General features: G+C 36.6%; 48 protein-coding genes, 1 tRNA gene and 1 pseudogene (2 of these 50 only partly in view). 25 read left to right on the top strand and 25 right to left on the bottom strand.

All coding sequences use genetic code 11. From position 1 onward, the window contains the following. The 12 genes from EIB73_RS04640 to dgt all read left to right on the top strand — a co-directional run. A protein-coding gene (locus EIB73_RS04640; protein WP_125023092.1) for an arsenite methyltransferase crosses the window boundary here: on the top strand, positions 1–339 show its final stretch. 495 nt of this gene lie to the left of the window's left edge; 339 of the gene's 834 nt are visible here — the last part of the coding sequence; its start codon lies beyond the left edge, outside the window; the stop codon is at positions 337–339. A gap of 153 nt (positions 340–492) precedes the next feature. Beyond that, positions 493–990, top strand: a complete 498-nt coding sequence (tpx, locus tag EIB73_RS04635; RefSeq protein WP_125023090.1) for a thiol peroxidase — start codon at positions 493–495, stop codon at positions 988–990. A 90-nt stretch (positions 991–1,080) separates the two neighbouring features. Continuing rightward, positions 1,081–2,292 (top strand): DUF763 domain-containing protein, encoded by a 1,212-nt coding sequence (locus EIB73_RS04630; RefSeq protein WP_125023088.1) that lies wholly within the window; start codon positions 1,081–1,083, stop codon positions 2,290–2,292. A gap of 196 nt (positions 2,293–2,488) precedes the next feature. Further along, positions 2,489–2,878, top strand: a complete 390-nt coding sequence (locus EIB73_RS04625) for a VOC family protein (protein ID WP_125023086.1) — start codon at positions 2,489–2,491, stop codon at positions 2,876–2,878. A gap of 42 nt (positions 2,879–2,920) precedes the next feature. Beyond that, positions 2,921–3,334: an SRPBCC domain-containing protein gene (locus EIB73_RS04620; protein WP_125023084.1), complete on the top strand. Its 414-nt coding sequence runs from the start codon at positions 2,921–2,923 to the stop codon at positions 3,332–3,334. A gap of 66 nt (positions 3,335–3,400) precedes the next feature. After that, positions 3,401–3,814, top strand: a complete 414-nt coding sequence (locus tag EIB73_RS04615) for an SRPBCC domain-containing protein (protein ID WP_125023082.1) — start codon at positions 3,401–3,403, stop codon at positions 3,812–3,814. Between the two features lie 48 nt (positions 3,815–3,862). Beyond that, complete coding sequence (locus EIB73_RS04610; protein WP_125023080.1) at positions 3,863–4,726, top strand: VOC family protein; 864 nt, start codon at positions 3,863–3,865, stop codon at positions 4,724–4,726. A gap of 24 nt (positions 4,727–4,750) precedes the next feature. Continuing rightward, positions 4,751–5,173, top strand: a complete 423-nt coding sequence (locus EIB73_RS04605; RefSeq protein WP_125023078.1) for an SRPBCC domain-containing protein — start codon at positions 4,751–4,753, stop codon at positions 5,171–5,173. Positions 5,174–5,191: 18 nt separating this feature from the next. Further along, positions 5,192–5,632, top strand: coding sequence for an SRPBCC family protein (locus EIB73_RS04600; RefSeq protein WP_125023076.1), 441 nt, complete (start codon positions 5,192–5,194; stop codon positions 5,630–5,632). 174 nt (positions 5,633–5,806) lie between these two features. Further along, entirely contained in the window at positions 5,807–6,451 is a 645-nt protein-coding gene (locus EIB73_RS04595; protein WP_125023074.1) for a J domain-containing protein, read from the top strand. 400 nt (positions 6,452–6,851) lie between these two features. Then, positions 6,852–9,710, top strand: coding sequence for an aminomethyl-transferring glycine dehydrogenase (gene gcvP / locus EIB73_RS04590; RefSeq protein WP_125023072.1), 2,859 nt, complete (start codon positions 6,852–6,854; stop codon positions 9,708–9,710). 305 nt (positions 9,711–10,015) lie between these two features. Further along, positions 10,016–11,371 (top strand): dGTP triphosphohydrolase, encoded by a 1,356-nt coding sequence (gene dgt, locus EIB73_RS04585; RefSeq protein ID WP_125023070.1) that lies wholly within the window; start codon positions 10,016–10,018, stop codon positions 11,369–11,371. A 3-nt stretch (positions 11,372–11,374) separates the two neighbouring features. On the opposite strand, the gene EIB73_RS04580 is transcribed toward dgt, so the two are convergent. Next, positions 11,375–12,478: a hypothetical protein gene (locus tag EIB73_RS04580; RefSeq protein ID WP_125023068.1), complete on the bottom strand. Its 1,104-nt coding sequence runs from the start codon at positions 12,476–12,478 to the stop codon at positions 11,375–11,377. Positions 12,479–12,577: 99 nt separating this feature from the next. Between EIB73_RS04580 and EIB73_RS04575 the strand changes: the two genes are divergently transcribed. Continuing rightward, on the top strand, positions 12,578–13,474 hold the full coding sequence (locus EIB73_RS04575; protein WP_125023066.1) for an SPFH domain-containing protein: 897 nt from the start codon (positions 12,578–12,580) through the stop codon (positions 13,472–13,474). Between the two features lie 114 nt (positions 13,475–13,588). Here the strand turns inward: EIB73_RS04575 and EIB73_RS04570 are convergent, their stop codons facing one another. Beyond that, positions 13,589–13,900 carry a DUF962 domain-containing protein gene (locus tag EIB73_RS04570; protein ID WP_125023064.1) on the bottom strand — a complete coding sequence of 104 codons (312 nt, stop codon included), beginning with the start codon at positions 13,898–13,900 and terminating at the stop codon, positions 13,589–13,591. Between the two features lie 2 nt (positions 13,901–13,902). Beyond that, positions 13,903–15,591 (bottom strand): APC family permease, encoded by a 1,689-nt coding sequence (locus tag EIB73_RS04565; protein WP_125023062.1) that lies wholly within the window; start codon positions 15,589–15,591, stop codon positions 13,903–13,905. A gap of 125 nt (positions 15,592–15,716) precedes the next feature. Between EIB73_RS04565 and EIB73_RS04560 the strand changes: the two genes are divergently transcribed. From EIB73_RS04560 to EIB73_RS04545, 4 genes are all read left to right on the top strand, one after another. Beyond that, a complete protein-coding gene (locus EIB73_RS04560) occupies positions 15,717–19,262 on the top strand; it encodes a T9SS type B sorting domain-containing protein (RefSeq protein ID WP_125023060.1) in 3,546 nt (1,181 codons plus the stop codon). Positions 19,263–19,526: 264 nt separating this feature from the next. Next, positions 19,527–22,490, top strand: coding sequence for a tetratricopeptide repeat protein (locus EIB73_RS04555; protein WP_125023059.1), 2,964 nt, complete (start codon positions 19,527–19,529; stop codon positions 22,488–22,490). A gap of 79 nt (positions 22,491–22,569) precedes the next feature. Next, the gene (locus tag EIB73_RS04550; RefSeq protein WP_125023057.1) at positions 22,570–24,348 is read left to right on the top strand and encodes a TonB-dependent receptor; all 1,779 of its coding nucleotides are present in this window, start codon (positions 22,570–22,572) and stop codon (positions 24,346–24,348) included. Between the two features lie 113 nt (positions 24,349–24,461). Beyond that, positions 24,462–24,535: transfer RNA gene (locus EIB73_RS04545), tRNA-Arg, on the top strand. Positions 24,536–24,761: 226 nt separating this feature from the next. Here EIB73_RS04545 and EIB73_RS04540 read toward each other — a convergent pair. From EIB73_RS04540 to EIB73_RS04440, 20 genes are all read right to left on the bottom strand, one after another. Further along, the gene (locus tag EIB73_RS04540) at positions 24,762–25,184 is read right to left on the bottom strand and encodes an organic hydroperoxide resistance protein (protein WP_125023055.1); all 423 of its coding nucleotides are present in this window, start codon (positions 25,182–25,184) and stop codon (positions 24,762–24,764) included. A gap of 5 nt (positions 25,185–25,189) precedes the next feature. Then, positions 25,190–25,624, bottom strand: a complete 435-nt coding sequence (locus EIB73_RS04535) for a MarR family winged helix-turn-helix transcriptional regulator (RefSeq protein WP_185144630.1) — start codon at positions 25,622–25,624, stop codon at positions 25,190–25,192. A 31-nt stretch (positions 25,625–25,655) separates the two neighbouring features. Continuing rightward, on the bottom strand, positions 25,656–26,288 hold the full coding sequence (locus tag EIB73_RS04530; protein WP_125023051.1) for an NAD(P)H-dependent oxidoreductase: 633 nt from the start codon (positions 26,286–26,288) through the stop codon (positions 25,656–25,658). A gap of 171 nt (positions 26,289–26,459) precedes the next feature. Beyond that, complete coding sequence (gene fsa / locus EIB73_RS04525; RefSeq protein ID WP_125023049.1) at positions 26,460–27,113, bottom strand: fructose-6-phosphate aldolase; 654 nt, start codon at positions 27,111–27,113, stop codon at positions 26,460–26,462. 323 nt (positions 27,114–27,436) lie between these two features. After that, entirely contained in the window at positions 27,437–27,691 is a 255-nt protein-coding gene (locus tag EIB73_RS04520) for an acyl carrier protein (protein ID WP_125023046.1), read from the bottom strand. An 18-nt stretch (positions 27,692–27,709) separates the two neighbouring features. After that, positions 27,710–28,981 carry a beta-ketoacyl-[acyl-carrier-protein] synthase family protein gene (locus EIB73_RS04515; RefSeq protein ID WP_125023044.1) on the bottom strand — a complete coding sequence of 424 codons (1,272 nt, stop codon included), beginning with the start codon at positions 28,979–28,981 and terminating at the stop codon, positions 27,710–27,712. A gap of 1 nt (position 28,982) precedes the next feature. Then, positions 28,983–29,417: a 3-hydroxyacyl-ACP dehydratase FabZ family protein gene (locus tag EIB73_RS04510; protein ID WP_125023042.1), complete on the bottom strand. Its 435-nt coding sequence runs from the start codon at positions 29,415–29,417 to the stop codon at positions 28,983–28,985. Continuing rightward, positions 29,418–30,215, bottom strand: a complete 798-nt coding sequence (locus EIB73_RS04505; RefSeq protein WP_125023041.1) for an SDR family oxidoreductase — start codon at positions 30,213–30,215, stop codon at positions 29,418–29,420. Continuing rightward, entirely contained in the window at positions 30,209–31,261 is a 1,053-nt protein-coding gene (locus EIB73_RS04500) for a type III polyketide synthase (protein WP_125023039.1), read from the bottom strand. The genes EIB73_RS04505 and EIB73_RS04500 overlap by 7 nt, the downstream gene beginning before the upstream one ends. A gap of 37 nt (positions 31,262–31,298) precedes the next feature. Beyond that, complete coding sequence (locus tag EIB73_RS04495) at positions 31,299–32,015, bottom strand: methyltransferase domain-containing protein (protein ID WP_125023037.1); 717 nt, start codon at positions 32,013–32,015, stop codon at positions 31,299–31,301. After that, entirely contained in the window at positions 32,015–33,157 is a 1,143-nt protein-coding gene (locus EIB73_RS04490) for an NAD(P)/FAD-dependent oxidoreductase (protein ID WP_125023035.1), read from the bottom strand. The genes EIB73_RS04495 and EIB73_RS04490 overlap by 1 nt, the downstream gene beginning before the upstream one ends. A gap of 351 nt (positions 33,158–33,508) precedes the next feature. Next, entirely contained in the window at positions 33,509–35,416 is a 1,908-nt protein-coding gene (gene acs, locus EIB73_RS04485; protein ID WP_125023033.1) for an acetate--CoA ligase, read from the bottom strand. A 456-nt stretch (positions 35,417–35,872) separates the two neighbouring features. Beyond that, the gene (locus EIB73_RS04480; protein ID WP_125023031.1) at positions 35,873–37,774 is read right to left on the bottom strand and encodes an AMP-binding protein; all 1,902 of its coding nucleotides are present in this window, start codon (positions 37,772–37,774) and stop codon (positions 35,873–35,875) included. A gap of 84 nt (positions 37,775–37,858) precedes the next feature. After that, positions 37,859–38,230 (bottom strand): response regulator transcription factor, encoded by a 372-nt coding sequence (locus EIB73_RS04475; RefSeq protein ID WP_125023029.1) that lies wholly within the window; start codon positions 38,228–38,230, stop codon positions 37,859–37,861. Between the two features lie 127 nt (positions 38,231–38,357). Next, positions 38,358–38,804: an IS200/IS605 family transposase gene (tnpA, locus tag EIB73_RS04470; protein WP_125023027.1), complete on the bottom strand. Its 447-nt coding sequence runs from the start codon at positions 38,802–38,804 to the stop codon at positions 38,358–38,360. Between the two features lie 95 nt (positions 38,805–38,899). Then, the gene (locus tag EIB73_RS04465) at positions 38,900–41,599 is read right to left on the bottom strand and encodes an ATP-binding protein (protein WP_125023025.1); all 2,700 of its coding nucleotides are present in this window, start codon (positions 41,597–41,599) and stop codon (positions 38,900–38,902) included. 339 nt (positions 41,600–41,938) lie between these two features. Further along, positions 41,939–42,166, bottom strand: a complete 228-nt coding sequence (locus tag EIB73_RS04455; protein WP_125023021.1) for a DUF6814 family protein — start codon at positions 42,164–42,166, stop codon at positions 41,939–41,941. Positions 42,167–42,211: 45 nt separating this feature from the next. After that, positions 42,212–43,759, bottom strand: coding sequence for an MFS transporter (locus EIB73_RS04450; protein WP_380219186.1), 1,548 nt, complete (start codon positions 43,757–43,759; stop codon positions 42,212–42,214). 151 nt (positions 43,760–43,910) lie between these two features. Further along, a complete protein-coding gene (locus EIB73_RS04445; RefSeq protein ID WP_125023017.1) occupies positions 43,911–45,230 on the bottom strand; it encodes a hypothetical protein in 1,320 nt (439 codons plus the stop codon). A gap of 138 nt (positions 45,231–45,368) precedes the next feature. Further along, positions 45,369–45,785, bottom strand: coding sequence for an IS1/IS1595 family N-terminal zinc-binding domain-containing protein (locus EIB73_RS04440; protein WP_125023015.1), 417 nt, complete (start codon positions 45,783–45,785; stop codon positions 45,369–45,371). Between the two features lie 231 nt (positions 45,786–46,016). On the opposite strand from EIB73_RS04440, the gene EIB73_RS04435 reads away from it, so the two are divergent. The 7 genes from EIB73_RS04435 to EIB73_RS04405 all read left to right on the top strand — a co-directional run bounded on the left by EIB73_RS04435 (position 46,017) and on the right by EIB73_RS04405 (position 54,837). Further along, positions 46,017–46,913 (top strand): aspartate carbamoyltransferase catalytic subunit, encoded by an 897-nt coding sequence (locus EIB73_RS04435; RefSeq protein ID WP_125023013.1) that lies wholly within the window; start codon positions 46,017–46,019, stop codon positions 46,911–46,913. Between the two features lie 121 nt (positions 46,914–47,034). Continuing rightward, a complete protein-coding gene (locus tag EIB73_RS04430; RefSeq protein WP_125023011.1) occupies positions 47,035–48,117 on the top strand; it encodes a carbamoyl phosphate synthase small subunit in 1,083 nt (360 codons plus the stop codon). Between the two features lie 18 nt (positions 48,118–48,135). Continuing rightward, positions 48,136–48,504 carry a four helix bundle protein gene (locus EIB73_RS04425; protein ID WP_125023009.1) on the top strand — a complete coding sequence of 123 codons (369 nt, stop codon included), beginning with the start codon at positions 48,136–48,138 and terminating at the stop codon, positions 48,502–48,504. Between the two features lie 54 nt (positions 48,505–48,558). Continuing rightward, positions 48,559–51,741, top strand: coding sequence for a carbamoyl-phosphate synthase large subunit (carB, locus tag EIB73_RS04420; protein ID WP_125023007.1), 3,183 nt, complete (start codon positions 48,559–48,561; stop codon positions 51,739–51,741). A gap of 105 nt (positions 51,742–51,846) precedes the next feature. Then, a complete protein-coding gene (locus EIB73_RS04415) occupies positions 51,847–52,560 on the top strand; it encodes a YqjF family protein (protein WP_125023005.1) in 714 nt (237 codons plus the stop codon). Between the two features lie 92 nt (positions 52,561–52,652). Continuing rightward, the gene (locus tag EIB73_RS04410; RefSeq protein ID WP_125023002.1) at positions 52,653–54,194 is read left to right on the top strand and encodes an ABC transporter permease/substrate-binding protein; all 1,542 of its coding nucleotides are present in this window, start codon (positions 52,653–52,655) and stop codon (positions 54,192–54,194) included. A gap of 1 nt (position 54,195) precedes the next feature. Further along, positions 54,196–54,837, top strand: coding sequence for an ABC transporter ATP-binding protein (locus EIB73_RS04405; RefSeq protein ID WP_125023000.1), 642 nt, complete (start codon positions 54,196–54,198; stop codon positions 54,835–54,837). Positions 54,838–55,181: 344 nt separating this feature from the next. Here EIB73_RS04405 and EIB73_RS04400 read toward each other — a convergent pair whose 3' ends face one another. Then, positions 55,182–56,087, bottom strand: coding sequence for an IS1595 family transposase (locus tag EIB73_RS04400; protein ID WP_125021496.1), 906 nt, complete (start codon positions 56,085–56,087; stop codon positions 55,182–55,184). A gap of 74 nt (positions 56,088–56,161) precedes the next feature. Between EIB73_RS04400 and EIB73_RS04395 the strand changes: the two are divergent. Beyond that, a pseudogene (locus tag EIB73_RS04395) lies at positions 56,162–56,737 on the top strand (fasciclin domain-containing protein). 294 nt (positions 56,738–57,031) lie between these two features. Here EIB73_RS04395 and EIB73_RS04390 read toward each other — a convergent pair. Beyond that, a protein-coding gene (locus EIB73_RS04390) for an anti-sigma factor (protein ID WP_164467855.1) crosses the window boundary here: on the bottom strand, positions 57,032–57,671 show its 3' portion. The gene runs 140 nt beyond the window's last position; 640 of the gene's 780 nt are visible here — the last part of the coding sequence; its start codon lies off the right edge, out of view; the stop codon is at positions 57,032–57,034.

Below are 57,671 nucleotides of genomic sequence, written 5' to 3'. Positions count from 1 at the left end.
GAAGTTCACCGTATTTTAAAAGTCGGCGGTCATTTCAGTATTTCAGATATTGTTTTGACTGGCGGTCTGCCCGAAAAAATAAAAGATGCTGCGGAAATGTATGCTGGCTGTGTTGCAAGTGCCATTCAGAAAGAGGATTATTTAAATATTATTAAAAATTCCGGTTTTAAGAATATTGTGATTCAAAAGGAAAAACCCATTATTATTCCGAACGATATTTTAAAAAACTATCTGAACGACAACGAAATCGAAACTTATAATTCCAATAAGAACATCATATTCAGTATCACCGTTTATGGGGAAAAGCTCGATGAATGTTGTGGGCCAACTTGTTGTTAAGTAATAAAATAATAAATACTGTAAGTCACTGAGGAAGGAAAGAGGTTAATAATTTAACATGAGAGTTCATATTATTAAGACTAATTTAACTTTCATAATTCCCGCATTGCCGAAACATTCATTAAATTTGAGTGAATTAAAAAAATTAAAATTATGGCAAATATTACATTACACGGCAACGCGGTTCATACCGTTGGAAACTTGCCGGAAGTAGGAACAAAAGTAAAAGACTTTAAACTTGTAAATGTTGATTTGAAAGAGCAAACCAATAATGATTTTGCGGGCAAAAAAAAGATATTCAATATTTTCCCCAGCATTGATACCGGAGTGTGTCAGGCTGCTGCAAGAAAATTTAATGAAGAAGCATCTGGCTTAGACAATGCAGTCGTAATTAATGTTTCAAAGGATCTACCTTTTGCATTAAACCGTTTCTGTGCTGCCGAAGGATTAGATAATGTGGTGAGTTTATCCGATTACCGCGGTTCTTTCGGAGATGATTACGGAGTCAAAATTTCAGATTCTCCTATGGCAGGTCTTTTAAGCCGTGCCGTGATCGTAACTGATGAAGACGGAAAAGTGCTTTACACAGAACAGGTTCCTGAAATTGCACAAGAGCCGGATTATGCGAAAGCGTTGGAAGCTTTAAAATAATTTATTTCTATAAAAATATTTTTAACCTTGTCGGCAATTTAGCGCCTGACAAGGTTTTTTTGTCTCCATTAAATTTTAAATGCTGAGAAAATGAAAAGATCAGGTTCCGCAGATTTACCACTTCATTACGGTCATGTTCCACAATGGCTTTATGAACGCATGTCGAAACTGGGATTATCGGTCATCGAAGTGATGCTGAGTGATTACGGCAAAGATGAGGTGATCCGACGCATGAGTGATCCTTTCTGGTTTCAGTGTTTCGGAGCCGTTATGGGAATGGACTGGCATTCTTCCGGTATCACAACTTCAGTTATGGGCGCTTTAAAGAGAGCCATTAATCCCAATGCGAAATCACTCGGAATTTACATCGCAGGTGGCAAAGGAAAATTATCTCTGGAAACGCCAAATGAATTGTTAAAGATTTCCGAAAGCACAGGTTTAAATGGAATTGAATTGATTCGGGCCAGTAAACTCTCCGCGAAAGTTGACAATACCGCGATGCAGGATGGATACCAACTTTACACGCATAATTTTATGTTGACGGATGAAGGGAATTGGGCCGTAATTCAGCAGGGAATGAATGTAAAAGATAAAACCGCCCGGCGATATCACTGGCATTCTAAAAATTTAAAGTCCTTTATCGAGGAACCGCATACCGGTATTGAAGGAATGAATTGCGGAAAAATTCTAAATCTAACTTCTCACAACGCCAAAGAAAACCGCTCCGGAATTCTTGATATTTCCCACACCAATTCCGAAAAAATAATGTCGGATTTTGCACGCTTAATTTTACCCGCGCATCACGATATTCAAGCTTCCGACGTCGATTTGAAACGTTTAGGTGCTTTATTGTACATGACGAGAGAAACGCCACCTCAAAATTTTGAAGAGTTACTTTTAATGAAAGGAGTTGGTCCCAGAACATTGCAAAGCTTGGCTCTGGTGAGTGAGGTGATTCATGGTGCGCCCTCCCGATTTCAGGATCCCGCAAGATTTGCTTTTGCGCACGGTGGAAAAGACGGACATCCGTTTCCGGTTCCGATGAAGATTTATGATGAAACTATTTCGATTCTGCAAAAAGGCATTGAAAAATCTAAACTGGGAAATTCTGATCAGTTAAAATCGGTGGAGAAATTACATCGCATGATGGCTAAAGCTGAAGAGAATTTTGAACCCAGTTTTAATCTCAATGAAATCATAGAAGAAGAACGCGCCAATTCCTGGAAATACGGCGGCAAAACCGTTTTTGGAGATGCGGAAAAACCAAAAGGTCAGCAGACGATCCAGTTATCTTTATTTTAGAATTTTCCTTAATGAAGAGTAATATTCCTTTTAAATAGAAAAAGATTCTGAATCTTTTTGTAAAGAGCATCGGCAGATCACCTTATGTTCTAGGATAACAAATCCTGATTTGTAAATGGGTAACTTTAAAGGATTGAAATATATTATTGCGGAAAATACAGATAGTATAAATACTTAATTTTAAAAATAAAATATCATGGAAAATCAGAAATTTAATCCTATAGTTTGGTTTGAGATCTACGTAGAAGATATGGAGCGTGCAACTAAATTTTACGAAGAAGTACTGAAAATAAAATTTCAGGATATGTCTGATCCTACAGATACATCCGTCTCGATGAAAGCATTTCCCAGTGCAGATTTTAATTTTGGAGCTTCGGAATCCCTGGTGCAAATGGCTGGAATGAAAGGAGGCGGAGGAGGAACCATGGTTTATTTCGGCTGTGATGATTGTAAGACAGAAGAAAGCAGGGTAATCAGCGCTGGCGGAAAAATTGACCAACCTAAATCTTCTCTCGGAGAATATGGGTTTTGTTCCATCGTTTCTGATCCGGAAGGCAATAAAATTGGCTTGCATTCTATGAAATAATTTTTTGTAATCGTATTTTTTCTGTATTTTTAAAGAAAAAATATGGAACCCATTACATTAGATATTACAATTCTAAAACCCGCTTCCAAAGTCTGGGAATACTTTACCCAATCAGCACATATCACCAAGTGGAATTTTGCAACGAACGACTGGACTTGTCCGTCCGCTGAAAATAATTTGGAAGTTGGCGGTCACTTCGATTATCGTATGGAGGCCAAAGACGGAACATTTGGTTTTAATTTTAAAGGAACTTTCGATGAAATCATTCCATTCAAATTGCTAAGATATCACCTTGATGATGGTAGAAAAGTAGAAGTAACCTTTGAAGAAACCGACGCCAGTACGACCATCGTAACGCAAACTTTTGAGCCCGATCCCTCGCAACCTGCACAAATGCAAAGAGAGGGTTGGTACGGCATCTTGAATAATTTTCATAAATATGTTGAAAATAATTAATGCGTAGTTGATATAGCCTAAAAGTAGTTTAAAAATTATTCCGTATTTTTAGAGAAAATAAACACTATGGAGCCTATAACTATTAACATTACTATTTTAAAACCCATCCGGCAAGTGTGGGATTATTTTTACGACGCAAAACATATTGTGAAGTGGAATTTCACCACCACCAATTGGCATTGTCCTAAGGGGTTCATTGATTTTCGCGAAGGCGGTCGTTTTGATTATCGTTTAGAATATAAAGACAAAAGTTTTGGTTACAACTTCTCTGGTGTTATCGACGAAATTAAAGAACTGGAATACGTAAAATCTCACATGGATGACGGTAGAAAAATTGAAGTTATATTTCGGAAAATTGACGAAAATGCGACTGAAGTGATCCAGGTTTTTGAAGCCGAAGAACAATATTCCCGAGAAATGCAACGCACGGGTTGGTATGCAATTTTAGACCGCTTCCATAAGTATGTAGAAAAACATTAAACAAAAAAACAGCATTTATCCGCTGTTTTTTTTATCAAAATTTTAAAAATGAATCATAATATATTTCCATGTTTCTGGTTTAATGAAGATGGCAAAGAAGCCGCCGACCTTTACTGTGACACCTTTGGTGGAACCATTACTGCCGATACCCCTGCAGTTTTAAATCTGGATCTTTTTGGACAAAAATTCATGATCTTAAATGCCGGACCACAATTTGAAAAAAATGCCTCCATTTCTTTTACCGTATTATGCGAAACTGAAGATGAAGTGACAAAGTTCTGGACAAAACTTGCAGAAAAAGGCCGTGTCTTGATGGAACTTTCAGAATATCCGTGGTCAAAAAAATACGGCTGGGTTCGCGATCGGTTTGGGGTCACCTGGCAGATTTATCTCAGCGACAATAAAGTGGATCAAAGAATCGTGCCTACGCTTATGTTTATTCATCACAACAACGGAAAAGCGCTGGAAGCAATCAATCGGTACACCGACATCTTTCCAAATTCTAAAGTTGGAGGGATTTTAAAGTATGGCGATGGCGTGGGCAATGAAACTCATGAAATTCCGGAAAATGTTCAGCATGCAGATTTTGAAATAAATGGATACACGATTTTCTGTATGGATAATTCTTACGATCATCAGTTTGATTTTAATGAAGGAATATCCCTGGTTGTAATGACGGACGATCAGGAGGAAACGGATCATCTTTGGAATTCTTTAACAGCAGATGGTGGAATGGAATCCCAATGTGGCTGGTTAAAAGATAAGTTCGGTGTTAGTTGGCAGATCGTACCGAAAAGATTGCTGGAACTGATGAACGGCGAAGATCGCATGAAGGGCATCAAAGTGATGCAGGCGATGATGGGAATGAAGAAAATCGTCATTAAAGATTTGGAAAACGCTTATCACTCTTAGATTTAAAATTAAACTTTTAGAAAAATGAAACAATTGGTTTTTAAAACGCAGATCAATGCAACGCCTGAAAAAGTATGGGACGTTCTTTTCACGCAAGATTCTTATAGAAAATGGTCCTCTGCAATGAATGAGGGAACGTACTTTGAAGGCAATTGGGAGGAAGGAACGATTATGAAATTTCTGGATCCGAAAAATAACGGAATGTATAATCTGATCGAGAAAAATATTCCGAACAAAACCTTAAAAATGAAACATCTGGGCTGGATTCTCGAGGGAGAATTAAGTCCGCAGGATTGGGAAGAATCGACCGTGACTTACCATTTAGAAAATAATGAATACGGAACGCTGCTCACGGCTGAAGTTATTTCTTTGGATGAGTTTGTAGATTTCTTTAATTCCAAATATCCTAAGAATTTTGAGTTGATCAAAAAACTTGCAGAAGAATAATTATTTAAAATCAATCTTATGGAAACTTTAAATTACGAAATTATAATCAACGCACCCATAGAGGATGTTTGGGATTTACTCTGGAGCGAAAAAACGTACCCACAATGGACTCAGTTTTTTACAGAAGGATCAAAAATGAAATCGGACTGGGAAGTGGGTGGCAAAACTTATTTTCTAAATGCAAATGACGAAGGAATGGTCTCTACGATAAGAAGTTTGCGAAAACCTTATGAAGTGGTTTTTAGCCATCTTGGTACGGTAAAAGATGGGATTGAAGATACAGAAAGTAGAGAGGTAGTGGAATGGAGTGGTGCGGAAGAGAAGTATTTTCTTCGGAATATCGATGCTAATACTACAGAGCTTCGGGCGATCGTCCACGCCAGTCCCGACATGCAGGAGATGATTGACAGAGGATTTAATGAAGGTTTTGCGCTGATTAAAAAAATTGCAGAAGTTTAAAAGAGATTGTTGTTGATGCTTAACTCATTTTATTCTGTGCTGCATTGATTACATTCTAAAGTAAATAGCATAAAAGAATTCCAGTGTAAAGTTATTTTATGAAACGGAGCATTATTCTTTCCGTTTTTTTTCTGAGAAATTTTAAAGCCTTATTTTTGCTGTTCGCAATTACGAATGAAGAACTACTATTATTTTCTCGGTGTCCCAGAGAATGCTTCTGAAGAGGATATTAAAAAAGCCTATCGCAAATTATCTTTAAAATATCATCCCGATAAAAATCCCGGTGATGATTTCTTTCAAACCCGCTTTATGGAAATTAAGGAGGCGTATGAAATGATCATTGATCCGGAGAAAAGAAGAATCTATGATGATAATTTGGGGCACCAGCAAAGAAGTTACCGGCCCAATCTGCCACCATCTATTAAATCTTTTTCTGTAAATAAAGTACGGGTTCAGAAAGGCGAAGAGATCATTATTTCTTGGCAAACTCAAAATGCCGATGTCGTTAAACTGCTTCCTTTTGGATTGCAGAAAGGATATGGTGAAAAGGTGATTCGGATTACAGAATTTAAAGACGGTCAGTTTCAGTTGTTACTGCACGTTACGAATTCACTGCTTAATAAAACAATTGTACAGGGAATAACCATTACCGAAATCTTTGAAAATAAAAGTGAGGAATTTAGAAGTAACGTAGAAGATTTATTCAAACCCGAAAAACCAACTCGAAATAATCCTACCGGTTTGCCTCGAAAAATACGGATTTTCTTATTCCTTGTTTTTCTTGCAGCCGCAATCGCAGCATTAATTCTGAACAGATAAAGCGAAAACTCCGGTGATGATGTTAAGCCAGCTTAAGTCGTCCCGGACATTTTTTACATCTTTTTCCTTTCTTAAATTTTTTACAGCAGTTCTTTTTACCACAAATAAGTTCCTCTTTACTTTCGTGAAAGGGCATGAGTGGTGATACTTTAAAGGGGATAATCTGACCGTTCATGATGCAAATATAAATTTAATTTAGAATACTTCCAAATAAGAGATGGATTTTATTTAATATTGAAAGATAAGCAGTTAGCAAATGATCTTAAGATAGGTTGAAGCAAAATGAAGAGGATCAGTATATTTTTAATCTTAATTTTAGTGAGATATATCAATTGTGGTGTTGCTTAAAAATTTGTATTTTTACGAACCTTTATTTTCAGATAAAATCTAGTAAAAATATATGAATACCACACAATTTGTAAATCGTCACATTTCTTTAAATGAAGCCGATCAGCAAGCCATGTTAGCAAAAATCGGTGTCTCAGATATCGAAGAATTAATTGGGCAGACTATTCCCGATTCCATCCGTTTAGCGAAGGATTTAGATATTTCTGAGCCTCTTTCAGAACAGGAAATGCTGGACCATTCCAAAGAATTGGCTTCTCAGAATTTACTTTTCGAAAACTACATTGGTTTTGGGTACCACAATACCATTTTGCCAAGTGTTATCCAGAGAAATATTTTAGAGAACCCATCTTGGTATACCGCTTATACTCCATATCAGGCAGAGATCGCCCAAGGTCGTTTGGAAGCGCTTTTGAATTTCCAAACTGTGGTGTGTGATCTTACAGGATTTAAGTTAGCAAATGCTTCTCTTCTGGATGAATCTACAGCGGCAGCGGAAGCCATGCACATGTTCTTTGAAAGCAGAACCAAAGCTCAGAAAAAAGCAGGTGCTCAAAAATTCTTTGTTTCCGATCTTGTATTTCCGCAAACCATTGCCGTTTTAAAAACGAAAGCAGAAGGTTTAGGAATTGATGTCATTGTGGGGAACCATAAAAATCATCAGTTCAACGATTCTTATTTCGGAGTTTTATTACAATATCCTGGTAAGAATGGGATCATCATTGACTATTCTGAATCTATTAAGCATTACAAAGAATTTGATCTTCAGGTTGTTGTTGCTTGTGATCCAATGGCGTTGGTGAAATTAAAATCTCCGGCGGATATGGGTGCAGATTGTGCCGTTGGAACAACCCAGCGATTTGGAATTCCAATGGGTTATGGCGGTCCTCACGCTGCATTTTTTGCGTGTAAAGAGGATTACAAACGTGATATTCCAGGAAGAATCATCGGTGTTTCACAGGATGCTTACGGACAGCGCGCTCTACGAATGGCTTTGCAAACGAGAGAGCAGCACATTAAAAGAGAAAAAGCGACATCTAATATTTGTACCGCTCAGGTTTTATTAGCTGTTATGGCGGGAATGTACGCCGTTTTCCACGGTCCGAAAGGTTTAAATTTCATCGCAGATCAAATTCACTTCAAAGCAATGGCTTTAAATGACGGACTGAAGATGTTAGGATACGATATTGTCGAAGAGCCCATCTTTGATACCGTGAAATTCAGAATTCATGAAGACGATAAAAAAAGGTTGATGACAAAAATGCGTGAGCACAAAATCAATCTGAATTATTTCTCTGAAGGATTTATCAGTATATCTCTGAATGAAGCTTCTACTGCTGCGAAAGTTCAGGATCTTTTCGATGCATTTGCAGGATTTTTAGATAAGCAAAGTTTTAAACTTGAATTTAAAGAAGAAGTTCAAATTCCTCAGGAATTTTTAAGAACCGACGCTATTCTGAAAGAAGAAGTATTCAATAAATACCATACAGAAACGGAATTGATGAGATACATCAAACGTTTGGAGCGAAAGGATCTTTCTCTTACCCATTCCATGATTTCTCTCGGTTCTTGTACCATGAAACTGAATGCTGCTACCCAAATGTTACCACTTTCTTGGGCAGAATGGGGAAGTGTTCATCCGTTTGTACCAACCGAACAAGCCGGAGGTTATCAATATTTGATCAAAGAACTAGAAAAAGATTTAGCCGAAATTACAGGATTTGCTGGAACTTCATTACAGCCTAATTCAGGTGCACAGGGAGAATATGCTGGTTTAATGGTGATTCGTGAATATCACAAATCCCGCGGCGAAGGTCACCGAAATATCGCTCTTATTCCACAGTCTGCACACGGAACAAATCCGGCCTCTGCAGTACTTGCCGGAATGAAAGTCGTGGTGGTGAAAAATCTGGAAAGTGGAGAAATCGATTTTGAAGATTTAAAAGCAAAAGCCGAGCAACACAGTGCGAACCTTTCTGCGGTCATGATCACTTATCCTTCAACTTATGGTTTCTTTGATGACAATATTAAAGAAATTACGGATTTAATTCATCAACATGGTGGACAAATCTATATGGATGGTGCCAATATGAATGCTCAGGTAGGTTACACTTCACCCGGAAATATCGGGGCCGATGTTTGTCACCTGAATTTACATAAAACATTCGCAATTCCACATGGTGGCGGTGGTCCTGGAGTTGGACCGATCTGTGTTGCGGAACATTTGGTTAAATTTTTACCAAGCAATCCAAATATCAAAATTGGAAGCAGCGAGTCCATCGAAGCGATTTCCGCAGCACCTTATGGATCATCTTTAGTTTTAAATATTTCGTATGCCTACATTAAAATGTTGGGTACAGATGGATTGAAAAAAGCCACGGGTTATGCGATTTTAAATGCCAATTATTTAAAAGAAGTGCTGTCCGAGCATTTCCCAATTTTATATGCGAACAGAAAAGGCAGAGTGGCTCACGAGTGTATCGTAGATTTCCGTCAGTTCAAAGCTTTCGGAATTGAAGTTGCCGATGTTGCAAAACGTTTGATGGATTACGGATATCACGCACCAACAGTAAGTTTCCCTGTAGCAGGAACGTTGATGATTGAACCTACAGAATCTGAAAGCAAAGCAGAACTTGACCGTTTCGCAGAAGCTTTAATTTCCATAAAAAGAGAAATTGATGAGATCGCAGAAGGTAAATATGATACCGAAAATAACGTGTTGAAAAATGCGCCACATACACAGCAAGTTGTAATTTCAGACACTTGGGACAGACCTTATAGCCGAGAAAAAGCCGCTTATCCACTCGATTGGGTTCGTGACAATAAATTTTTTGCTTCCGTTTCGAGAGTTGATGAAGCGTATGGTGACCGTAATTTGGTGTGTACTTGTGCACCGATCGAAAGTTATATGTAATTGAAATTTCATTATAATAAAATTCCTGAAGGTCATCTTCAGGAATTTTTTTTTATGTTTCAATGTAAAATCTTTCTTTTTTTATTTGGGCAGCTTCATCCATCTTCCGTTCCCGCTATTTTTTACCCGGCTTACGCCAGATAAAAAATGAGCTCCACTCAAGCTGGGCTGCAGATTCCGCTTCTATTAAAAAGAGTTGTACAAATCGACACGGAAAAAAAATTAACCATCAGAAGGGCCTCAAATATTAAAGTTTCATATTAAATATTTTCGTTACTTAATTTTAAGACTTATTTTTGGATCGTATGAATTTAAACAGCCTATTTACCCATCAGCGAACCGGAAATCACCCTGCAACTTCGGCGTCGCGCACCGATTTTCAAAGAGATTTTGACCGCATTATTTTTTCTGCCTCCTTTCGGAGACTGCAGAATAAAACGCAGGTTTTCCCCCTTCCGGGAAGTGTTTTCGTGCATAACCGCCTGACCCATTCCCTCGAAGTTTCTTCGGTGGGAAGAAGTATGGGAAGCGCCGTGGGAGAATTTATTTTCAATCAGTTTGAAAAAGATCTGGATGAAAATGCGCAGAATTTCTATTTACATAATCTTCACAATGTGATTGCAGCAGCCTGCCTTTGTCATGACGTTGGAAACCCGGCTTTTGGTCATTCGGGTGAAGATGCCATCGCGAGTTATTTCGAGAAGAATGAACAAGATTTAAAAAGTAAATTCAACGAGAAGGAATGGGCTGACTTGGTCAATTTCGAAGGAAATGCAAATGCGATAAGGGTTTTGACGCATCAGCAAAATGGGAAAGATGAAGGCGGGACTCAATTGACTTATACAACTTTGGCCAGTATTGCAAAATATCCGTGTGAGGCAATCGCGAAAAAGAAAGGAATCATTCACCGTAAAAAATTTGGTTTTTTTCAAAACGAAAAAGAAACCTTTTTAAATATCGCAAAATCGGTCGATATGTTACAGGAAAGTGAAGAACCCACTATTTTTAAAAGACATCCTTTTGTTTGGTTGGTAGAAGCGGCAGATGATATTTGCTACAATATCATCGATATGGAAGATGCGCACCGCTTAGGAATTGTGTCAACTTCCGATTGCGAAAATCTATTTTTTGAACTCATCAAATCGGAGAACGGAAATACAAAAAGAGTAGAAGATAAACTGGCAGTTTTGACCAATGCCAATGAACGCATTTCTTATTTGAGAGCCAAAGTCATCAATGCTTTAATTAATAAATCGATCGAACTTTACCAACAGCGTTTCCCCGAAATTATGGCGGGAACTTTAGATAAAGCGCTCCTTGATATTTATAAAATTGACAATCCTTCTTTACAGGAAATTGAAAACTTCTCTATCGAAAAAATTTACAATCACAAGAACGTAATCGAAATTGAAAATGCAGGTTATAATGTAATGTATGAGTTGCTGAATCATTTTATTCCCTCCATTCTTACTGCAAAAGATGAAAGAAAATCGTACGATAAAATGGCCTTGAAACTTTTGCCCGCACAATTTCTTTATGAAGAGGGAAGTGAGTACCAAAAAGTACTTGGTATTCTGGATTTTGTATCGGGAATGACCGATAATTTTGCTACCGATCTTTACCGGAAAATAAAAGGAATTGATATCGGGATGACGATGTAAATTTTATATTTGTACCATTTGAGTCATGGCGATTTTCCATCCCGATTTTGTTTTTTCACATTGAAATGTTGCACTTCCGGAATGATGATATTTTTGAATTTCAAATTGATGATCATTCAATTTTTGAAACAAAGAGAAATCAGAATAATTAAATCCAGTTCCCACTGAGAAATTATCTTTTTTCAAGTATTCCTCATCCAAAATCAAAGTTTTTTCAGAGACCGGATTGATGCTTTTAAAGTAAGTACAATCACTAAAATACACCGAAAAGACGAAGGGTTTTGAATTGATCTCGTCTTTATTTCTTTTTCTAAGTTTTTGTATTTTCTCAGTTGAAATGGTTTGATCGTAAAAATCAATTTCAGAAGTTAGAGTTTCATATAATGAAGTAAAATCAGATTCTTCCGATTTGTAGAGCGGATTTGCGTCTTCAAAATCATTAATTCCATCTTTATCACTGTCTTTGGAATTAGGATTTAAGCCAATATAATTTTCGAATAAATCATTAAAACCATCATGGTCACTATCTTTTTTTATGGTTTCTAAATTTATTTTCAGAAGTAAATTATCTTTAATGGCTTCGTATTTTGGACCAGAGAGTAATTGTATTTCTTGTTCATAAAGCCTAATAAAAGCACATTCTACCTGAAGTTTTCCGTCCGATATTAAAGGGAATTTTTCTGAGTTTTTGATGTGAATATATTTGTCCGTGGCAATTCCTAAAAAATAAGGTTTTTCAATTTTGTTTATATATTCAATGAGCCAATATCCAAAATCGTTTTGAGCTAAATAATACTCAGTATTTTGATAATTAAATTTTCGTAAATATTGAAATTCATTGGGAGAAATGAAATCTTTTACATTTGAGAAAGAGTACGTATAACTTGAATAATTAGGGTCAAATGCTGTTGGATTTTTAATTTCCTCGAACTCCAGATTCGGATATTTTATATCTAATATTAATTTTTTATCAACAGGTTTGAAATCTGCATAAGCATTTCTTTCTTTTTTAAGATTGAAACATTTGTCATTCTCGAAATTAGCAGTTGGTCTTTTTTGGCAAGAAAAAATTGACAAAAGTATCGATAAGAGTAAAACAAATTTCATTAAAAAACTTTGATTAAAAGTAGAAAAAATATCCTATCTTTATGACAAATCAGAACAATAATTCTCTGACTAAATTTATTAATATTTAAAAATTAAACCATGGCATTTTTAGGAGTAATCATTTTTTTCGGAATGATTGTATTATTCGCATCATTTTTTACAGTAAACCAAGCAACTGCCGCGATTGTAGAACGTTTGGGAAAATTTTTGGTCGTTCGTCAATCCGGCCTTCATTTGAAAATTCCCTTTATCGATAAAGTAGCGAAACGAATGAATTTGAGAATTCAACAATTGGATGTAATAATAGACACCAAAACGTTGGATAACGTGTTTATCAGAATGAAAGTTTCTGTTCAGTATCAGGTTATTGCGTCTCAAGTTGCAGATTCATTTTACCGACTAGAAAATCCGGAAAATCAAATTACTTCATACGTTTTTGATGTCGTAAGAGCAGAAGTTCCAAAGTTGAAGCTGGATGATGTTTTTGTAAGAAAAGACGATGTTGCGATTGCGGTAAAAGGAGAACTTCAGGAGGCGATGCAAAGTTATGGGTATGACATCATTAAAGCATTGGTTACCGATATCGATCCCGATGAGCAGGTGAAACATGCGATGAATAGAATTAATGCGGCAGAACGTGAAAAAACTGCAGCTGAATACGAATCTGAAGCTCAAAAAATTAGAATTGTTGCGGTGGCGAAAGCAGAAGCAGAATCTAAAAAATTACAGGGTCAAGGTATCGCGGATCAGCGTAGAGAGATTGCTGCCGGTTTGGTAGAATCTGTAAAAATGTTGAATGAAGCAAACATCAATGCACAGGAAGCTTCGGCGCTAATTGTTGTTACGCAGCATTATGACACACTTCAGGCGATTGGTTCTTCTAACAAGAGCAGCTTGGTCTTATTGCCGAATTCACCTAACTCTGCAAGCACTTTATTAAATGATTTAATGGTTTCTATGGCTGCAACCCAGCAAATGGAACACATTCAAAAATAAAATTTATTATTCAGAATAGAAAAAACCAACTTTAAGAAGTTGGTTTTTTTTGTTGCTATAAAGGACTTTTAGAAGTAATCTAAATTCTAAATTACTACTTTAATGAAGATTATATCAGTTCTTAAATTTTAATTTGCCTGTAAGAAGTTCAAAAAACATTCTAAAATCGGAAATCAAACTCCACAACGGATATCTGAAAGTCGCGGGAGTATTTTTCTCAAAAACGGCATGACTGAACCACGCAAATCCATATCCAAAGATCGGAACATACCAAAGAAAGCGTTCTTTACCTGATTTAATCACATAAAATAGGACGGCAAAAAGTAAGAGGGTTCCCAGAAAATGGAAAATTCGTGTCCACATTTTGGAGTGTTCGGTGAGGTAGAATTCATAGAATTCTTTATAATTTTTAATTCTGGTCTTCATCGTTAATCTAAATCGCCATTAAGTTCCCGGTGAATTTTACTGTTTCTATAACCGTAGGAGAAATAAATAATTAAACCAATCCCAAACCACACTGTGAACCAGAACCAGTTATTGTGCGTCATTCCGGTCAAAAGATAAAGACACGAACTAAGTCCCATCAACGGAATTAGAGACAGGTTTTTCACGAAAGCCAAAACACAGAGCGCGATATTAAGAACCAGGAAAAAGAACATTGAAATTCTGAATTCTCCTTCTTTTGCATCATTCCATTCCATTAAATTGTGAAAAAATTCAGGCTGCCAGAAATAAAAGAAAGTAAGGCCTCCTAAAAATATTACAGGAAATATGAACCTTGAATTGATATAAGGCATGTGGAATCTTCCCGGTAATTTTTCCTTTGATGGAAGTAAAAGAACACCCCCGCATACCAATACAAAAGCGAAGATCGTCCCGATACTGGTGAAATCCAGAATGAAGGATTTATCCGTAAATAAAATAGGGACACCCACTACGATTCCCGTAACAATGGTCGCGAAAGAAGGGGTTTTATGTTTCGGATGAATATCCATGAATTTTTTTGGCATCAAACCATCACGACTCATAGCATACCATATTCTGGGCTGACCCATTTGGAAAACCAACAATACAGTGGTAATTGCAATGATCGCCACAAAAGAAACCGTTAATTCCATCCAGGGAAGGTTGGCATTTGCCTTTTCAAAAATAAAAGAGAGTGGATCACCAACGCCGTCAAATTTTCTGTAATCTACCATTCCGGTAAGAACCAAGGTTAAGATGATATAGATAACGGTACACAAAACCAGGGAAATAATCATTCCGCGTGGAAGATTTTTCTGGGGATCTTTGGTTTCTTCCGATAAAACACTCAATGCATCAAAACCAATATAGGCAAAGAAAACTCCGGAAACTGCGGTCATAACTCCGGCAAAACCATTTGGCATGAAGGAAGCTACTTGTGTTTCGGGATTGATCGGCATCCAGTTATCAACATTTACGTAGGCGACTCCGACTAAAATGATCAAGACGATTACCCCCAGTTTCATTAAGACTAAAGCATTATTGAAGTTTTTACTTTCACGAACGCCACGATAAACCAACCAAGTGATCAATCCATTGATTACCAGGGCAGGAATATCCAAAATCAATTTTAAGTTTCCGATCAATGGCGCATTTTTCCAAGCATTTATGAGTTCTTTATTTTCAGATCCGGCAAGAAAAGCTTTTTTAGCTTCCGGATAGCTGCAGGTTAAATATTCCGGAATGTGAAATCCGATTCTACCGATAAAACTGGTAAAATAATCGGACCAGGAGAAGGCGACGTAAATATTTCCAAATGAATATTCCATGATTAAAGCCCACCCGATAATCCAGGCGATCAATTCACCAAAACTTGCGTAGGCGTAGGTATACGCTGAGCCGGCAGTTGGGATTCTACTCGCAAATTCAGCGTAGCATAATGCCGTAAAACCACAGGCAAATCCACAAATGATGTACAAAATAATAACACCGGGTCCGCCACGGAACACCGCTTCTCCTAAAGAACTGAAACTTCCGGCACCAATAATGGCGGCAATCCCAAAAAATACAATATCCCAAACCCCTAAAACACGAACTAAACCAGAAGGATGATCACTTGCTTTGTATTGTTTTCTTCGAAAGAGTTGGTTCATATTGTAAATTTAATTTACACAAATGTAAAAGAAAAATTTAGAAAATATATTTTTTTGATGTTCATATACTAAAATAGGTGCTTTTTCTGTTTTAAAAAATAACATATTTTTGAAAAAAAGATTTGATGCAGAAGTTTTATTTTTTATTTGCTTTTACTATTTTTTCTTTGGGTTTCAGTCAGTCTATCTCCTTGTATAATCCTAATCTTGGTGGTGCCGTTTATGGCCCAGAACAATATTTTTGTACAGGGGAAAAATTTGATTTGAAAGTTGATGCAGTAGCCAGTTCCACGGGTGATTATCTAATGACGGGTGAAACTCCGGGAATGTTTCCTTTGAGTGCGGGATCTACTCCTATTACCTTCATGGCGACCGGTACGGACAAATTCAGCAATCCTATTGATATCGGTTTTTCTTTTAGTTTTTACGGAATTGACTACACAAAAGTAGTGGCAGGAAGCAACGGAAGATTGGTTTTTACAAATGACGCCCGGCTGAATAATCTTGTGGATAATACAACTTATATCGACCGAACCTTTAATGTGGCTCCTAATATTTCGACTTTAGCCTCCAAAGATTATAACAAAGTATTTAAAAATAATCCCTCCCAGGAACTGGACTTGGCGCAGATTTTTTTCGGTTATACCAATTTAGTCCCAAAATCCCAGTTACCGAAGGTTGCTTATAATTATAAAAGAGTTACGTACAATGGTAAGGATGGATTATTGATTTCTTTTCAAAATCTTACCTTGACTGATTACTCCAGTTCATATGACAGTTCTGTACTTTTACTGCAAGATGGAAAAATTGTAATTTATGTCAACCAAAAAACCAGAGATAATTACAACGCTATTCTGGGAATTCAAAATGAAAGTGGGACAAAAGCTAAAGTTCCGGTACACAGTAGTGGCGGTAACTATAATAACGGACCGTGGAAAAGCGAAGGTAAAGCCTGGCTTTTTACGCCGAATCAACAATTAACGCCGGTATTTAAATGGACCAATAACGGGAACCCAGTTGGTACCAATTCAGATACCTTAAGTAATTTTACTCCTTCGGAAGGAGATGTGGTAAAATTAGAGGTAACGTATCTGGAAGATGCCAGCATCCTTAAGACCAATCAAGTCATTTTTAAAAAAATACCCACGCCCGTTATAAGTTCCAACAGTGCAGGAGGATGCGTAAGCGATGTAACACTAACCGTTCCGAATGATCCCTATTTAAATTTTGAATGGTATCGTGAAGGAAATACGACCGTTTTAGGAACTGGTAATTCCTATGATGCTACGGCAACAGGGAATTATTATGTGCGTGCTCTACGTAAAACTTTACCAATCTGTTCGGTAGATTCGGCACCTTTTTCCTTGAATCTTAATTCTACCATTCCTGCTTTTAATGCTACTAATCTTCCTTTAAATTTTTGTGATACCACTGGAGCTGCAAGCAAGACGATTAATTTATACGATTATTATCCTCAAAATCCGTCCTATACTGTTCTGTTTACGGAAGGAACGGTCCCGGTCCCCAATCCGGCAAATTTTGTCATCGCAGGTAATACGGTGAGAAACTTAAACATCAAAGTAAATGACGCTGCTTCAGGTTGCAGTATTGATAAGGATTTCCCGCTTCGTTTTGATGCTTTACCCGCAAAGGTTACTGATCTGCCAAAGCGTTACTGTTTTGGAGAAACTTCAGTAGATGTATCGCAATATCTTCAAGATTTAGCGGGTCCTAATTTTTCTGTTTTTGATTATGAGTATTCTACAAATGGCACTACATACACCTCGAATTTTATTTTTAATCCAACTCAAAATCCAAAAATTTGGGTAAAAATTTCTCCTAAAAATTCAGTCAGTTCAACCTGTACTACGATTTCAACAATTATTTTTACAGAAGATCCAAAAGTAACTGCAAATGCACCCACCACACAGTTACCCCCGAAATGTGCAAGCGCTCAGACGTTTGATTTAGCTTCTTTAATTCCAGAAATTAATCCTGATCCAAATGTTACGGTGACTTTTCACAATACTTTGCAGGATGCAACTACTGGAAGTGGAGCGGTGTCTTATAATTTCAGAAGTGGATTAGGTTTAACGACATTATATATTCGTGCGGTAAGCAATATCACAGGTTGTGTTTCCCCCGATCATCCTTCAATTACGCTTTTGGTTTACAACAAGCCTAATGTTCTCGTCAATCCAATTTCTCAATCGAATTGTGCTGGAAATACTGTCTTTAACCTAACCCAAAATGCTGATCTATTGACAGACGCGGCGCCACCGGTTACTGTAACTTTAGAATATTATTCTGCGAATGGAGCACCTTTAACGCCAAGTCAGATCACGAATTATGATGCCAGTATTTATGGCGCTAACCCGTACATTAAAGTGATTTACAATACGACTTGCAGTGATATTATTAATTTTAATTTAGCGTATAATCCAAAACCCGTCGCAAATCAATCTGATATCTTAATTTGTTCAGAAACTACATATTCTTTACAGGATTTTAAAATTAAAGCGGTCGGTAATCCGTCGAATTATACTTTTACTGATCTTTCAGGAAATCCTCTTCCTGCCAGTTTTGATCTTACCTTACTTCCACAAACCATCAATTTCTTATTAAAAGATAATATAACAGGCTGTACTTCGGATCCTCAAGCGATTAATTTTGTAAAAGGTGCAAATTCTCCGTTGCTTACAACTTTCGCAGATATTACGGAGTGCGATTCTGACTTTGACGGTAAAACAGAATTCAAGTTAGATGATGTTAAAAATGACTTCACCACTCCTGATGCCACTTTTGAATATTTTAAAGATGCAGGCTTAACGCAATCTATATCTTCAAATTATACCAATGAAACGGCGTTCGCACAAACGGTTTATGTTCGGATTACGATTCCCGGTTTCTGTCCGACAGTGGCGAAGATTTATCTAAAAGTAAATACGCCCACCAAATCGTCGAAACTTGATGACAAATATTTCATCTGTTACCAAAATACGGTAAGTTCCACGACTTCCTATCTTCCAGTAAAAATAGATGCCGGAACCGAAAATGATTATTTCTTATGGAGCGATGGCCAAACCAGCCAAGTAGCTACATTTGACCAACCAGGAAACTATTCAGTGACTTATAAGAAAGGAATCAATGGCTGTCCTTATACACATACTTTTACAATTTCCGACGAGAATCAGCCGAAAATTCAGGTAATCAATCAAACCAATACTTCAATTGAAGTCATTGCGAATGGGGGAGAAAAACCTTATCGATATTACTTCAATGGAGTGCCGCAAACGTCAAACATTTTACAAAATCCCACCGCACCTTCCTACGATATTCAGGTAGAATCAGCAACGGGTTGTTTTGGTCCGCCACAAACCGTATATTTTATTAAAATAAATAATGCTTTCACACCAAATGGCGATGGAATCAATGATGTCTGGAAGATCGAGAATATAGATCAAATGGAACGTGTTTCTATTCAAATCGTGGATCGAAATGGTGCCAAAGTCTTCGAATCGACCACGCCGGATAAAAGCGAGTGGGATGGAAAAATGAATGGCAGAGCGTTACCAACTTCTACTTACTGGTATGTTGTTTCCTGGTACGATGCCGTTACGCAAAAGACGGAGCAACGCCAAGGCTGGATTTTGCTGAAGAACAGAGATTAACGGAGATTGTAATTTAAATTCTAAATTCTAAATTCTAAATTCTAAATTTTTAATTTTGAATAGTTCATCAATTTTCCAACTTCTTAACCCTTGATTTTCTGTGTTTTAAAAGTTATCCACAATTCCACAACAAACAAATAAACTTGTATAAGCAATAACTTTTCTTTATTTTCGTTGATTAAATGTGGAAAAAGTGCTGTTGTAATATTTAGCTTTCGCAGCACGTTCTATTTTCCAAAAAAACTTTCCGAAAATCTGGATTAAATGAATTCAAAAAAAATCTTAATCGCAACGGCGATTTTCTATTTCGGCTTATCCGAGGCGCAACAATCTCAATATTTCAGCGACCGCGAAAATTACCGTTTCAATCTCGCTGAAAACCTTTACCAAAATAAAATTTATAACGCTGCACAATTTGAATATGCAAGACAGTATTTTTATAATGCAAATCTTTCCAATTCAAAAAAAGAGGCCGCCCAATTTTTCGACAATGTCATCGGCGTAATCCTGCGTAAAAATCATGCAGAAGAAGGATTGGATGCTTTCATTAAAGAATATCCAAACTCGGCTTATTTTGCACAGGCAAATTTACCTTTGGCCGATTTCTATTTGGCTCAAAAGGATTTTGATAAAGCGCTGGAAACCTTAGAAAACGTCAATCAGTATCAACTTTCAAAAGAAGAAAATACACAGTATATCATGAAACTCGGTTATGCGAAATTCATGACCGGTGATTCCCAAGGTGCTATTGAAGCTTTGGAAGAAGCCTATAAATCGACCGAAGGTTCCGACAAAGACGATATCGCTTACATGTTAGGACATCTTTATTATGCAGATGGACAAAACGATGAAGCTTTTACTTTTTTCGATCAGATTAGAGATAATGAGAAACATGCGCGCGTTGTAAAACCGTATTATGTTCAGCTTTACTTTAATGATAAAGAGTACGACAAGGCAATTGTAGAAGGCAATGCCTTGCTCAATGAAAATATTTCTGCCGATTACAAGGCAGAAGTTCACAAAATGATCGGCGAAAGTTATTTCATGAAAGGCGATTACAGTTCTGCTTATCCGCATTTGAAAATTTATTTGGAAAGCAAAGGATCGCCGTCTGAAAGTGATTTGTATGAAATGGGATTCGTGTCCGCACATTTGAAAAAATATGACGAAGCCGTTTCTTATTACAACCAATTGTTGAACAGCAATTCTGCAACTTCTCAAAACGCCTATTACCAATTAGGAAATGCCTATTTGGAAGTGGGCAAAAAACAGGAAGCGCTTTCCGCATTCCGTTCCGCGTACCAAATGACGTATGATCAAAAAGTGCAACAGCTGGCTCATTTGCAATACGCAAAACTCAGTTATGAACTTGGAAATCCTTTTGAATCAGCTTCTAATGTGATTCAAAATTATATTTCAAAATATCCAAACAGCCCCGATACGAAGGAAATGAAATCCCTTTTGGTGAAATCTTATTTGTATTCCGGTGATTATAAAGGGACATTGGCTGCCATTGACAAAATGCCGAATTCAACTCCTGAAACTGATAAAGTAGATCAGGAAGTTTCTTATTTATTAGGAACGGAAGAATTTAACAAAGGAAATTTAGACGAAGCTGAAAAATATTTCTTAAGAAGTCTGGAGTTCAATATCAATAAGGAATTTAATTCAAGAGCCACGTATTGGTTGGCGCAAACGTACTACCAAAAGGCAAATTATCCATCCGCAATTGTGCGTTTCGAAAAATTGCAGTCCGAAAATTTCCCGGAGAAGCAACAGCTGAATTACGATTTGGGTTACGCTTACTTTAAATCAAAGAAATTTGATAAAGCCAAAGAATACTTCAAAGCGTATTTAAATAATCCAAAACCGGAATTTAAAAACGATGCAGAACTTCGTTTAGCAGACACCTATTATGCGAATAATGATTTGAATGAAGCGATTGCCATTTACGATAAATCAGAAAGTGCTGATGACTATACCATGTTCCAAAAAGCCATGGCTCTCGGATTTAAAGGCGATACAGTTGCTAAAATTGCAGAACTGAAAAAGTTATTGGCGCAGTATAAAAATTCAGAATATTTTGATGATGCACAATATGAAATCGCAACGGCGTATGCGGCGAATGATGATTTCAAAAATTCAAACGATTATTTTAGTCAAGTCATTAAAACAAGCACTGATAAAGATCTAGTTGCCAATTCGCAGATTTATCGTGCTCAGAATTACATTGATCAGAATGAAGATTCCAAAGCTTTAGCTGAATTAAAATCTCTCGGAAATCAATACAAAAACACGGCGTTTGCGAGCAAAATTGTACAGGCAGCCCGACCGCTTTTCATTAAAAATAATGATGTTTCAGGTTACCAGAATTTTGCGCAAAGTATTGGCGTAAGAATCGATGCTTCAGAGATTGATGAAATTAATTTGAACCGCGCTAAAACTTTTTATGCCGGTAAAGATTACAAAAATGCGATTCCGTTATTTGAAAAATATTTAACGCAAAATCCAACGGGCGAAGGTTTATATCAGGCACAATACGAATTGGGTGAAAGTTATTTCCAGACCAATAATGCAACGAAAGCATTATTGGTTTTACAGGAAGTGGCAAACGTTCAAAATGATTATCAGGAAGACGCGCAGACCAGAATTGCTCAGATTTATTTGGCACAGAACAACAGTAACGAGGCGAAGAAATATTTGGTGTCACTTGCAAATTCAACCAACATCAACGTGAAAAATTTTGCGAATGTGGAGTTGATGAAAATTTATGCAGATGAAAAAGATTTCAGAAAAGCTGAAACTTTGGCTGATCTTGTTTTGCAAAATCCTAAAAATTCAGCTTCGGTGAATGAACTTGCGAAAGTAATTAAAGCCAGAAGTTTGATGAATAATGGAAAAGACACCGATGCAAAAACAGCCTACACGGCTTTAGAAAAATCTTCAAATACGGAAGTTGCCGCCGAAGCTTTATATGCTAAAGCTTTTTATCAAAATAAAGGGAAAGCCTTTAAATCATCCAATGAAACCATTTTTAAACTGGCCAATAATTACGCTTCCGAAGAATATTGGGGTGCAAAATCACTAGTGCTCATGGTTAAGAATTATATTGGCTTAAAGGACAATTACCAGGCGAGTTACACGGCAGATCAGATTATCGCCAACTACGGTGATTTCCCGGAAATTGTGTCGGAAGCAAAAGATCTAAAAAAGCAAATTAAAAAATAAATATAATTGTACAAAGTTTAAGGTACAATGCAGAAATTGGACATTGTACGCCTGAGATTTTACAATAATACATTAAGAAATGAATAAAAGAATTCAACATATATTTTTCATCGGTTTATTATTCTCCTCGACCGCAGTTTTTTCTCAGATCAAAGAAGAAAAATTGATTCTGGACCGAAAACGCGAACCGGAAGTGAAGAAAATCGAGAAGAAAAAAACCTCTATCGAAGCGGAAAAAAATTATCCACCTGAGGAAAAATCTGCGAATCCGCCGACGTATGATATTACAAATGTGCCGGCATCTTCAGATTTTAAAACCTCATTAATTCAGGGAGAAGATATCTCGCCGAAGTTTGATGCGGAATATCAGAACAACTATTTCCAGTTGGGAATGGGGAATTACGGAAAAATCCTGGCCGACGGAAACATTTCTACAGAACTGGAAAACGGTATGGAAGTAGGAGCGGATGTGCATTTTCTTTCAACTGCTGGTTTGCGAAAAGTGTATGACTGGAAATCCAAACAGAATAGTGCGGATATTGGCTTATATCTTAACTCTTACGGAGAGACAGGAAAATTTAGCATCAACGCCGATTATGGTTTAAATGATTATAATTATTACGGAATTTACGCCCTGACTCCGGCTTCAAATAATGTCGATTTAAAGCAGAAAACCAACCGAATCAAAGTAAATGGATACTATGATTTTTATTCCAACGATATTTTGAATGACGTTCGCGTGAAGTCCTCTTTTTTGAGTGATCATTTTAATGCAAAGGAAAATCAAGCCGAAGTTTTGGTTAATCTATCAAAACATGGAGTGGAATTTCCGGCATTTGATGACGTAACTTTTAATGCCGATTTGGGGCTTAATCTGGAAACGGTAAAAACCGATTTTGAATTGCTTGATAAAAATTCTTCGCAGTATTTAAATGCGACTTTATCGCCGAAAGCAACCTTTTTTAAAGGGAAATCTTATTTAATGATCGGTTCTGATTTTTCATTTTTGAATGGTAAAAATTCGAATATGATGTTAGCAGAACAGAATAAAAATAATAAAACCTATTGGTTTCCAAAAGCGGAATTACAATTTGCGGCAGCCGATGAATTCAAGTTTTATGCAGGAATTACAGGCGGTTTAAAGTTAAATACCTACGCAAATTTACTGGAAGAGAATCCTTATTTGGTATCTGATCAGGAATTGCGTGCGACGGAAACCAAATATAAATTCTATTTTGGATTGCGTGGTGATATTGATCAGCAGATCAAATATGATTTCAGCGCAGGATTCGGAAAAATGAATGATATTCTCTTTTTCCGCGCAAATGATCTGTTTAATTACGAAGTGGATTATAGACGTCAGGCGTATGATTTTGCAAACACATTTTCCTCCGTATATGATAACGGAACAGTGAGTGAGGCCAAAGGAAGCGTTCAATATTTCCCTTTAGCGAATTTGGCTTTGGATGCGGAAGTGAATTTTGAGAAATACAATCTCGATAATTATGAGAATATATTTAATAAACCTTTGGTAAGAGCCAGTATAGGAGGTAAATATTCCATGTTGGACAAGAAATTGAATTTGGGTGCGAAGGCAATTTTTGGAACGGATATGACAACCAATTCATTTCAGTTGAATAGAGAAGGAATTAATCTGGACTTTTATATCTCGGAACAGAATAATAATGACAAAGTTGGTGGATTTGCTGATTTAAATTTGTCTGCAGAGTACAAAGTTCACAAAAATTTCAGTATTTTTGCACTCGGAAATAACTTACTAAACACCCAATATCAAACTTACAAAGGGTATAAAGTTTTGGGAGCACAGATCTTGGGAGGAGTGAAGATTTCTTTTTAGAAAGTAGAAGAGTGGCGGATAATTGAATCGGGAGTGTTTGAATAGAAATAGTCCAATAGTTTTAAAACTTAAAAACTCAATCACGCAAAAGCTCAACTACTGAATTGAAAAATGGCTGCGTAGTTCAACTGGATAGAATATCAGATTTCGGCTCTGAGGGTTGGGGGTTCGAATCCCTTCGCGGTCACATAAAAAGGATAAAATTAATTTTTTATCCTTTTTTGTTTTTTAGAGATTGTGAATTTTAAATTGAGTAAATCTGCTTGAAAAAAAATATCCAGTAGATTATCTTCATAAAAAAAACGACACAACTTAAAAAAGTTATGCCGTTTTTAATTTTGATTAAATCTCAGAATCGATTCAATCTGCTATATATAATTGATGTGTTTTTGATAAATCTGAAGAGAACTGAATTATTTATTGGTCACCGCAAGTTTAACCTCAATATTATTTCTTGTTGCGTTCGAGTAAGGACAAACCTGATGAGCTTGTTCTGTCAAAGACTGCGCTTCTTCTAAAGAAACACCGGGAACATTTACATCTAATTCTACGGCTAAGCCGAAACCGCCATTTTCAATTTGACCAATGCTTACTTTTGCTTTTACGGTAGTTTCGCCGGTTTCGATCTTTGATTTTTTAATGACCAAGTTTAAGGCGCTGTCGAAACACGCGGAATAACCCGCTGCAAAAAGCATTTCGGGGTTCGCGAAGTCATCACTTGCGCCACCTAAAGCTTTTGGAGTTCGAACATCCATTTCTAAAATTCCGTTTTCACTTTTTACGTGTCCGTCACGGCCACCTTGCGCTGTTACGCTTGTTGTATACAATGTTTTCATATTTCTTATTTTTCTATTATTTTTAATAATTTCGTTACTGTTGCTTTCAATTCAACCAAGTCACTTTCTGATAAATTGAGTTTTTCCTGCATTTTTCCGGGAATGATACAGGCTTTTTTTTGAAGTTGATTTCCTTCTTCCGTCAGAAAAACTTCAACTACACGTTCATCTTCTTTCTTCCGATGTCTGATGATGTATGATTTTGCTTCGAGTCTTTTTAATAATGGCGTTAATGTTCCGCTGTCCAGATGTAATTTTTCACCAATTTGATTCACCGTTAATCTTTCATATTCCCACAAAACCATCATCACCAAATACTGGGAATAGGTAATGTCTAATTCCTCCAGAAAAGGACGGTACATTCCTGTAATTTCTTTGGCGATCAGATAAAATGGAAAGCATAACTGGTCTCCTAATTTTGGCGTGTTTAAATTTTCCATCATTTGAAATTAAAAAGAGTAGATAAGCGTATTATTTTTGAATGATAAATTCTTCCATCGGAATTCTCACTTTCTTCATGTGAGCCAAGTAATCTTTTTCTTCGTCTCTATATCCTAAATAAAGTAGAGTTACACTTCTTAAGGCCATTTCTTTCAAGCCTAAAATTTCGTCAACCACTTCATTGCTGAAACCTTCGGCCGGCGTACTGTCAATCTTTAATTCTGCAGCTTGTGCCATGGCTAAGCCTAAAGCGATATAGGTTTGTCTTGCGGTGTGCGAGAAATGCTCCTCAGCAGTTTGGGCACCATAAATCTCTTTTAGTTTATCGGTGTAGCTGCCAAATCTTCCTCTTGGTAAACCTCTCACATCGGTATGATAATCATATACCTCGTCGATTTTCGAGTCGGAATAGCGGTCCCAAGCTGCAAAAACCAAAACGTGTGAACTGTCTTTCATCACTTCTGGATTCAACGCACCCTGGACCATTTTTTCTTTCAGTTCCTGGTTTTCCACCACGATCACACGGAAAGGTTGTAATCCTGACGAGGTCGGAGCCAATCTCGCGGCTTCTAATATTTTATTAAGGTCTTCTTGTGATACTTTTTTTGAAGGGTCATAAGCTTTTACAGCATGTCTCCAGTTTAAATTTTCTATTAATGACATTGATATTAATTTTGTTAGTTCGTATTTACAAGTGCAAATATACTACGCAATTAAATTGTGTGAAATTTAATTTAATAGAAGATATCAATAAGCGATATAATAATTTTTGGTACAAAAAAAAACCGCCTGAGAATTCAGACGGTTTAGCTATTTTAAATAGAAAAATTCTTCTTATCCCATTTTTTTAGCATCAGCTACAAACTGTGCTAAACCCTTGTCAGTCAATGGGTGATTCAATAAATTAAGAATTGAATCTAAAGGTGAAGTAATCACATCTGCACCAATTTTAGCACAGTTGATGATGTGCATTGGCGAACGGATCGACGCTGCAAGAATTTCAGTATCGAACATATAATTATCAAAAATCATTCTGATTTCTTCGACCAAGTTCATTCCGTCCACTGAAATATCATCAAGTCTTCCCAAGAACGGAGAAACATAATTCGCTCCGGCTTTTGCCGCCAATAAAGCTTGTCCGGCAGAGAAAATCAAAGTACAGTTGGTTTTGATTCCTTTATTTGAAAAATATTTTAAAGCTTTAATACCGTCTTTGATCATTGGAATTTTAACCACTATATTTGGGTGAATCGCTGCTAATTCGTCACCTTCCTTAATCATTTCTTCATAAGTGGTGCTTAAAACTTCCGCAGAAATAGCGCCGTCAACGATTTCGCAAATGGTCTTGTAATGGTTCAGAATTGCTTCTTTTCCACTGATTCCTTCTTTTGCCATCAATGATGGATTGGTGGTCACTCCATCTAAAATTCCTAAATCCTGTGCTTCTTTAATTTGCTCGAGATTAGCGGTGTCGATAAAAAATTTCATATTACTTTTTGTTTTTGCAAAGGTAAGATTTTCGGGTGCAATAGGAAAATGATTTCGCTCTTAAAAAGGAATTTAAACCACAAAAGGCACAAAATTTTTTTATGTTTTAAGGTGCTTTCAATATAGTAATACTTTGAGTTTTCTTGTAAAAGCACAAATTGTTATGAGATATGAAAGTGCAAATAATCAAGTTTGAAATTCCTGAAGGAAATGTTCATCATCTTAAGTGTTTACTAAAACTTAATGATGCGATTTTGTGTCATTTTTGAAATCATCTGTGACATTTGTGTTTAAGAAATCTTCTAAATGAAATTAATAAAAAATTACTTTGCGGCAAGTTTCTCCTCAATAACAGCCAAAGCAAATTTTACATCCCGCATTTTTTCCATAGAATCGGCATCGATTTCAATATCAAAAACTTCTTCGACATCTAAAATTACATCAACTAAATTGGCGGAATTAATATTTAAATCGTTGATGAAATCTGTATCTTCATTAATGTTTGCTAAAGCCTCCTCATTTTTCACATAAGGTTTTACGATTTCTTTTAGTTTTTGAATAGCCTCTTCCTTGTTCATATCTAGAATTGATTTTTATTAAGAATATTTTTTAAAGATAATACATCCGTTCACATCGCCAAAACCAAAACTTACTTTTGCCGCAATATTGATCTCTTTTTTAATCAATTTTTGTGGAATACATTCCTCATCAATAATTGCAGAAATTTCTGGATTTAAATCTTCACAATTAATATTGGGTGCGACAAAATTTTCAGACAGTTGTAAAACCGTTGCCACACATTCAATACTGGCTGCTGCAGAAAGACAATGTCCTGTCGACACCTTTAGTGAATTGATGTAAGGAAAATCTTTCCCGGACCGATTTAAAGCAGATGATAAATTCTCAATTTCGGTAGCATCTTTTGAAGTCGCCGTTAAATGTCCGCTGATATAATCGATGTCTTTTGCTTCAATTCCGGATTCCAAAATGGCATCTTTTACACATTTTTGAACCGCTGTAGAATTTGGTGCGGTCATACTTCCACCACCTCGTTGACCGCCACTGTTCAGATTTCCACCCAGAATTTCGCAATAGATTTTGGCATTTCTTGCCAAAGCGGATTCCAAATCTTCAATCACCAAAGCACCGGCCCCACTTCCGGGAACAAATCCCGCTGCAGAGGCACTCATCGGTCGAGATGCTTTTTCTGGATTTTCATTCGATTTGTAATTACAAACTTTTATCGCATCAAAACCTGCCCAGATATAAGGACCTGAATCACTCGTGCTACCTGCTAAAATGCGTTTTGCTTTTCCTGCTTTGATTCGGTCAAAAGCCATTAAAACACTTTCTGTTCCTGTGGTACACGCAGAAGAATTGGTCGTGACTTGATTTCCTAAACCTAACTTTCCACCGAGATAAGCAGAAATTCCGCTATTCATAGTTTGTGATACAGCGGTGCTTCCTAATCTTCGGGTTTGAAACGCATCTATTTTATAAATACTTTCCCGAAATTTTTCAATCCCCGAAGTTCCGGCGCCGAAAATAGTGCCGCTTTCCCAATCAGGACTTTCATCTTTTGATGGTTTTAATCCCGCATCGTTCCACGCATCTAAACCTGCGATCACGCCGTAAAGAATTCCGGTTGAGTTAAAATTTCGTAATTCTAAATCGGTGAAATATTTGCTTAAATTTTCTCTATCAATAGGCGGAGTTCCGGAAACCTGACAGGAAAATTGTAAGTCGGCTAATTGTTGATCAAACTGAATACCAGAGCGACCTTCTTTTAAAGCAGACCGGAAATCTTCCAAACCAACTCCATTCGGTGCAACGACTCCTAATCCCGTGATGACAACTCGTCTTTCCATTTTAATTCACTTTAATAATTCCCGCTATTGTCCCTTCACAAACGATTTCTAACTTTTCATTCAGCATTTTCACTTTGCATTTTAATTTATTAAATCTAAAGTATATTTTCTCAGAAATCACGGTCACTTTTTCACCCGGAAAAACGGGTTTCAGAAATTCAATATCTGTTGATGTTAAACCAATCTGACTTTCTTCAGTCAAATCATTTCCAACCAGAAAAATTCCTAAACAAACCAATCCTATTTGCGCCATTGTTTCAGTTAAAATAACTCCGGGAGTAATTGGATTGTTTTTAAAATGACCTCTATAAAAATCTAAATCTTCTTTAAAAGTGAAAGTTCCAGTCACGCCATTTTCGTCAACGCTCACCAAATCATCCACGAATAAAAATGGAGTAGAATAGGGCAGTTTTTCTAAAATTTCTGTGGTATTCATTTAACTTAAATGTTCGCCACCGTCGACGGGAATTATACAACCGTTAATCCAAGCGGCTTCATTAGTACATAATAAACTGACCACATTTGCCACATCTTCCGGCGTGGTTAATCTTTTAAAAGGGTTGCGTTTTTTGGTGTGTTCTTTTATTTCTTCACTGGCCGGAATCATTTGCAAAGAACGAGTATCCGTTACTCCGGCCTGAATACAGTTTGATCGTAAACCAAATGGAGCAAACTCCAAAGCGATATTTCTGGAGATGGCTTCCAAAGCGGCTTTTGCAGCGGAAACTGCTCCGTAGTTATTGATGGGTTTTGAACTTCCTTCACTTGTGAAAGCAACAATTCTTGCGTCTTCCGCAAATAAATTATCATTGAAAATTAATTTCGTCCAGTCGTATAAACTGATTGCCATGGCTTGAAGCGTAATCGCAAAATCATCGGCAGAAAGGCTTTCATTTTCATCTCCGATCATTGGTTTCAAATTTCCTTTGGCAATGCTGTGCAAAAGACATCGAATCTTTCCTTCCGAACCTAAAACATTTTTTAATTCCGTTAAAATATCCTGTTGATGTTCCAGATTTAAGACATCTTTATTTAAACTTAAAAATTGAATATTTTCATTTTTAATGGCTGAGAATTCTTTATTAATGGATTCCATTTCTGCACGAGAACTGCGATGTAGAATACAAATATTCATTCCTTCGCTTGCTAATTTTTTTGCAGAAGCTAAACCTAATCCTGAACTCCCGCCCAAAATCACAGTCCAATAATTTGTATTTTCAAATCTTCTTACCATTGCAATAAAACTCTTTGTGCAGAAAATCCAGGTCCAAAACTTAACATTAAACCTTTCTCGCCTTTCTGCGGTTTTTGATTTATGATTTCTTCTAAAACATAAAGAACAGTTGCGCTTGACATGTTTCCGTACAATCTTAAAATCTCTTTTGTGGTATCAATATTCTTTCCCAACTTAGAAAATAAACCTTCAACCATTTGAACGATTTTCTTTCCACCTGGGTGGAAAATCAGATAGTCAACATCTTTAATTTCTAAATTTTGTTTGGCCAAAAAAGGATGAATAATATTGGGGAAATGTTCACCAATGGTATCGGGAACTTCAATATCTAAAATCATTTGCAATCCAGAATTCGTGAGTTTGAAACCCATCATATGTTCATTATTATAAAAATGATACATTTCTTCCGCTAGAATTTCTGGACCTTCTGCATTTTCTTCTGACGATAAAAGGACACAAGCAGCGCCGTCGCCAAAAATCGCAGCACTTACAATATTTGCCATGGAAAAATCTTCCAGTTGAAAAGTCGCGGTCGGACTTTCTACCGCAATTACTGCAGCACGTTTTCCTGGGTTTGCCTGTAAGAAATTCTTGGCATAAATAATTCCGGAAACTCCGGCGGCACAACCCATTTCGGTTACGGGCAAACGAACGATGTCTTGGCGTAGATTTAATTTGTTGATCAGATAAGCATCAAGAGACGGAATCATAATTCCGGTGCAACTTACGGTGATAATATAATCCAAAGATTGCGGATCCCAATTGGCTTTTTTCAAAGATTTATCTAAAACCTGTTCGCCTAATAAAACAACTTCCCGAGCATAAATATTATTTTTGTCTTCAAAAGATGTTGCTGTGAAAACTTCAATTGGATCCATAATGGAATACCTTTCGTCAACTGCGGCACCTTCAAAAATCTTTTTGACTTTACGCACAAAACGGCTGTCTTGGTTTACTAACCATTGATCTAAAAAGGGTAAAACTTCGGAAGTTTTTCGGGAATATTTTGGGAGTTGCTTGGCAACGGTAACTATTTTTACACTCATATGTCATTGCGAGGTACGAAGCAATCCGTAACTTTTATTAATTAGTTTTTGTGATAATCCATTGGTAGCGAAAAGCCCACTTCCATTTGATGCTGTATTTTTTTAATCCTAATTCGGTTGAAAATTTTTCTAAATCTTCTCTTTTGAAACCTCTTAAAATAGAAATTAATCCGTCTTCCGCGGTCATTTTTTCTAATCTAAAGATAAAGATAATTGCCTGAAAAAGTCGGTAAGCCAATTTACTTCTTTGTAAATCATTGACGACGATTCCTTTTTTCACCAAATTTAAAATTACACGCATTATTTTTAAAATTTCATCATCTTTAAAGTGATGTAAAGTAAGCGTTATCAAAGCAATGTCAATATTATATTTTGAGAAATCGTAGAGAAAAATATCTTCTGCTAAATAGGTGATATTCTCAAACTCCTCCGAACATTTCTCAGCATGTCGAATCGTTGCTTCATTGGCATCAATACCAATTAACTGGAAATTTAAATTATTTTCTTTTCCAAATTTTGATAACATTCGCAGCATATCACCGCTACCACAACCAAAATCCATGATGGTAATGGTTTTATCTTTTGGAAAATCTTTGATTAAAGTTTTAACGCCTTCTAAAGTCACCGAGTTTCCGCCCAGTAATTGATTAATTCTGGCGATGTCATCCAAAGCGGTCACTAATCCGTCATTATCCATCGAGAAATCGTCCATCGATTCTTCAAGATCTGTTCTGTACGTCGTATCTAAAGCCATTAATTTTGAGTCATATTGATTTCTTTTCCGTGCGTTTTTCTAATGATAATAGGAAGTAGGAAAGGAAGATGGGTTATTAAATTTGTCAAAACTTCGGAGAGTTTTGAATGTTCTAAAATACTACCTAAAATTCGGCCATACCATAATCTTTGTTTGAAATTTTTATTCCAGTTCGAAGAATAATTTCTTTCCATTTCCTGTCTCGAAATTTTTCCGGATAAAAAATCTATTGTTTCTTCCGAAGCCAATTTTGCACTGTGAATTGCCATCGCCATTCCATTTCCGCATAATGGATGAATTAATCCTGCAGTGTCTCCCATCATTAAAATATGGTTTTCTACATTTTCTTTTTTCTCAAAACAGATTTGACTGATGGTCAAAGGTTTTTCAAACACAGAAGTTGAATTTTCTAAAATCTTTTTTAAATGAGGATTTTGAGCGACTACTTTTTCCTGGAATTCTTCAATGTTTTTATATTTCTTGAACGATTTAAAATTAGTTAAATAACAGATGTTGAGCAAATTATTCTCCACTTTTGAAACGCCGCAGTAACCACCTTTAAAATTGTGCAAACCCACAACATCTTTTTTAAATTCTCCTTTGTAATGAGATTTTACCGCTAACCACCGAGATTTATTTTTTAGAAAATCGCGATTCATTTTTAAATCTAAATTTGATCTTTTTCCAAATCCACCTAAAACTATTTTTGTGGTCAAAGTTTTTCCTGAGGTCAAATGAACTTCAAAAAAATCATCTTTAAAAATGACTTCATTCACTTGATCTTCAACAATCTGACATTTTTGTGAAAGGGCTTTTAAATAAAGTGCGTGGTCTAAAGTATAACGACTAATTCCAAAACCACCAAGCGGAAGTTTAGTTTCAATCGTCCGTCCAGATTCTGATGAAAATTGTAATGATGTAATGTGAGTCGGTTTTAATTCTTCAATATTTACATTGAGCCACTCAAAGTAGGGAAGGACTTCATTCGAAATATATTCGCCGCAGACTTTATGTTTTGGATAAGAATTCTTCTCAATAACAATGACTTTACAACCCATTTTCGTGAGGTGTATCGCGCTTGTTAAACCTGCTAAACCACCGCCAATGATGATGACTTCGGTAGCGCAATTTGAATTCTTCAATTTTTATTTAAATGTAGTAAAAAATTTTACCACAAAGTCACAAAAGTTTTGTTGTATACGTTTATCATTTGCTTTTTAACACAATAGTTAAAGTTTGAAAGCACGATGCTGAACAGCAAACATTAGTTTTCAATTCCGTAGGAAATCTTAATCATCAACTCCTTAACCAAAATTTTAATGGTGATTTTTTGTATTATTCTTATGCAATCTTTTGAATGTCTAAATTTCCAGCGACATTTCTTTTGTTTCTTTTGCGGTAAAAAAACAAAAAAACCTCACGTTTCCGCAAGGTTTTGTAATTTATTGTGAGATTTTAAACATCCATCATCAGACATCCATCACCCAACAATCTTAAATTTTCTCATTCTTAATCTCCTCCACAATCTCCGGATTCAACAACGTAGAAGTATCGCCGAAATTAGCAAAATCACCTTCCGCAATTTTTCTCAAAATACGACGCATGATTTTCCCGGAGCGGGTTTTTGGCAAGGCAGAAACAAACTGAATTTTATCCAGTTTCGCGATCGGTCCAATCGTATCAGAAATCACGTTGTTGATTTCTTTTCTCAAATTATCTCTGTCACGATCTTCGCCACTGTCTTTCAACATCACGAAACCGTAAAGCGCACTTCCTTTCACATCGTGTGGATAACCGACAATCGCAGATTCCGCCACGGCTGGATGTAAATTCACACTATCCTCAATCGGTGCAGTTCCCAGATTATGTCCGGAAACAATGATCACGTCATCGACACGTCCGGTGATTCTGTAATAACCAACTTCGTCCCTCAAAGCGCCATCTCCCGTAAAATATTTCCCAGGAAAAGCCGTGAAGTAAGTTTCCTTATATCGTTGATGATCACCCCAAATTGTTCTAGCAATTCCCGGCCACGGAAAACGGATACATAAATTGCCATCCACTTGATTTCCAGTAATTTCATTTCGCTTATCATCCATTAAAACAGGCTGAATTCCCGGCAACGGCAAAGTCGCATAAGTAGGTTTCGTCGGCGTGATAAAAGGCAAGGGCGAAATCATAATTCCTCCAGTTTCAGTTTGCCACCAAGTATCAACAATCGGACATTTTTTCTTGCCGACGTGATCGTTATACCAGTGCCAAGCTTCATCATTAATCGGTTCACCAACAGATCCGATCACTCTTAAACTCGACAAATCGTGTTTTTCAACCCACTCGTAAGATTCTTTTGCCAAGGCACGAATCGCTGTCGGAGCCGTATAAAATTGCGTCACTTTATGTTTTTCAATCACTTCCCAGAACCGATCCGGTTCAGGGTAAGTTGGTACGCCTTCAAAAATAACCGTTGTTGCGCCATTCAATAACGGTCCGTACAAAATATAAGAATGTCCTGTAATCCAGCCGATATCGGCGGTACACCAATAAATATCATTCTCTTTGTAATTGAAAACATTTTTAAAAGTATACGCTGTATAAACCATATAACCAGCGGTGGTGTGCAACATTCCTTTCGGTTTTCCAGTCGAGCCGGACGTATATAAAATAAACAGCGGATCTTCCGCATCCATGATCACCGAAATAAAATCAGAAGGCGCTTTGTCATAAAGAGGAGCCAACCAAAGATCTCTTCCTTCTTTCATGTTCACCTCGCCGCCGGTTCTTTTTACGACCAAAACTTTTTCCACGGTCGGACATTTTTCTACGGCTTCATCGATGATTCCTTTTAAATCAATTGATTTTGTACCGCGGTAACTTCCATCCGAACAGATGATCATTTTCGCTCCACAATCGTTGACTCTGGATTCCACAGCGTTGGCCGAAAATCCTGCAAAAATCACCGAGTGAATCGCGCCCAATCTTGCACAAGCCAACATCGAAACCGCCAGTTCCGGAATCATCGGCAAATAAATACAAACCCGATCACCTTTCTGAACGCCCTGATCACGCAGAACATTCGCCATTTTACAAACCCGGTCGCGCAATTCGCTGTAGGAAATATGTTGCGCCTCCTCTTTTGGGTCATTCGGCTCAAAAATAATTGCTGTTTTATCGCCACGCTCATTCAAATGCCGGTCGATACAATTCTTTGTAATATTAAGTTTTGCATTTTTAAACCACTGAATTTTAGCGTCTTCCATGTTGTAATCCACCACTTTGGACCACCGTTGATACCACACAAAATTCTCATCAGCCACTTTATCCCAGAATTTTTTCGGGTTTTTAATCGATTTTTTATACTGTTTAAAATAGTCCGGCAAATCGTCTATCACGTAATTTTTCATAATATTTAATTTTTTTTAATTCTAATTTTATTTAGGAGCCGGGAACCTGCTATCCGCTCATATTCCTCACACCAAGCTTTTTCCCAACGCTTTTTCCGGGGTAACCGCTTCTATCAGGGCTAGTTACGACCCGTTCTTTTTATTCCAATTTTTGTTTAAATATAACTTAGTTTTTTTCATTCATAAACTCATAGGGCTACGCCCTATGCTATTGATTACGCCACTTCGTGGCTGGATGAAGGATTTCCAATTACTTTATTTCCCTATTAGTTCATCGTTGATGAATTTTATTTTCACTTAATATCATAATGGGTAAATTTCTCACGCACAAATCTTTTATTATTCAAAACGCTTTGCTAAGTGAAACGCCTTTGCGCCCGTAATTTTATGCAGCATTATTAATAAATTCTTTGCGTCTTTGCGTTAAAAAAAGCGTTAAACAATCGACACAACAATTTACAAATACTTCTTTTTATATTCATCCATTTTCAACTGCAATTCCTCCACAACACTTTCATCATCAATCGTCGAAGGCATTTGATATTCCTTTCCATCCAACATCGTCCGAATCAGTTTTCTCAAAATTTTCCCAGACCGCGTTTTCGGTAAACGATTGACCACCAAAGCATTTTTCATACACGCCACAGCGCCTATTTTTTCGCGAACCAATAAAACAAGATCCTTCTCCAAAGTCTTCTCATCCCCTTCCGAACCTGATTTTAAAACCGCAATGGCGAAAGGAATTTGACCTTTTAAATCATCATCAATTCCGACCACACAACATTCTGCAATTTCTTTGTGAGCAGACACAACTTCTTCCATTTCTGCGGTAGAAAGTCGGTGACCTGCGACGTTTATGACGTCATCAACTCGTCCTGTTACGAAAACATAACCGTCTTCATCTTTAATGGCGCCGTCTCCGGAAAAATAATACCCAGGAAATCTGGATAAATATCCAAATTTAAAACGTTCCGGATCGCCCCAAATTCCCATCATCGCTCCTGGAGCCAAAGGAAGTTTGATCACCAAATAACCTTCGTGATGCGGTTCGAGTTCATAACCTTCTTCGCTGAAAATTTTAATATCATAACCCGGAATTGGTTTTCCAGCGGATGCTCTTTTAATTTTAACATCTTCAACTCCCGGCATTAATCCCAACATCGGCCAACCTGATTCAGTTTGCCACCAATGGTCAATTGCCGGAACTCCCACAAATTCATCATACCAATCGAGCGTTGCAACATCACATCTTTCGCCCGCTAAGAACTGCGTTCTCAACGATGAGAGATCATATTTCTTAATAAATTTTCCTTCCGGATCTTCTTTTTTAATGGCACGAATTGCGGTTGGTGCTGTAAACATGACCGAAACTTTGTGCTCTTCAATAACCCGCCAGAATGTTCCGGCATCTGGAGTTCCAACTGGTTTTCCTTCAAAAATAATCGTTGTATTTCTGTTAATTAATGGACCATAAACCGAATAACTGTGTCCAACTGCCCAACCAATATCAGAAGCTGCCCAAAAAGTTTCACCTTCTTTTACACCATAAATATTCTGCATTGAAAACTTCATCGCAACGGCATGTCCGCCATTATCACGAACAACGCCTTTTGGTTTTCCAGTAGTGCCGGAAGTGTACAAAATATAGAGTGGATGGGTAGATTTTACGGAAACACAATCGGTTGGTTCTGATTCAGTCATTAACTTTTCAAAATCAACCAATGAAGAATCGTTTTTAAAATCAACCCGATTTCCGAGTAGTTTTCTATCAAAAGCCACAATATGTTCTGGTTGATGTTCGGACATCGAAACTGCTTCTTTCACAAAAGGCAAATACGGAATTCTGCGGGAAACTTCCATTCCGGAACTTGCGGTGATAATCGCTTTTGGTTGACAGTCGTCAATTCTGATGGCTAATTCCTGTGGCGCAAATCCACCAAAAACAACGGAATGGGTAACGCCTAATCTCGCACAAGCCAACATGGCAAATACAGATTCGGGAATCATTGGCATATAAATGATCGCGGTATCACCTTTTTCTAAACCTAATTTTTTCAGGCCGCCCGCAAATTTTGAAACATGTTCTAAAACTTGGCTGTACGTATATTTGATGATTTTGTTCGTCACCGGAGAATCGTAAATAATGGCAACCTGATCCCCAAATCCATCATTGACATGTTTGTCAACTGCCAGAAAACAGGTATTTAATTCACCCTCTGCAAACCAAGTTGGGTAATTTTCACCATCGTCGGTTAAGATATGTTTTGGTTTTTTAAACCATTCAATTTGTTCTGCCTGTTCTGCCCAGAATTTTTCTTTTTGCGTAATACTTTCTTTAAACATTTGATCTGCGTTCATGATAGGTAGGTTTTAGGGAGTGGATTTTAGGTTTTAGTCTAAATTCCCAAAATTGAGTTTTATGTATTGCTTATTACCGATTACTTATTGCTTATCTGCCAAAAGTTCTTCAACCCGCTCTGTCAGTTTTTTTATTGAATAAGGTTTGGTGATGTAATCATCTGCGCCAAGTTCCAGCCCTTTTTTAATATCTGCTTCGCCACTTTTTGCGGAAAGTAAAATGACTTTTATTCCACTAAGGTTTTTATCTTTTTTAATTTCTGAAAGCGTGGTGTAGCCATCAACATTGGGCATCATAATGTCCAATAAAATCATATCGGGGATTTCGGTTTTCAACAGTTCCAAAACTTCGGAACCGTCTCTGGCGATAAAAACTTCATAACCTGCTTTCTTAAATGCGTATTCCAAGGTCATGATGATTTTGTGTTCGTCGTCGGCGATTAATATTTTTTTCATGTTTCTTTCATTTTGCCGTAGGTTTCTCCTACAGTTGTTATTGTTGAACGCTTCGCGTTCTTCGTTCTTTTGGGCGACCGCGAAGCGGTTGAATTTCTTTGCCATATGTGAAACTTACGGACTAGGTTTATAAAAGATATTTTTCATCAAATTCAATTTCATTTTCCAGCAATAATCTCCGGTATTCGGATTCAAAATCTTCAGCATGGTGATGCTTTTTTTGATTTTTAATATAATTAATGATCATCTCTTTATCTCTTATGCAGTACGTAAATGCGCCATAACCTTCCTGCCATTCTTCAAATTCGGGAAACAAATCATTTTGTTTCATCCATAAGTTACTGGCAACTTTAATGTCTTTTACCAGATCGCTCAGTCGAACGGTTGGATGCAAACTGGTGAAAATATGGAGATGATCGGGCATTCCATTAATCCTGTATAGCGTGCATTTTTTGTTTTTAATAATTCCCCAGATATATTTATACAATTCGTCTTCGTGTTTAGAATTGAGGGTTGGTTTTCTATGTTTTGTAGAAAATACGATGTGATAATATATTTGGGTGTAGGGTGACATTTTTTTTGATCATTTTTTCCGTACGTTTCACATACGGCTATTGTTGTTGAACCCTTCGGGTTCTTGGTTCTTTTTATATCATTTTTCCGTACGTTTCACATACGGCTATTATTGTTGAACTCTTCGAGTTCATTGTTATGTTCTTTAATTGGTAAGAAAACCTCAAACGTTACTCCAATTTCTTTGTTTTTTACTTCGATGTCGCCGCCATGTGCGATCATTATTTTTTTACAAATCGCTAAACCTAATCCACTTCCTGTTGGTTTTTGAAGATTTTGATTTTTCGACTGATAGAATTTCTCAAAGATGAAGGCCAGATCTTCGGTCGGAATTATTTTTCCTGTATTGAAAATGGAAATTTTTAACTGGTTTTCCTGTTTCTGAAATTTCGTTTGAATCATGCCTTGTTCATTGGTGAATTTCAAAGCGTTTCCTAAAATATTTTGAAAAACCTGAATCATTCTGGGTTCATCATATTCAAAAATTTCATCTTCTAAAAGATTGACTTCCGAATGGTGAAGACTTCTTTGTTCAAAAAGATGAAGTAAAGGTTTCACTGATTTCCGGAAAGTTTCAATAATATTAAAGGACTGAATGTTTAAGGGAATAGTTCCAGTTTCCAGTTTGTCTAAATAAAGAATGTCATTAATAATTTCACTCAAACGATCGGATTCTGAAATGATGTTTTCCAGGAAATCTTTCTTTAATTCTGCCGGCATTTCTTCATCATCTAAAAGAATTTCACTCGTCGCGCGAATTGCCGTCAGCGGTGTGCGAAGTTCGTGTGCAACGCTATCGAGGAATTCATCTTTTTGTTTGTCTTTTACGATTAGATTTTTATTGGCATTTTGAAGATCATCAGATAGTTTTAATAACTGCGAAGACTGCTCACTCAACTGTTTATTAATAGAAATATTTTCCTTCGATTCTTCCAAGATTTTTAAAACTTCCGGAAGAGAAATTTTATCTTCTTTGGTTACGCCTTCAATTAAAATTTTTGCTGATGCTGTTCCGATTCTTCCGCTTAAAAGGTTCTCTGAAAACTTGATGAAACGGGAATCAGCCGTATCACTATCGTCGGTGATTTTATATTTTAAATTGAAGATTTTCAAGGCTTGCTCTGTCTTTTTCTCTCCTAAAAATCGAACTAAAATCTTTTGAATATCAGAAACATTTGCCGTTCCTTTCCAGATGTATGCGTTCTCGTGATTTTGAATGTAATCATTGATGTCTACATAAATTTCAGCATAATTTCTTTCGCGATAATCTGAAACTGTATTTGCCGAAATAATGGTAAATAAAAGACCATTAACTAACAGACTCCAGAAGAAAATCTGTGGAATTGGCGATAAGTAAGGAATATTAAAAAAACTGAAAAAACCGTGATTGAAAAAAGTACTTTGTTGGTAATTTTCAGAAAAACTTGGCAGTACTAAACCTAAATAACAAATAAGAACTCCCACAATAATTCCGGTCATCGAACCTAAATAAGTTCCACGTCGCCAAAATATAGCGCCGAAAAAAGTAGGTGCTAATTGTGCGATTAAAACAAAAGAAACCAAACCAATACTGAATATACTTTTACCTAATATAAAATATTTATAAAAAATAAAACTGACCAAAATCAATAAGAAAATACTGATTTTTCTAATGTTAACGATGTTTTTGGTGTTGTCTGTTTCCGACCCAAATTTAAACCTATCCAGCCAGCCGTAAGGAATGATGATGTTATTCGAAAGCATAATCGACAATGAAAAACTCGAAATAATAATCATCGAAATACAGGCGCTTAATCCACCGAAGAAAACCATCGTAGAAATGATTGTATTTCCAAATTTCTGTGGAATGAGAATAGAGTAGAGTTCGGGATTTACATCTTCACCAAAAAATAAAATCTTTCCGCCCCAAGCAATTGGGAACACGAAGAAGTTGAATATTAAAAGATATAAAGGGAACAGCCAAATTGCAGTTTTGATGTGTTTCTCTTTTCTGTTTTCGATAATTGCGGTGTGAAATTGTCTTGGCAAAAGAAAAATCGCGGACATCGAAAGCATCGACATTAAGAACCAGTTGAAGCCGCCTTCTAAACCGTTAAAGGTATTTTTGGCAGCGAAGTCCGGTAACTTTTCGGCTTGGTTGTAGATGTCTTCGAAACCATTAAATACACCATAAACCACGAAGATGCCGAGAATGATGAAGAAAATTAATTTTAAGAAACTTTCAACTGCAACGGCAGAAATAATTCCAAGTCTTTTTTCCGAAGCATCCACATATTTTGTTCCGTAATAAGAGGAGAATAAGGCGATTATTAAAACAACATAGGTTGCCGAATCGAAAAATATATTTGTAGTTTGATCGGTTTCCGTTATTAAATGGAAGGTTTCCGAGATCGCTTTAATCTGTAAACCGACGTAAGGAATAATCGCAAACATACAAACCAAAGCAATTAAAGCACTTAACGAGCGGCTGTTTCCGTATCTCAAAGAAATGAAATCTGCGATACTACTGATTTTATTTACCCGAGAAATTCGGATGATTTTTGAATTGATATAAATCCAGGCTGGAATAATAATGATGGGACCAACGTAGATCGCCATATATTCTAAACCTTGATTTGCTGCCACACCGATGCTTCCGTAATACGTCCATGCCGAGCAGTAAACTGCCAGAGAAAGTGCATAAACGTACGGATTGTTTACCCAAAAACTGCTTCTTCTCTTCTCCGCGAAATACGCAATAAAGAACAGAAGACCCAGATAGAGTACAACCAGTGCAAAAAGCAAATAACTATTCATGAAATTTTTTAAAAATAATAAATGAAGTGAGACATGAGGCTGCCCAAACAAAAAAGATATAAACGTAAATGAGCGGCAAGCCAATTAATTTCTGTGAACTGTTGAACAAAAGCAAAACCGGCGCATTGAATAAAATAAACAATGCAATACTTAAAATAATCAGTTTTTGTTGATGTCTCTTTTTCATATGAAGTTTCTATTCAATTTAAAAGTCATATGGAATCGTTTAATCGCCATTTTGATTTTTTTAGAAAATATATAATTGACGATTTCATTTTAATAATTAAAAGAAAACAACGGGAAAGGAATTTCCCGTTAGTTTCCTAATTTTAAATTGTACTATACTTTATCGTCGGAATATTCTCCTGTAAAAGAATACCAGCCGAAGATTCCTAAACCACCTACGATGATCGGCATCAGTACGGTGAGGATGATCCAGCCAAATACGGTGTCTTCTTGTTTGTCCGACATAATTTTCGGAATTCCAAACATACTTAAACCGTAGTAGGCGACTACCAATGCTAAAAGCATCCAGACAATTCCTAATATTTTTTTTACTTGATCCATTTTTTTGTTTTTTAAAGTTAATGAAAATTTGAAAGATGATGCGTGTTAAACTACGGGATTTTCAACCTCTGTTTCTTCTACCAATTCATCTTCTTCTAAACTTTTATTTTTAGTTTTTAAGTAAAGGGTTCCGATAACCAAACAGACTGCGGCGACGACGATTGGATACCATAATCCTTCGAGATACCATTCGGAATGTCCGGCGCTTTTTCCGGAGACGACGAGATAAGTTGCAACTGCCGGAAGCAATCCTCCAAACACTCCATTACCGATGTGGTAAGGCAATGACATCGAAGTGTAACGAATTTTCAGTGGGAACATTTCTACCAGGAAGGCGGCAATCGGTCCGTAAACCATGGTCACAAAAACAACCTGTATAAATACTAAAACAATGAGTAACCATCTGGTGTCCGGATTTACCGTAATCGCTTGTTTGATAAGCGGTTCTTCAGGTTTACCGTTAACCATGCTTGGTCCGGCTGCTGCCCAATGTACGATGCTGTCTTTTTTCATTACCGTTCCGTCTGTAAATACTTTTTCCTGATGGAACGTGATCAAACTGTCGGTTGGGATTTTAGCGTGAACTTTTACGGTTCTCTTTTCTGTTAATCCGTTTTTAGTAACAACTTTACTTTCGATTTTTACCGAGTTGTACATGGCTTTATAGATTGGTCGGTAAGCGATAATTGCCAATAACATTCCGATCATCATAATTGGTTTACGACCGATTTTATCAGATAGCCAACCGAAAAGTACAAATAATGGAGTTGCCACAAAAAGTGCTAAAGCCATCATCGTATCAACTTGTGCAGATTCAATATTCATTACTTTCTGCATAAAACTCATGGAGTAAAACTGTCCGGTGTACCAGATAACTCCCTGTCCCATTACGGCTCCAAATAAAGCAAGCAATACAAATTTGAAATTAAATTTATTTCCGAAACTTTCTTTCAATGGATTTTTAGAAGTTTTACCTTCTTTTTTCGCTTTTGCAAAAAGTGGAGATTCAGCCATATTCCGACGAATGATGTAAGAAACACCAACCATTAAAATTGAGATCCAGAACGGAATTCTCCAACCCCAACTGTCAAATTCTTCTGGCGAAAGTGAAGTTTTAGTTACCAAAATCACGATCAATGAAATAAATAAACCTGAAGTTGCCGTCGTTTGAATCCAGGAAGTCCAGTATCCTCGGCGGTTTGGTTGCGAATATTCAGCAACATAAGTTGCGGCACCTCCATATTCTCCACCTAATGCTAAACCTTGTAAAAGTCTTAAGATTAAAACCAGAACCGGTGCAGCGTATCCAATCGTTTCATATTCCGGTACACAACCAATTAGGAAGGTTGAGAATCCCATGATGAGAAGCGTTACCAGGAACGTATATTTTCTACCGATGATGTCTCCCAGTCTTCCGAAGAATAAAGCCCCAAAAGGTCTTACCACAAATCCGGCAGCAAACGTTGCCAAGGTAGATAAGAAGGCCGCAGTTGGATTATCTGCCGGGAAAAATTTAGTGGCTAAAACCACGGCTAAACTTCCGAAAATGTAGAAGTCATACCACTCAATCAGTGTCCCAAGTGAGGAAGCCATGATGACGCCCCAAATGGTTTTGTTTTTCTTTCTCTCCGCAACATAAGCATCATGCTCTTCCTGCGTTTTAAACTTTTTGGCCATAATTTATTTGTTTTTTATTTTGTGAAATTTGGTTTAGGACAATTTTGGAAATTGGTTTTTCCTTTAATTAAAAAGAATACATCACTCTCACCATTGCTCGTAGATTGCCCACATCTTTCATATTATTTTGGGCTTTTCCTTCAGCATTTAAATCGCCCCATGTTGCTGCGGTGTATTCAATTTCCGGAGAAATGTTGAATTTGTTTTGTTTGAAATCAACTCTTGCAGAAGCACGCCAAACATCGTCAAGGATTCTTGCTCCTGAAGCGCCACGAACGTAAAGGTTTTTGAAACCGGCATCAACACCCGAGTTTTTAGTGTATCCAAAGAAAACTCCCGGAGCCACTTTTGGATTTGCACTCGCAACATCAACCCAGAGCGCTGAAGTTTTTGTTGGTTTATAAGATTCCTGTCCGTTTGGTTCTGTGTAACCTGCGAAACCACCGAGCATTACTAAATGATGAAGATTTCCACCGGTAATTCCGTAAAGTTTGGTAATAATTTTATCGTTGGCATATTTAAAGTAACCGAAGAACATTTCAGAATTTACTTTCTCATTCGATACTAAACCTGCCGATTCAATAACCGGTTTCAAAGATTGATATTCTGCACCAAGTCCCGTCGTAACTGTTTTTGTTTTGTATTGTAACTGTCCGTGGAAAGTCGGAATAGAAGAATTAAATGTTGCGCTATTGAAAGAAGCACCGGTTGCATTAGCAGTTTGGAACTCTCTGTCTTTATAAGCAACAAGACTTAAAGTTAATTCCGGAGTTAATTTTTGAGCCACTTTAATTTGACCTGCCCAACCGAATGGGTTAAAAATGATTCCAGAATTAAAGTTGGCAACGCCAGGAAAAACATCGGGAACAACGGAAGGATACCAAGTCTGTCCGAAAGTAACTGCAGTTTTTGGCCAGGCTAAAGTTGCGGTCGCGTGACGAAGTCTCATTAAACCCATACTTCCACTTCCGGCTGAAGATTTATTCAATTCTGTATTGCCGAAGAAATCTGCTTCAATATTTCCGCTTGCTTTTGCGCCCCAAACATCCGGACCTTTAAATCGAATTCCGACTCTGGAAGTGATTGCTAAAAAGTTGCTTCCTCCGGCAGCATTGATGTCTTTTCCGTTCGCATCTAATTTTTCATCAAGTGGATAAAGATTGAGATGCATTTCTCGGGAGTACGCAGATTGTCTGCTGTCGAAATTATATTCCGTGCGAACCCAGCCATAGAAGGAGGCATCCCATTCTTTCGGCTTGGCTTTTTCTGCTTCCAATGCTTCGATTCTTTTTAGAAGATCTTCATTAGTGGGAGTTTCTTGCGCTAAAAGTAAGTTTGAAAAAAATAGAGAAGAAACGATTCCTAACAAAACAGTTGATTTCTTCATGGATTAATAATTTTTAGTGTGTTTTTTTGTTGAAACGAAATTGAAACTAAAAATTTGATTGAAGAAATTTAATATATATCAGTGTAATGAATATAGTTGTTGAAATAATTTTTTTAAAAACCAAGAATATGAAGCATTTTACTTCTTAAACCGTTCCCATTTAATCATCATGTATTTATCGCCAAACTCCGTAATGACCAAACCTGAACCTTTTAAGTTTTCTTCTTTTGACATATATTCTAAAAGTTCATTTTGTTTAAAGACTTTGTACACCGGATGAAAATCAGAATGTGGTGGACGGATAATATTGTATTTCTTGATCCAGGAACTTACGGTGTTGTGTGAAACGCCGATGATTCGTTCAATCTCACGGTAACTCAAACCTTCCAAATAAAGTTGAAGCGCTTTCGTAACCACATAATCGTCAATCTGTTTCCCTAGTTTTTTTACTGTGAAATAATAGTTGCAGTCTTTGCATAAAAACCTTTGACGCTCGTTAATAATACCGCTTTTAACGATATTCTTTCCACTGCATTTCGGACATGAATTTGGCATAACTATATCTTTTTAGCAAAGATATATTAAATTAGCAATATTTTGAAATTATTAATTATAGTTTGACTTTTATATTGTAACCTTTGAAATAAAATGATATATTTGCACCTAATGAAAAGAAGATTTCCATTAGACGATTTACATAAAGGCAGCAATGCCGAGTTCAACGATATTTATTAACATAACGAAGCCCTATTGGCTTCGTTTTTTTTTGATTAAAAAACTAAAATTATGCTCAGAACAGCCGATTTATCAGTAGAGAAAATTAATAAATTACTCCAGGATGCCGACGAATTTTCAAAAGGTAAAACTTTGAAAGCTAAAGGTGAGATCTATGTTTCTAATCTTTTTTTTGAAGACAGTACCAGAACAAAAACTAGTTTTGATGTGGCCGAAAGAAAACTAGGATTAAACGTTGTTCCCTTTGATATCTCCGCAAGTTCTGTAAATAAAGGAGAATCACTTTATGATACGGTGAAAACATTGAAGAGCATCGGGCTCGACCTTTGTGTGATCCGTCACAAGAAGGAAAAGTTTTATGATGAATTTAAAGGAATTGATATTGCCATTATCAACGGCGGCGATGGAACCGGAAATCATCCTTCTCAAAATATTTTAGATTTAATGACAATTCAGCAGGAATTCGGAAAATTTAAAGGGTTAAAAGTTGGAATTGTTGGCGATGTAAAACACAGCCGTGTCGCAAATTCGAATGCAGAAGTTTTAAGAAAACTGGGTGCTAAAGTTTATTTCTCCGGACCTGAACAATGGTTTGATGAAGGAACAATTATTAACGGAACTTATTTATCCATCGATGATTTGGTAAAAGAAGTTGATGTTGTAATGTTATTGAGAATTCAGCATGAAAGACATGATAGCGACGAAAAATTAAAACTTTCTTCTGATAAATACCACCGTCAGTTTGGTCTGACCACAGAACGAGAAAAAGCAATGAAAAAAGATGCCATCATTATGCATCCAGCCCCGATTAACAGAGGAGTGGAGATTGCTGATGAATTGGTAGAATGCAAACGCTCAAGAATTTTCAAACAAATGGAAAACGGCGTTTTTGCAAGAATGGCCATTTTGAAAACTGCCTTGGAAGCAAAAGGATTCGAATTCGAGTAAAATAAATCTAAAAATCACTAAGGTTCGTTCCTTGGTTGATGTAATTGACGCAGTATTATGAAAGAAATTCTTGCGTCTTTTTTCTAAAAAATAAAAAGTGAAGATCTAGTAAAAAGTAAAAATGAAAAAGAAATTAATTTTAGAATCTGGCGAAGTTTTCCATGGAAAAGGTTTCGGAGCCGAGCAGGACATTGAAGGCGAAGTCGTTTTCAATACCGGGATGACCGGTTATCAGGAATTGATATCCGATCCTTCCTACTGCGGGCAAATCGTTTGTATGACCTATCCGCTCATCGGAAATTACGGAATTAACCGCGATGATTACGAAAGTATCGAACCTGCAATCAAAGGTTTAATCGTAAAAGAAGTGTGTGATTTTCCTTCCAACTTTAGAACGCAAATGGATCTGCATGAATTTTTTCAAAAGAGAAATCTTTCCGGAATTTCCGGAATTGATACCAGAAGATTAACGAGAGTTCTTCGAAATTCAGGCGTTGTAAAAGGTAAAATTGTCAATGAAGATGCCGATGAAAATGTAGTGTTCGAAAATTTAAAAGCCTCTGTTTTAGCAACTGATCAGGTTGCGCAGGTTTCTACCAAAACATCGTACGCAAATCCGGGAAGAGGTTTGAAAGTAGTCTTAGTTGATTACGGTTCTAAACTCGGGATTTTACGTGAACTCGCTCAAAGAGACTGCGACGTTATCGTCGTTTCTCAGGATACAACGGCAGAAGAAATTCTGTTGATCAATCCTGACGGAGTGATGCTTTCCAACGGTCCCGGTGATCCGGAAGATGTAAAAGGTGCCATCGAAATGATTCAAAAACTTTTAGGTAAAGTTCCAATTTTTGGAATCTGTTTAGGACATCAATTGATCGCTTTGGCAAGTGGTGCAAAAACTTTTAAATTGAAATTCGGACATCGCGGTGGAAATCATCCGGTTTTAGATCTGAAGAAAAATAAAGTTGCGATTACTTCTCAAAATCACGGTTACGCCGTCGATCAGGAATCTTTAAATAATACTGATTTAGAAGAAACGCATATCGCTTTAAACGACAGAACTAATGAAGGTTTGAAACACAAAATTCATCCTTGTTTCTCTGTGCAATATCACCCGGAAGCAAGTCCAGGTCCCGAAGATGCGAATTATTTGTTCGATGAGTTTATTCAATTAATGGAACAATTTAAGAATGTAACAGTTTAACAATCTAAATTTCACAATATGATCAATTTCGAAAATAATCCATTACTTCAAAAAACGGTTCAATTTTCTTTAGATATTATTGATTATTGTGAATTATTAGAAGATAAAAGGAAGTTTGTAATTGCAAAACAATTATTACGATCTGGAACAAGCATTGGCGCTAATTCATTTGAAGCACAAAATCCATACAGCAGAAAAGATTTCATTCATAAGATAAAAATTGCTGCTAAAGAAGTTGAAGAAACAAAATATTGGCTCTTTCTATGCAAACATTCCAAATCATATCCTTTCGATGAAAAACTGGAAACTCAAATTACCGAAATAGGTAAAATTATTTATAAAATTTTAAGCACGAGTTTATCTAAGGATAATCCTCGTAATATTTAAATCACAAACACAATTTGTTAAATTGTTACATTGATAAATTGTTACACTAATTATATGAAACGTACAGATATTAAAACAATTTTAGTGATCGGAAGTGGTCCAATCATCATCGGACAAGCTGCAGAATTTGATTATGCAGGAACTCAGGCTTGCTTGTCTTTGAGAGAAGAAGGCTACAAAGTAATCCTGATAAATTCCAATCCGGCAACCATCATGACTGATGTGGAAATTGCCGATAAAGTGTACATCGAACCAATATCATTAGAATTCGTAAGTCATATTATTCGTAAGGAACGTCCAGATGCGCTTTTGCCAACTTTGGGTGGGCAAACTGGTTTAAATATGGCCGTAGAATTAGAAAATTCCGGAATTTTGGAAGAATGTAAAGTGGAAGTTTTAGGAACCAAACTTTCAGCCATCAATCAAGCAGAAGACCGTGATTTATTTCGGAATTTAATGCGCGAATTAAACGAACCCGTTCCAGATTCTGATATTGTAAATAACGTTCAATCGGCTTTAGAATTTGCGCACAACATTGGTTATCCCGTGATTGTTCGTCCCGCCTTTACGATGGGTGGAACTGGAGGTGGAATTGCTCACAATGATGACGAATTGAAAGAAATTACTAGTTTCGGATTGAAATATTCACCAGTTCGTCAGTGTTTGATTGAAAAATCCATCGCCGGTTTCAAGGAAATCGAGTACGAAGTAATGCGCGACAAAAACGACAATGCTATTGTGGTTTGTAATATGGAAAACATCGATCCTGTGGGAATTCACACTGGGGATTCGATTGTAGTTGCGCCTTCGCAAACGCTTTCTGACCGTGAATATCAAATGTTGAGAAACTCTTCATTAAAGATCATTCGCGCTTTAGGAATTGAAGGTGGTTGTAATGTTCAGTTGGCTTTGGATCCAAATTCTTACGATTATTATATCATCGAAGTGAATCCAAGAGTTTCGCGTTCATCGGCTTTGGCGAGTAAAGCAACCGGTTATCCGATTGCGAAAATCGCGGCGAAAATTGCAGTCGGTTTGACTTTAGATGAAATTATGAATCCCGTAACAGGAAAAACGTACGCATGTTTCGAACCTGCTTTGGATTATGTGGTGACGAAATTCCCACGTTTTCCTTTCGATAAATTTGAAACTGCTGACCGACGTCTTTCGACTCAAATGAAAGCAACTGGCGAAGTAATGGCAATTGGTCGAAATTTCGAGGAATCTTTGCAGAAAGCCATCCGTTCTCTGGAAACTGGTTTAAGACATATCGGACTGAAATCAAAAGATGCCGCTGCTTTAACGGACGAAGAAATTGAAAGAAGAATCAGAGTTTGTGATGATGAGCGTTTGTTCATTATTGGTGATGCATTACGAAGAGGTTACGACTGGGAAAAAATAGTAGACTGGAGCAAAATCGATAAATTCTTTATCTGGAAAATTAAAAAACTAATCGACTTTGAAAAAGTAATAGCTGAAAATAAATTTGATAAAGAAATTTTATTAGAAGCCAAGAAATTAGGATTTTCAGATTTAAGTATCGCAACATTATGGAACTCTACTCAAACGGAAATTTTTGAATACCGAAGAAATAATGGAGTAATGCCGGTTTATAAAATGGTCGATACTTGCGCTGCGGAATTTGAAAGTGAAACGCCTTATTTCTACGGAACGTACGAAGAGGAAAACGAAAGTGTTCCTTCCAATAAAGAAAAAATCATCGTTCTGGGTTCTGGTCCAATCAGGATTGGTCAAGGTGTAGAATTCGATTACGCCACGGTTCATTCGGTTTGGGCGATAAAAGAAATGGGTTACGAAGCCATCATTATTAATAATAATCCGGAAACCGTTTCTACGGATTTCTCAATTTCTGATAAATTATATTTCGAACCTTTGACCGAAGAAGATGTGATGAACATCATCGATTTGGAAAAACCAAAAGGCGTCGTCGTTCAGTTTGGTGGGCAAACCGCCATTAATTTAGCAGATAAATTAGCCGCACACGGCGTTCAGATTTTAGGAACGTCATTGGAAGATTTAGATCGTGCCGAAAATAGAAATAAATTTGAAGCAGCGCTTCAGGAAATGGGAATTCCCCAACCTTTGGGAAAAACTTGTTTTACAAAAGAAGAAGCCTTGGTGATTGCAAATGAAATTGGTTTCCCGGTTTTAGTTCGTCCGAGTTATGTGTTAGGAGGAAGAGCCATGGAAATCGTTTATGATGAGCATGAACTTTCTCATTATATGACGAATGCGGTCAAAGAAAATTCTGAACATCCAATTTTGATTGACCGATATTTAACCGGAAAAGAAGTTGAAATTGATGCTATCTGCGATGGTGAAACCGTTGTAATTCCAGGAATTATGGAACACATAGAAAGAGCAGGAGTTCACTCCGGAGATTCGATCGCCGTTTATCCGCCGCAAAATATTAATGATGAGCAGATTGCTACATTAGTTGATTATACTGAAAGATTAGCGAAAGGATTGAATGTAATCGGATTAATGAATATTCAATATGTTCTTTATCAAGGCGGGGTTTACGTGATTGAAGTAAATCCAAGATCGAGTAGAACCGTTCCTTTCTTATCAAAAATCACGGAAATTCCGATGGCGAATTTAGCTACAAAAGTAATCCTCGGACAAAAATTAAAAGATCTCGGTTATAAAAATGGTTTGGCGCCAGTGAAAGACGGAGTTTATGTAAAAGTTCCGGTTTTCTCCTTTTCAAAATTAACAAGAGTTGATATTTCGCTCGGACCAGAAATGAAATCCACGGGAGAAGTAATGGGGAAAGACACGACGCTGGAAAAAGCCTTATACAAAGGTTTAATCGGAGCCGGAAGAAAAATGCCTTTACACGGCTCAATCCTTTTCACTGTCGCAGATAAACATAAAGAAGAAGCCTGTGAACTCGCCCGAAGATTTCAGGAAATTGGGTTCAGAATCTGGGCAACTGAAGGAACTGCCAACTATTTTGAAGAAAATGGAGTTCGCACAAAAATCGGTTACAAGATTGAAGAAAATCCGGAAATTAATCTGATTGATTTAATTCAAACCGGAAAAGTTCAATACATCGTCAATACCATGACGAAAGGAAAACAATCTGAAAGAGACGGTTTCCAAATCCGAAGAACTTCGGTTGAAAATGGAGTTCCTTGTTTAACTTCAATGGATACGGTGGAAGCGATTTTAAAAGTGATTGAAAGTGTGAGTTTTAAAATGGAAAAAATGTAATTCTACTTTAAAATAATTTGATGAAGATAGAAACCTTCAATGCTTTTAAAAGCTTGAAGGTTTTTTTTATCTCTACATTTACCCCTCAATTAAACCGACCAAAATATGAGTTTCCTCACCGCAGAATGGAATAATTTAGCCATGATCAACTACGTAATCGATCCAAAAATTCTGGAAAAATATGTTCCGGCCGGAACTGAACTGGATTTTTTTGAGGGAAAGTGCTACGTCAGTTTTATTGGTTTTATGTTCGAGAATGTTCGTGTTTTTGGCTTGAAAATTCCGTTTCATTCCGATTTTGAGGAAGTGAATTTACGGTTTTACGTTCGTCGTTTTGAAAATGGAGCCTGGAAAAGAGGTGCGGTTTTCATCAGTGAAATTGTGCCGAAATTCGCGGTTTCTTTTATTGCAAATACCTTTTACAATGAGCATTACCGAACAAAACTGATGAAACATCAGATCAAAGCTCAAGATAATTTTCGGGAATTTAGTTATGAATGGAAAATGGGAAGCCACTGGAATCGCATTCATGTAGAAACCGAAAAAAATTCAATTGAAATTGAACCTGGCTCAGAAGCAGAATTTATCACAGAACATTACTACGGGTATAATAGGGTCAGCGATAGAAAAACGATCGAATATGAAGTCAAACATCCGCGATGGAGACAATATAAGGTAACTGCGAATTATTCTAAAATCGATTTTGAAGCGGTTTATGGAAAAGAATTCGCTTTCATTAAAGATTTAAAACCTGCTTCTATTTTTTTGGCGGTTGGTTCAAAAATAACCATCGAGGAAAAAAAGGAAATTAAGTTGTAAGGTGATTATTTTAATTACCTGTACATTTTTACGGCATTAAATTATTGTTGTCCGCCAAATATATAATTTTTATCTTGTATCAAATTATCTAAATGAATCTTTGGGACCGACGCACGTATTTTCTCAATCTTCTGGCGGAGCACCTTTTGCTTTCTTTAGGTTCTCTTTTGGCGGTGACTTTCCTGGGAATTCTTCTCGGAATTTTCGTTTTTTATTCCTCAAAGAGTCGAAAAATTATATTGCCTTTAATCAATTTTTTGTACACAATTCCGTCAATTGCGATGTTTGGTTTATTGATTCCGTTGGTTGGAATTGGTCTGAAAAACGCACTCATTGTTTTAATTATTTACGGATTACTGCCAATTGTCAGAAGCACTTACAGCGGTTTAAAAGAAGTTCCGTTGCAGTTGGTTGAAGCTGCAGAAGGTTTAGGTTCCACGCCTTTTCAAGTATTCAAAAACATTTATTTTCCACTCGCATTACCTTCCATTTTATCGGGTTTAAGAATTACGGTTGTAATGATTGTTGCCTTAACAGGTTTGGCAGCATTGATTGGCGCTGGAGGATTAGGTCAAGCAATTTTTAGAGGTTTGAATACCATGAATACGGGATTAATTGTAACAGGATCTCTCGGGATTTCTCTGTTTGCAATTTTGGGTGATCAATGGATTGGTGCTTTTGAAAAAGATCAAAGTTTGCTTCGTGTTATTTCTAAAAACGCGACCCAAAAACAAAGAAATCGAATTATTTTCCCCACAGTTTTTGTTTTGTTAATCACGATTGCAGCGTTTATTTATTTGAATCCAGGGTCTTCGAAAAACGGTAAAACGATTGTAGTTGCCTCCAAACCAACCAGTGAGCAGTTTATTCTCGGAGAAATTATCGCACAGGAAATTGAGAATAATTCTGATATTGTAGTGATTCGAAAATTTGGAATTGGTGGCGGCACCACGAATATTCAGCCCGCGATGTTATCCGGAGATTTAGATGTTTACGTAGAATACACCGGAACTGCTTGGTTAAACGTCTTAAGTAAAGATCTTCCGCCAAATAATCAGATCAACTTTACGGAATTAAATAAAATATATGAAGAGCAGTTCAAATTAAAATGGCTCGGTCTTTTAGGTTTTAATAATACCTACGGTTTGGCGATTTCTAAGGAAGATTCAAAAACTAAAAATATTCTGGATTTTTCAGGCCTCGCTCAGCAAAGTCCAGAATTTACTTTTGGAGCAGAATTCGACTTTTTTGAAAGAAGTGATGCTTTTCCGGGATTGAAAAAAGTATATCCTTTCAGTTTTAAAAAGTTAGAGGAAATGGATATTAATCTGCGGTATCAAGCATTTGAACAGGGAAAAATAAACGCAGTTGATGTTTTCACAACCGATGCACAAATAAAAAAATTGAATCTGCAGGTTTTAGAAGATGACAAAAAATATTTCCCAAATTACGAAGCCGGAATTGTCATCCGCCAGGAAATTCTGGAGAAATATCCCGAAATAAAAGAAAGTTTGCAAAATCTGGAAGGAAAAATTTCTACAGAAAAAATGCAGGAGTTGAATTATAAGGTCGAGATTGAACAGAAAAGTCCGGCACAAGTTGCTGATGATTTTCTTAAAACTTTAAAGAAGTAAGATGGAGGAAAACACAATTATTGCTGTTGAAAATATCGATTTCAAATACGAAGGTAAAAATATTCTGGAGGATTTTTCAGCCAATTTCGAACGCGGAAGTTTCACCTGTATCTTAGGTGAAAGTGGCAGTGGAAAATCAACACTCTTGCGAATAATCAATGGTTTATTATTTCCCCAAAAAGGTTTCGTTAAAATCGATGGCGAGGTATTATCAAAGGAAAATTTAATTAAGAACCGACTGCAAATGGGCTATGTTCTTCAGGGAAATTCATTATTTCCGCATCTCACGGTCTATCAAAATATGATCTACTGTCTTAAATTGTTAAAAAAATCGGACGCCTTTTGTAAAGAAAAAATTGTTGAGCTTCTTCCGTTGGTTGGATTGAAAGATGATCTGCTTCATAAATTTCCGGATGAAATAAGCGGTGGACAGAAGCAAAGAGTTGGTATCATTCGCGCCATTGCGCACGAGCCAAAAATTGTTTTGATGGATGAACCCTTCTCGGCATTGGACAGTGAAACCCGCGATAAACTTCAAATTTTAGTGAAGGATATTCATCAAAAATTGCAAACTACATTTGTTATGGTCACACATTCTGAGCAGGAAGCCGCAATTCTTGGTACCGCTCTTCTGCGACTCTGACTATAATGACTACAAGATTTTAAAGAGCGTTTGATTTAATTAAATTTCTAATTAAATAGAAAAGTGCTGATCCAATATTAAATTTTTACCAGTATTCCCAATTTCCGTTAAAGTTTATTTGATTACAAATATGTGGCATGTTTTGTGCTAAATTTTAAAATATAGTAAGATATTGTTCTAAATGTTGAAATTTGGTATTTTCTTAATTCTTTCTTTATCACTTTGTAGTTATACAGGAAATTTATAGGAGATTATTAATGCAGAAGAAAACAAGTTCAATAATCTGTTAATTCTATTTTTGAAGAAAAATAATCATTAATAAATAAATGTATATCCGTTTTTCATCATACTCCTGTAATGCTTGCTATCACAAGTCTATCGAACAGTTTATCTTCAAAATATCTCCGATTTAACTTATAAACAAACTCATTTAGATAAAGTTGAAGGTTTTTGCGTTTTATTTTGTGGTAATTTCCTAATAAATTCCTTTTCGCATTACTGATAAATATGTGAACCCAACGCAAAGTATCTTTTGTAGTTTCTTTCGAAGATTTTTCTGAAATATGAATTTCTACAAGTTGTGATATATCAACATATGACGTGCTTTGATCTGTAAAAACTATGCTGGATTCTGCCAAAGATTCTTTAATAGTCTCATTAATTCCCTCTGCTGTATGATCTTCTAATACTATTGCTTTAAAATATCTACAAGATTTCGATGTCTCTCCTGTTTCTATATTTTCTAATGGCGTAGATTCCGCCATCACTGCAACATTTTGCTTTCCAACTGCACCTCTTCCACGAATCCCTTTCTCTTGTTCCAGTTCTCTAGATTCAACTGTAAAATACCCTTCATCCATTTCAATCATGCCCTCTAAAGTGTATCTTTCATCTCGTTTTCCCATCGCTTTTCTCAATTTGTGCATCATAGCCCAAACTGGCTCATAGCGCTTCAAACCTAATTGCCTTTGCATTTCTTTAGCAGAAAATCCTTTTTTTGTTGCACTCATCAAAAACATCGCTTTATACCAAACTAGAAAGGACAAATTGGAATTTTCCATGATGGTTCCACTTCGTAATGTAGTTCGCTTTCTACAAGATTTACACTCGTAACTTAATCTGCTTTTAATCCAAAAAAAATCAGTTTTTCCGCACTTGCAGGAAACGCCAATTTTGTCACGTTCTGCTTTAAAATGAGATATACAATCCTCTTCACTGCTAAACTCTACGCCAAAACTAAAAATATTCATCTCAATTATTTAATTATCAAACAAATATACGGAATTATGGGAAGTTACGGACATACATAATAAATATTACCAAAATGAATTTTACAAACGTAACAACAGCAGCATTAGCGCTAACAATGACAATGGCTTTCGCAAGTAATGCCAATGCACAAATGGAAACCAAGAAAGAAAAAACAGTAATGGTCGGAGGAGCAGCAATGTAACCATCTAAAAATATTGTTGAAAATGCGGTCAATTCTAAAGATCATACCACTTTAGTTGCAGCAGTAAAAGCAGCAGGTTTGGTGGAGACATTGCAAAGTGCAGGACCTTTTACCGTCTTTGCTCCAACCAATGAGGCGTTTGCAAAATTGCCAAAAGGAACAGTAAAAACTTTATTAATGCCGGAAAATATAGAAACTCTTACTAAAATTCTTACGTACCATGTCGTACCCGGAAAAATATCTTCCAAAGATCTGGTTGAAATGATTGCGAAGAATAACGGAAAGTTTATGGCGAAAACCGTTGAAGGTCAGGACTTAACATTTATGTTGAAAGGCAAAGATGTTTATATTCAAGATGCTAAAGGCGGTTCTGCAAAAGTAACAATCGCAGATGTTAATCAATCAAACGGAATGATCCACGTCATTGACACGGTCTTGATGCCCTAGTAAACTGAATCAGTAAATTTTAGAGCCGCTTAAACTTTTAAGCGGCTTTTAATTTTTAGAAATTAAAGTTATATTATCTTTTTAAAATTTTCTTACCTAAATTAAGATGTATTTCTATAAAGTGGGATTTGCTTTATTTTAAAGTATTGAATTATGAAGAAGACATATTTTCAAAATCAAATAAAAATTTGCGCAAAGAATCGCGTAAGGTTAAATTCCACTAGGATTTAAAGACAAAGCAAAAAAAGCAAAGATTACTCTTCGCTTTACTATTTTTTTTAGATCAATTTTCTTTTAAATCGTTCCCATCACGTACATTTCCTCCATTGTTGGGGTAGGATTTCCGCCTTCTTTTTCCAGTGTGATCGCAAATGCTTGCGGATTGTCAACGGACTTCATAGCCTGCATCTTGTTTGCATCTTTTTGCTGGTCGTATATTCCCATATCTACAGGTTTCCCTTCCACAATTGCCCAAAGTTGGTATTGTTTTCCCGTGGGAGCAGCCGGTAGATTTTTAATGTCTAAATATACTTTTTTAGAATCGTCCCAATACACTTCAGCCAACATATCAGGATGTTTTTCTACCCCTTTCAGCTGAATTCTTTTCGCATTTTTCAGTAGGGCATTCATCTGTTCAAGATCAGTCAATTTCGTGGAAAGTTCAGTATTGTTTGTGGCAATTTGCTGTAATTCAGTGTTTTTTGAATTTAACTCATAACCTAAATATCCCAAGCCGAAAAGTACCGCAACCGAAGCTGCTTTGATCCAGTTTGGCATCGATGATGGTTTGCCGGTTTCTGACTGCTCTTTGTTTAAAGGAATTATTTTAGCAGTGGTCGTTTCCGGATTTCCGAATTCGATTTTTTTCATGATTTCCGCCTTCAAAAATTGAGGGGGTTCCACGGCCTGCTCTGTGGCTAACTGTTCAATGATT

The organism is Kaistella carnis, assembly GCF_003860585.1.
Lineage (GTDB): Bacteria > Bacteroidota > Bacteroidia > Flavobacteriales > Weeksellaceae > Kaistella > Kaistella carnis.
Note: the sequence above shows the minus strand (reverse complement) of the source record. Positions and strands in the feature narration are given on the sequence as shown.

What these genes read in the sequence shown, in the direction of transcription:
- tpx (WP_125023090.1), top strand. Translation starts at nt 493, where the DNA reads ATGGCAAATATTACATTACACGGCAACGCGGTTCATACCGTTGGAAAC.
- EIB73_RS04630 (WP_125023088.1), top strand. Translation starts at nt 1,081, where the DNA reads ATGAAAAGATCAGGTTCCGCAGATTTACCACTTCATTACGGTCATGTT.
- EIB73_RS04625 (WP_125023086.1), top strand. Translation starts at nt 2,489, where the DNA reads ATGGAAAATCAGAAATTTAATCCTATAGTTTGGTTTGAGATCTACGTA.
- EIB73_RS04620 (WP_125023084.1), top strand. Translation starts at nt 2,921, where the DNA reads ATGGAACCCATTACATTAGATATTACAATTCTAAAACCCGCTTCCAAA.
- EIB73_RS04615 (WP_125023082.1), top strand. Translation starts at nt 3,401, where the DNA reads ATGGAGCCTATAACTATTAACATTACTATTTTAAAACCCATCCGGCAA.
- EIB73_RS04610 (WP_125023080.1), top strand. Translation starts at nt 3,863, where the DNA reads ATGAATCATAATATATTTCCATGTTTCTGGTTTAATGAAGATGGCAAA.
- EIB73_RS04605 (WP_125023078.1), top strand. Translation starts at nt 4,751, where the DNA reads ATGAAACAATTGGTTTTTAAAACGCAGATCAATGCAACGCCTGAAAAA.
- EIB73_RS04600 (WP_125023076.1), top strand. Translation starts at nt 5,192, where the DNA reads ATGGAAACTTTAAATTACGAAATTATAATCAACGCACCCATAGAGGAT.
- EIB73_RS04595 (WP_125023074.1), top strand. Translation starts at nt 5,807, where the DNA reads ATGAAGAACTACTATTATTTTCTCGGTGTCCCAGAGAATGCTTCTGAA.
- gcvP (WP_125023072.1), top strand. Translation starts at nt 6,852, where the DNA reads ATGAATACCACACAATTTGTAAATCGTCACATTTCTTTAAATGAAGCC.
- dgt (WP_125023070.1), top strand. Translation starts at nt 10,016, where the DNA reads ATGAATTTAAACAGCCTATTTACCCATCAGCGAACCGGAAATCACCCT.
- EIB73_RS04580 (WP_125023068.1), bottom strand. Translation starts at nt 12,478, where the DNA reads ATGAAATTTGTTTTACTCTTATCGATACTTTTGTCAATTTTTTCTTGC.
- EIB73_RS04575 (WP_125023066.1), top strand. Translation starts at nt 12,578, where the DNA reads ATGGCATTTTTAGGAGTAATCATTTTTTTCGGAATGATTGTATTATTC.
- EIB73_RS04570 (WP_125023064.1), bottom strand. Translation starts at nt 13,900, where the DNA reads ATGAAGACCAGAATTAAAAATTATAAAGAATTCTATGAATTCTACCTC.
- EIB73_RS04565 (WP_125023062.1), bottom strand. Translation starts at nt 15,591, where the DNA reads ATGAACCAACTCTTTCGAAGAAAACAATACAAAGCAAGTGATCATCCT.
- EIB73_RS04560 (WP_125023060.1), top strand. Translation starts at nt 15,717, where the DNA reads ATGCAGAAGTTTTATTTTTTATTTGCTTTTACTATTTTTTCTTTGGGT.
- EIB73_RS04555 (WP_125023059.1), top strand. Translation starts at nt 19,527, where the DNA reads ATGAATTCAAAAAAAATCTTAATCGCAACGGCGATTTTCTATTTCGGC.
- EIB73_RS04550 (WP_125023057.1), top strand. Translation starts at nt 22,570, where the DNA reads ATGAATAAAAGAATTCAACATATATTTTTCATCGGTTTATTATTCTCC.
- EIB73_RS04540 (WP_125023055.1), bottom strand. Translation starts at nt 25,184, where the DNA reads ATGAAAACATTGTATACAACAAGCGTAACAGCGCAAGGTGGCCGTGAC.
- EIB73_RS04535 (WP_185144630.1), bottom strand. Translation starts at nt 25,624, where the DNA reads ATGGAAAATTTAAACACGCCAAAATTAGGAGACCAGTTATGCTTTCCA.
- EIB73_RS04530 (WP_125023051.1), bottom strand. Translation starts at nt 26,288, where the DNA reads ATGTCATTAATAGAAAATTTAAACTGGAGACATGCTGTAAAAGCTTAT.
- fsa (WP_125023049.1), bottom strand. Translation starts at nt 27,113, where the DNA reads ATGAAATTTTTTATCGACACCGCTAATCTCGAGCAAATTAAAGAAGCA.
- EIB73_RS04520 (WP_125023046.1), bottom strand. Translation starts at nt 27,691, where the DNA reads ATGAACAAGGAAGAGGCTATTCAAAAACTAAAAGAAATCGTAAAACCT.
- EIB73_RS04515 (WP_125023044.1), bottom strand. Translation starts at nt 28,981, where the DNA reads ATGGAAAGACGAGTTGTCATCACGGGATTAGGAGTCGTTGCACCGAAT.
- EIB73_RS04510 (WP_125023042.1), bottom strand. Translation starts at nt 29,417, where the DNA reads ATGAATACCACAGAAATTTTAGAAAAACTGCCCTATTCTACTCCATTT.
- EIB73_RS04505 (WP_125023041.1), bottom strand. Translation starts at nt 30,215, where the DNA reads ATGGTAAGAAGATTTGAAAATACAAATTATTGGACTGTGATTTTGGGC.
- EIB73_RS04500 (WP_125023039.1), bottom strand. Translation starts at nt 31,261, where the DNA reads ATGAGTGTAAAAATAGTTACCGTTGCCAAGCAACTCCCAAAATATTCC.
- EIB73_RS04495 (WP_125023037.1), bottom strand. Translation starts at nt 32,015, where the DNA reads ATGGCTTTAGATACGACGTACAGAACAGATCTTGAAGAATCGATGGAC.
- acs (WP_125023033.1), bottom strand. Translation starts at nt 35,416, where the DNA reads ATGAAAAATTACGTGATAGACGATTTGCCGGACTATTTTAAACAGTAT.
- EIB73_RS04480 (WP_125023031.1), bottom strand. Translation starts at nt 37,774, where the DNA reads ATGAACGCAGATCAAATGTTTAAAGAAAGTATTACGCAAAAAGAAAAA.
- EIB73_RS04475 (WP_125023029.1), bottom strand. Translation starts at nt 38,230, where the DNA reads ATGAAAAAAATATTAATCGCCGACGACGAACACAAAATCATCATGACC.
- tnpA (WP_125023027.1), bottom strand. Translation starts at nt 38,804, where the DNA reads ATGTCACCCTACACCCAAATATATTATCACATCGTATTTTCTACAAAA.
- EIB73_RS04465 (WP_125023025.1), bottom strand. Translation starts at nt 41,599, where the DNA reads ATGAATAGTTATTTGCTTTTTGCACTGGTTGTACTCTATCTGGGTCTT.
- EIB73_RS04455 (WP_125023021.1), bottom strand. Translation starts at nt 42,166, where the DNA reads ATGGATCAAGTAAAAAAAATATTAGGAATTGTCTGGATGCTTTTAGCA.
- EIB73_RS04450 (WP_380219186.1), bottom strand. Translation starts at nt 43,759, where the DNA reads ATGGCTTCCTCACTTGGGACACTGATTGAGTGGTATGACTTCTACATT.
- EIB73_RS04445 (WP_125023017.1), bottom strand. Translation starts at nt 45,230, where the DNA reads ATGAAGAAATCAACTGTTTTGTTAGGAATCGTTTCTTCTCTATTTTTT.
- EIB73_RS04440 (WP_125023015.1), bottom strand. Translation starts at nt 45,785, where the DNA reads ATGCCAAATTCATGTCCGAAATGCAGTGGAAAGAATATCGTTAAAAGC.
- EIB73_RS04435 (WP_125023013.1), top strand. Translation starts at nt 46,017, where the DNA reads ATGCTCAGAACAGCCGATTTATCAGTAGAGAAAATTAATAAATTACTC.
- EIB73_RS04430 (WP_125023011.1), top strand. Translation starts at nt 47,035, where the DNA reads ATGAAAAAGAAATTAATTTTAGAATCTGGCGAAGTTTTCCATGGAAAA.
- EIB73_RS04425 (WP_125023009.1), top strand. Translation starts at nt 48,136, where the DNA reads ATGATCAATTTCGAAAATAATCCATTACTTCAAAAAACGGTTCAATTT.
- carB (WP_125023007.1), top strand. Translation starts at nt 48,559, where the DNA reads ATGAAACGTACAGATATTAAAACAATTTTAGTGATCGGAAGTGGTCCA.
- EIB73_RS04415 (WP_125023005.1), top strand. Translation starts at nt 51,847, where the DNA reads ATGAGTTTCCTCACCGCAGAATGGAATAATTTAGCCATGATCAACTAC.
- EIB73_RS04410 (WP_125023002.1), top strand. Translation starts at nt 52,653, where the DNA reads ATGAATCTTTGGGACCGACGCACGTATTTTCTCAATCTTCTGGCGGAG.
- EIB73_RS04405 (WP_125023000.1), top strand. Translation starts at nt 54,196, where the DNA reads ATGGAGGAAAACACAATTATTGCTGTTGAAAATATCGATTTCAAATAC.
- EIB73_RS04400 (WP_125021496.1), bottom strand. Translation starts at nt 56,087, where the DNA reads ATGAATATTTTTAGTTTTGGCGTAGAGTTTAGCAGTGAAGAGGATTGT.